Here is a 57,652-nt window from a genome sequence, read left to right on the forward strand (position 1 = left end):
CAGGGTGTTGACGGTTCCTAAGTTCTTGATGCTGTCTAGCGTACGTTCCACATGGGCGAGATCAAGATAGGTATATTTGCCCGCCCGATCAGGAAAACCACAAAATGCACAGGAAAACGGGCAGGATTTTGCGGTGCGAAGGGAAAGGAATTGACCGAATTTTTCTTTCGCAAACAGGCTGTAATCCACCGGGTTTTCTTCCAGTGAATTACGCTCAACCGATATTGTGCTGTGAACAAATGTGTCTTTCTGGCGGTAGGCGATATTCTCAATGTCAGCCAAATTTTTTTGGGTTTTTAACGCATCCAACAGATCACATAGGGCTTTTTCCCCTTCGGAAGAAATGACGTAATAATCACCACCTAAATAGGAAAACAACTCGCTTAAACCATCCGCGTCCAACATGGCGGCCTGACTGGAAATAAACGGTCCGCCAATGACGATTTCTACATCTGTGTTATGGGTGCGGATAAACTGGACAATTTCAATAATCGGCTGGGGGACGACATAAAGCGTTGTGGTGATCGCGACGGTGCGAATACCGCCTTTTTCCAGTTTATCGCGTAAAGCGTCTTTTTCGTGTTGGAACAGGTTGATGTAATCAAAAGTAAATCCGTTCTTTGCCAGATAACTGCTTAGACACAAGACAACAGGCCAGACGAAATCACTGTTATGATAGGTTCTGGGTTCCCATCCATTCACATGGTTCAAGATATCCATTGCATGATGGGGGTGTCCTTGCATATTCAGGAAGGCAAGATTGATATCGCGATAACCACCCGATGTCGGGTCGTTGCCACGGATCATATCCACCGTTTTTTCAAAATCAAAATCGTTGAAGCCGATGATTAAGCAATCTGTATGCATCATAAATCCAAACCGTTTTGTCCTATTGGGCCGCTTGACGGCGTTTTGATCGGGTGATGGTTGGGCGGATGGGGGCAGATGTTTCTTGTTGTTGAAGGTCATCAATCACATGCGCAAGGCGGGCAATGGTCGGGTTGTCGAACAGGCTGTGAAAGGGCAGCTCAAGCGCCATTTTATTGCGAATGCGTGACATAATGCGTGTTGCGCTTAGGGAATGTCCGCCAATATCGAAGAAATTATCATCTATACCGATCTGTTGTTTTTCCAGAACGTCTTGCCAAATTTCCTGAAGGGTGCTTTCTGTTTCGGTCGCCGGGGCCCGGTAAACTTGCGTGATTGTGTGCGTCTGGCTTTGTTGTGCCAATGCATTGCGGTCGACTTTTCCGCGCTCACTCAGCGGCAGTTTGTCCAACTGAATAAGACGTTGTGGCACCATGTAGGATGGAACCAGACGAGCAAGGGCGGATTTGAGATCGGTTTCATTTGTTTTGGCTGCGGATAGGTAAAAACCGACAAGGAGGTCGTGATCATCAAGAATGACGATTGTCCGGTCAATGTCGGGATGGTTTTCCAGTTTGTTTTCAATTTCGCCCAGTTCCACACGGTAGCCGCGCACCTGAACTTGATCATCATTACGCCCGATAAAGTGCAAATCGCCTTGTTCATCCCAATAAGCAAGATCCCCGGTTTTATAAAGGCGTGCGCCAGCCTGAAATGGATGGGGAATGAATTTCTCACGGGTTAAGCTGTCTTGTTTCCAATATCCGCGGGCAAGACCGACGCCCCCCAGATAGATTTCACCGTCAATGCCGATGGGTACCGGGCGCAAGTCTTGATCGAGCAGATAGACCTGAACATTATCAATGGGTTGTCCAATCGTAACGGGACTGTCCGGGCGAATGCGTGTTGAGGTCGCAACCACACTGCATTCTGTGGGGCCGTAATTGTTATAGATTTCCAGATTGCCTGCACCGATATCTTTTAAAACATCCCCACCTGTCAGAATTTTGATTTTAGGAGATAGTTTGCCATCATGTGTTTTGCTGACGTCTTCGCATATGGCAGGGGGCAGGAAGGTATGGCTGATGTCATTTTCCTGTAAAAAGGTAATTAATTTTTCTACATCCAGTCGCACAGGGTCGGGGACCGGGTATAGACAAAGGCCGTTGAGCAAATTGGGCACCATTTCCCAAAGAGAGGCATCAAAGGCAGGGGAAGCATAAAGCGTTGCCCGACTGCCGGCTGGCAATTGAAAGGCCTGTTCATGCCAGTTGACGAGATTAAGCAATCCGGCTTCTTCGACCATGACGCCTTTGGGTTGCCCGGTGGAACCGGACGTGTAGGTCATATAGGCGAGGCCGTTGGTTTGCACAGGCGTAAAGTGCGTGATATCGCCCTCCCATTTTTGATCCAGATTGCAAACAGGTGTTGTGGTTGTGATCTTTTCAAGGTTTTGGGTGTTGGACAAAACGCATAAGGCCTCGCTGTCCTTCAGGATATAGTCCATGCGCGCCTGTGGTGTGTCGGGGTCCAACGGGACGTAGACACCGCCTGCTTTGAGAATGCTTAAGAAGCTGCAAACCAGTGAAGCGGAACGTTCTAAAAGAACGCCCACATGCGGATTACCCGTTACGGCGAAGTTTTTTTGCAAATGATGGGCGAGCGCATCGCTGCGTTGATCCAGTTCACGGTAGGTCAAACGGGTTGGCCCATCAACAATCGCCGGGGCGTTGGGCGCGCGTTCCACCTGTTGTTTAAAACGTTCAATAACAGATAGGCGAGATGGGGCCGTTTTGAGGTGATGATTAAAACCTTTTAAGATCAATTCACGTTCTTGCGGTCCTAAAATATCAATGTCGCGGATTGTTCTTTCAGGTGTGGCTAGAATTTGATGTAAAACCTGTTCAAAATGCCCTGCCATGCGTTGCATTTGCGCAGGGCTAAATCGGTTTGTGTTATAGGAAAATTCAGCACTCAGACGGGGGCCCGGATTGAACGCGAGGGTGAAATCATAATGGGTATGTTCGTGACGGATGAGACGCTCAACCGTCAGGCCATAGGCATTCTTTTCCATGTTTTCCTGAAAATCTTCATCGATATGAAAGTTTTCAAAGGCAAAAAGATGATCCGGTTTTTGCGCATCGCTCAGGATATCATTGAGGGCAAGATACTGATGTGGATCAGCGTCAAGGGCCTCGTCCTGCAATTGGGAAAGCAGGTCAGAAAAACGCATATCTTCTGTTATCTGGACCCGTACCGGAATGGTGTTGATAAACAGTCCCACCATATCTTTAACGTTGGGCACGTCATGGGGGCGCACGGTGACGACACTGGCAAACAGAATGTCGTTCCTTCCCTTGTAACGGGCCAGCATTAATCCCCAAATGGCCCGACATAAAATCGCCGGTGTGACACGTAATTTTTGTGTAAGGGTCTGCAGGGCATCCGTGGTTTTTTCACTTAATTGCAACAGATGTTTTGCAGGGCAGTAGCCGTCTTTATTGCGTTGAAAAGGCAGATGTGTTGCAGAGGCCCCTTTTAGATATTTCGCCCAGAAATCGAGTGAAGATTGCTTGTCACGGTGATGCAGCCAATTAAAATAGGGTTTGGAAGAAACCGGTGGTGTCAGGTCCGGGCATTCACCACGCACGTTGGCGCTGTAAATTTCCATTAGTTCCTGCAATAAAATTGCGCTGCTCCATCCGTCCAGCAGGATATGATGATGGGTCCTTATGATCTCGTGACGCTGTGTGTTCAGTTTTACGACGCAAAGACGGGCGAGTTGTCCGGCATGAGGCGTAAAGGGTTTTTCACGGTTTTCTTGACGCAGTTGGTCTAAAGTTGCGTCTTGTTCTTGTCTGTTCAGGTTGCTGAGATCAATAAAACGGGTGTCCGCGCGAACCTTCTTGAGAACAATTTGGCAGGGTTGTTTGGTTCTTTCATATTCAAAGGCAGTGCGCAAAATATCGTGACGATCCACCAGATCCTGCCAGCTTTTTAAAAACAGATCAGGGGCAAAAGAACCCGTAATGAGATAGGAAAATTGTTCAACATAGGTGCTTTGGTCATCCCCGAATAAGGCGTGAAACAGCATACCTTCCTGTAATGGGGTTAGGGGATAGATATCTTTGAGATCTTCTTTCTTCATGCTCAAAACAGGCTTTCAAATTCATCAAGGCTGAGGTTGGACAGGGTTAAATCAGCAGGTGTCAGTTCGGATGTGCCGCGCGCACTGCAAAAAGCGATGAGTTGGTCAATTTCTTCACGCAGGGTTTGCAGCAAGTCTTCCATTGTGCTTTTCAAATAGCGATGACGGCTGTAGGACAGGGTAATTTCCAGCCTGTCCTCCATGACGATGGCCGCAATGTCCAAATTGCTGGTGCGTTTGGCGCTGGGGGCAATGGCTGTGCCTGTATTGTCCGTTGAAATATCGAACAAAGGCGTGTTCTGTGCGTTTTTAAAATGGCCGAGGTAATTAAACGTGATGTGGCAACGTTGATCAAAGGCAGGATCAAGGCCCAAACCGTCTTTGGACAGGTAACTCAACACACCATATCCAAACCCTTTGTTGGGGATTTGTCGCAGGTTTTCCTTGATGGTTTTGATCTGTTGGTCGGTTTTCGTTATGTGTGACAGATCCAGCAAAACCGGATAAAGCGAAGTAAACCAACCCAGCGTTCGACTGACATCACTGTTTTTAAGGGCAGGGGAACGACCATGCCCTTCCAGCATGACAATGGTTTTTTCCAACCCTTTCCAGTTTTTTAAGGCACGCGCCAAGGCAACCAGCAGAATTTCTTCTGCGCTGGTGTGAAAGGCGTTATTGACCTCCCCCATCAAGGTTTGCGTGTCTTTGGGGGGTAAGCTTACGGTGCAACTTTCCAAATCGCATAGGCGATTATGCGGTGAGGGGATTTCAACAGGGAAGGGGCAAACATTGGCCTGCCGGATCTGGTGCCAATAGGGAATTTCCTTTTTTAAATCGTTACTTTGCGCATATTGGGCAAGGGCATTTCCCCAATGTTTCAGGGAATGGGTTTTGCGTGGTAAGTGAATGTTTTGTTTGGCGGTTATGTTGCGGTAGGCCTGCGTTAAATCTTCCAACAAAATACGCCAGGACACACCGTCAATAATCAGGTGATGGATAACCAGCAACATATGGTCCTGTTTTGCGCCTTGCAGGAGAATGGCTTTGGCCAAGGGACCGTTTGTTAAATCAAGTCCGGTATGGGCCTGATTGGCCTGGCGCAAAATTTGGCGATTTTCATCGCGTTTCCGGTCTAGTTGTATCGCCTGAAATTTAAAACCGTTTGTTGTCTCGCAAAATTCCTGATGCCAGGCGCCATCCGGGGTTTGATGGAATTTCAGGCGAAAGGCATCATGTTGCTGGATAAGGACTTGGACAGCCTGTTCCATTGCAGACACATCCAGTCGTTCATGGGCGTGAAGTAACAGGGCATGGTTAAACCAGTTGGGATTGGTTGAAAATTTGTCAAAGAAACGGTGCTGAACCGGGCCAAGCGGGGCTTCCCCCGTGATATCGTCTTCTTCAACGAAATGGTCCTGCGTGATAAAGGGAGCAAGCTTGGCAACGCTTGGGTTATCAAACAGGTCTTTGATCTGAAGGCTTAATCCTGATTTATAAAGCTGAGACAATAACTGAATAGCGCGGATGGAATCGCCGCCCAGTTCAAAATAGTCATGGTGAATGCCGATATCGCTGCGCCCGAAAACGTGTTGCCAAGCCTCAAGAAGGATTTTCTCGGTTTTTGTCGTTGGCGGGGTTGCCTCGGTTTTGTGCGATTGTTCGTTGACTTCGCCAACCTCAAGCAAGGCTTTACGGTCAATTTTGCCGGAAACCAACCGGGGCATGCTTTGCAATAAAGCATAACGGCTGGGCACCATATGGACAGGCAAGCTTGCCGATAAATCTTGACGTAAATCGTCAAGGTTAATCTGATCATGGGCAACGAGGCAGGCCTTTAAATAGGTATGCCCTGTGTGGTCTTGTGCCGCAATGACACAGGCTTCTTTGATGTGCGCATACCGATTGAGCCTGTCTTCAATTTCGCTTGGCTCAATACGGTAGCCCATAATCTTGACCTGTTGGTCATTGCGACCCAGAAACTCGACATGTCCATCGCACCTAAAGCGGGCCAGATCCCCTGTTTTGTAGATACATTTGTCAGGGTTGGTTGGGTGTGGAATGAACTTTTCATCATTCAGGGCCTCGTTGTTTAAATATCCACGGGCGACACCCGGCCCGCCGATACATAATTCCCCAACACCACCAAGGGGAACGGGATGTCCTTGTGGGCTTAAAATAAAGATTTCCGCATTCCCTAACGGTTTACCGATGGGGACATGGGCCGTATCGGTTGTCAGGGGAGCAGAGGTGGTAAACGTCAAGGCGTTAACGCAGCATTCCGTTGGACCATAAAGGTTTGAAACCGCGCAGTTTCGCACCACTTTATTGGCAAGGGAAACGGGCAAAGCTTCCCCGCCGAAAATCATATGACTGAGTTGTTTTGTCAGTGCATCCAATTCGCCCGCTTCGTCCAGCAAGGCCAGAAAATTGGGAATGCAGCCCCCGATATCAATCTTGTATGTTTGGCAGAATTGACGGAATTTACGTGTATCACGCTTGCTGTCATCATCCATAATGAACAGGCTATGTCCGTAAAGAAGGGCGGAGAAAATCTGTTGCACCGACCCGTCAAACACATAGGTGGTTAAAAGCACCATATTGAGGGACCGTTGATGGTGTTGATAGACATCGCGGTTCATGGCATGGGCCAGATGAACGACGCTGCCTTGTTCGATCATAACGCCTTTGGGCGTGCCGGTGGTGCCGGATGTGTAAATCACATAGGCGAGATCGTCTGCTTTGCTGTCAATCTGTTGGAAGGCCAAATCGGGAAGGGTTGTTATTTCGAGACAAGGCAGCGTTGTCAGTTCGCAGGCCTTTGATTGTGTCTGTGGATCCACAAGAACAGCTTGTGCCTGACTGTCTTTTAAAATGAAATCGATGCGTTCTGTTGGAAAGTCCGGTTCAATGGGAACGTAAGCGGCCCCGGCCTTGAGCACGCCTAGAATCGCAAGGACACACCAATGGCTGCGTGTCAACATCAAGGCGACGCGGTCATCGGGCGACAGCTTGACGCTTTGTCGTAAATGGGCGGCAATTCGATCAGATTGCAGGTCAACCTCTGCATAGGTCAGGCTGATGTGTTCAAACGACAGGCAGGTTCTCGTCGGGTGGGCATTGACCTGTTTTTGAAACAACTCAATGAGGGTTTCATCCTGTTCGTAATGTAAGGGGGTGCCTCGCGAGAAGCTTTTTAGTTGTGCTTTTTCTGTATCCGATAACAGATCAATATCGCATATTCGAACCTCAGCCCCTTGTCTTATGAATTCTGATAGGGCGCGTTGAAAATGTTTAGCGAGACGATGCATGTCTGCGTCATCATAAAGGGCCGCATTGTAGCCGATTTTAACTTTCATACGATCTTGATCGGGCAGAAGGCGCACGCCCAGATCAAAATGCGTTTTCTCCCATGTTTCCAGTTGGGTGACAGCAAAGTCGGTGCCGGGGAGTAGGGTGTTGAGTTCAAACACACTGTCCAGAGGATAGTTTTCCATGACGAATAAGGATCCGATCAGGCGATCCTTTAAGGGGGTGGTTGATTGAATATCAGCCAAGGCAATGTGTTGGTGGGGCTCCGATGCCAATGCATTGTGCTGAACTTGCGCAAATAGGTCGGAAAGACGCATATCGGGGGTGAACTGAATACGCACCGGGATTGTATTAATGAAAATGCCCGCCATTTTTTCAATGCCGTCGATTTCATGTGGACGACCCGATACGACGCAGCCGAAAACAATATCGTTAGATTGGGTTTGCTGAGCCAGTAACAGCCCCCAAAGACTTTGAAAGAGGGTATTCAGGGTGATGTTTTTATCGTTTGCCAGTTTATTCAGGTGATCCAGTTGATCTTCCCCGATATCAAAATAAACGGCCTCGGGGGCGCTTGCGGTTTTAGGGGTCGCACGTTGGGGTGGGGTCGATTGCGCCTCAACACCCGCCAGATAAGTTTGCCAGTATTGCATGCAAGCCATTTGGTTTTGAGCGTCGCGCCACTTTATATACTTTGAAAAACCGACTGGCTTTTCATAGGGCAGGGTTCTCTTTTTCGTGTGTGCAATATATATATCCAGCGCTTCTTTAACCAGATTCCCCAATGACCAACCATCCATAATGATATGGTGGTGTGTGAGGATTACCTCAAAGCTGTCATTGCTTAATTGTAAGACACGCAAACGCAGCAGAATGTCGTCTTCAAGATGAAAAGGGATGTGCTTTTCTTGTTCCTTAAATGTGTGAACGGCTTGTCCTTTGTCTTGGCTGTCAAGGTGGCAGTAATCAATAAATTGGAAATCAAGGGGGCGCTTGTCTGCGACAACCTGCAAAGGGGTTGGCGTATTTTGAAAGACGAAATTCGTGCGCAAAATGTCATGGCGATTTACCAGTCTTTGCCATGCTTCTTTGAAAGCCGATACATCAAAACATCCCTGAAGACGCCAAGATATTTGCTGAAGGTAAGATTGTTTGTCGTCACCTTTCAGATAGTGAAAAAACATCCCTGCCTGCATGGGGGATAGTTTGTAGATATTGGCGATGTTGTTTTTGACTGGCTTCATCTTAGCAAGAAATACACTAATTAATATGTATTGGTGTATTCCCCCTCCTTCTACATATCTATTTATTCGTGCGTAACATTATGTTTACTTGTTTAGATTGTATAGGACTTTTTTTATAATCTTTAGAAATAGAATAAAAGTGGAGATGAAATTTAAGGATAAATTATTGAAATTATTATAAAAAATATTAATTGCAATTTTTTAATAAAAACAACTATTGATATTTTAATGGTTGTGTGGATAGAATTGTCCGTGCGGAAGCGTTGAGGAAGCGATACACTTTAAAGGTGTTTTCTTGAGGCGGCCTGATTATGTATCTGTTGAAAAAGCAGACTATTTCAAATTGGTTTGCGACATGGGGAGAAAACTCTTGGGTTCAATGCTAGGAATTTGGATTCTTGCCAGTCTGTTGATTGGAGTGCTCGGCATTCATAAACGGTTTGGGTTTTGGGGATTCTTTTTTGGATCACTCGTTTTATCTCCCATCATCGGCATAATCATGTTGTTTTCTATGGAAGATAACTACATCCATACCAAGGCTTCTGAGTAATCGTCTTTTACATTTACCAAAGGTGACCAAAGTGACTGATACCGATAAGAAGACCCCTGCGCGCAAAACCGCAACGACGAAAGAGCCTGTAAAAGCAGAAAGTGCGACTGAAACTGTGACGAGTGATGCACCAGAAGCACAAGCTGCTGAAATGGCGCATGGCGCGGACCATGAAGAAAGTCTTGAACAGCATGACCACGAGATAGATTTGCATGCAGCGGCTGACAAAATCGTTCGCCGCAATATCTACTGGGCGCTTGGGTTTGGCGTTGTACCGCTTCCGATTGCCGATATGTTTACGATTGGCGCCGTTCAGTTAAAAATGATGAAAGAACTGGCTGATTTATATGATGTGCCGTTCAGTAAAAATCTGGCGACGGCTGCTGCTGTCAGTATCGTCGGTGGCGTTGGCCCGGTTGAGTTGGCAAAAGGTCTGGGGGCCAGTGTTGTCAAACTGATCCCCGGTGCCGGTAGTGTGGCTGGTATCGCAGCCTTGCCGATTACGGCGGGTGCTCTGACTTATGTCATCGGGCATATTCTGGTCAAACATTTTGAATCTGGGGGGACATTCTGTTCCTTTGATGCTTCAAAAGTTAAAGGTTATTCCAAAGACCTGTATGCCAAAGGCAAAGGTATGGTCAGCGGTATGAAAAAAGACAAAGAGGCTGAAGCATCTTCCGCTGATGCAGAAGAAACAACTTCTGCGGCGGCCACGGCGTAAAATCTCCCGAATGCGGCAAACCGAAGTTTCTTTTCTTTGAAAAGGGAAAGGAAGCTTCGGGTCGTATCCTTTTTTTGTTCAATAATAAAACGCAAACGGGCAACTGTTTGCGATTGCATAGGTGTGTCCAATGGGTGAAACATTTGAAACCGTCCAATTTCCCATGTCCTTTGCACAAAAACGATTATGGTTTTTGACACAGCTTGACCCGGACGCCCCTTATTATAACATTCCGGCAAACATTCAGTTGCACGGGGTGTTGAATATTGCGGCTTTGTACAAAAGCCTTGCAGCGATTATTGAACGCCATGAAATCTTGCGAACGACTTTTCATGGGGATGACGGGCAACATATCCAGCGTGTCCATGCATCGTTTGAACCTGTTGTAGATCATGTGTCTGCCCCGGCCTTAGGCAAGGATGATTTATCGCACTGGATGGAACAACAGGTTGAAGAACATCTTCGTACGCCGTTTGATTTGACTTGTGGTCCCTTGGTTCGGTTTCGTCTGATCAAGATGGGGACAGATGATCACATTTTGTTATGTACCATGCATCATATCGTTTCTGACGGTTGGTCAATGGGAATTTTGATCCGGGAACTCTCCGCATTCTATAAAGCCTTTGCCCAAGGCAGTGTGCCAAGGCTACCTGAGCTTCCTATCCAGTACGGTGACTTTGCAGATTGGCAGCATGAACATTTAAATGACGACGTGATGGGCAAGCAGTTGTCCTATTGGGTGGATCAACTGGCGGGACTACCCCCCGTTCTGGACCTCCCCCTTGACCGGGAAAGAACCAAGGTTCGCGGATGGCAGGCCGAGGGGCTGTCTTTTCGCATGACGGGGCCAAAGTATGATCGATTACACGCATTGTGTCGTGAAACGGGTACGACCCCTTATATGTTTTGTTTGGCGGTTTTGGCGGTTTTGCTGGGGAAATATAGCCAAAGTGATGATATTGCTGTGGGCTCCCCCATTGCCAATCGTCAACAGAGTGAAATGGAACAACTCATCGGATTTTTTGTCAACACCTTGGTCATGCGTGTTGATTTATCCAAAAATGATCTGAATTTTTATGACTTGTTAAAGCAGGTTCAAAAAACTGTTTTAGACGGTTTTGCCCATCAGGATGTCGCCTTCGAACAACTGGTGGAAGTTTTGGAACCCGAACGCCATCTTGATCTTAACCCGTTGTTTCAAGTTTCCTACAGTTTTCAAAATGCCCCGATGGGGGATATGGAACTAGACGGTCTGAAGGTAAGACCGCTTGTGGAATATCAAACCGGAATGGGGCGTTTTGATCTTGAATTTTCGTTTTGGGAAGAGGACGGCCTTGTTGGGGCGGTCCTGTTTAAAAAGGATATTTTTGATCGTGCCACCATCGAACGTATGATCGGGCATTTCCAGACCTTGTTGGATCATGTACTTGCCCATCCAGAAAAATCTCTGAGCGACGTGGACATGATGCAAGAGGCCGAACGTCTGGATATGATTGCCTTGGGTGCGGGAAAAACAAGATGCAGTGAAGCGGAACCCCTTCTTCAACATCAATTTGAAACACAAGTCCGTTTGCGCCCCAACGCGATTGCCCTGAGTTATGAAAATCAGAATTTGAGCTATCGCGAATTAAACGAACGGGCAAACCGGCTGGCCCATGAATTGATCGCTTTGGGAGTTGTGCCGGAAACTTTGGTGGGGATTTATCTGGAACGATCTCTCGAAACCGTGGTGGCTGTTTTAGGCATTTTGAAAGCGGGGGGCAGTTATCTGCCGCTGGAACCAGCTTATCAGAATGATCGTCTGGGTTATATGGTGGATGATTCCGGGATTGAAATCGTTGTCAGTACCACTGCGTTGCAAGCGCAATTGCGCGATATTGTGGCAAATCAGACATTACATTTTATATGTCTTGATGAACAAAAGGCGGATATGTGCCACGACAATCCGGTGGTGGCGCAGGACTTAGACCAGCGTGCCTATGTGATTTACACGTCGGGTTCTACTGGCAAACCCAAAGGGGTGGAAATCACGCAACGCAATGTGGTACGTCTGTTCAGCACCACACGTGGTTTGTTTGATTTTGATCATCAAGATGTCTGGACGATGTTTCATTCCCATGCGTTTGATTTTTCCGTATGGGAAATATGGGGGGCATTATTGAACGGGGGGCGTCTGGTCGTCGTACCTTACTGGACAACGCGCAACCCGGATGCCTTTTATGATCTATTACGAACGCAAAAAGTAACGGTTTTAAACCAGACGCCTTCTGCCTTTTATGCATTGATCAATGTGGATCAAGGGGCGGATGGGGCAGATGATTTGGCGTTGCGTTATGTGATTTTTGGCGGCGAAGCGCTGGATTTTCGGAAATTAAAACCGTGGTATGAACGCCACGCAGATGATCAACCCGTTTTGGTAAATATGTATGGCATTACCGAAACCACGGTTCATGCCAGTTTTCGTGCTCTAAGGGCAGGCGATGCCCACAAACCACAAAGTTTAATCGGTGATCCCTTGCCTGATTTACGGTTTTATTTGCTTGATCCGGTCGGGCAACCGGTACCCATCGGTGTGAAAGGTGAAATCCATGTGGGCGGGGCCGGGGTTGCGCGCGGATATTTGAACCGCAAGGAACTCAGCCTTGAACGTTTTATCCGTGATCCGTTTTTAAATAATGGGGAACGTCTCTATCGCAGTGGGGATTTGGGACGATGGTTGGCGGATGGATCGTTGGAATATTGCGGGCGCATGGATGATCAAATCCAAATCCGTGGTTTTCGCGTGGAATTGGGCGAAATTCAAAGCTTGCTGGGCGAACATGACGCCATTCGCGATTGTGTGGTTTTATGTCGTCAGTCTTGCGGTGTGGACGAGATCGTCGCCTATATTGTTGCGACTGACGAAAATGTAACGTTTCCGGCAATGAATGTGCGGCGTTTTTTGAAAGAAAAATTGCCGGATTATATGATCCCGTCTCATATCTTTGCCGTGGACGAAATCCCATTAACAGCACATGGCAAGATTGATCGCCGTAAATTGCAGGCTAAGGAAGGGACAGCGTTAATAGGGGCGGCACGCAAACCTGTAGAAACCCCGTTACAGCAAACTGTTTTTGATATTTGGGCGACTGTTCTGGGGCATACGGATTTTGGTATTCAGGACAGCTTTTTCGAAGTGGGCGGCCATTCTTTACTGGCGACCCAAGTTGTTACCCGGCTGCAAAAACAGTTTGGACCAAACTTGACGCTCCGTACGTTTTTTGAACAGCCGCGCATTGAAGAAATCGTGTTTCATTTAAACGGAACGGGTGAGGATGAGGTCATCCCCCGACGCAGTCCCGATTGTGCAATCCCGCTGTCTTATGCGCAGGAACGGTTATGGTTTATTCAAATGTTGGAAGGGCCGAGTGCGGCTTATAATATCCCCAGCCTTTATCGGTTACGTGGGGATTTGGATGTAGATGCCCTTGAACGCGCGCTTAATCATGTCATTGCGCGGCATGAAAATCTGCGCACCAATTTTGTGGAAGAAAACGGACAGGCATTTCAAAAAATACACGATGATCTGTTTATTGCGTTGCAGGTGGAGGATTGGGATAAAGACCAACTGCATGCCTTTTTACATGAACCGTTTGATCTTGAAAATGATGCGTTGCTACGCTGGAAACTGGTGCGTGAAGGTCAAGACGATTATCTGTTGGCAGTTTCCATTCATCATATCATTTTTGATGGTTGGTCGTCTGCCTTGCTGGCACAGGAAGTCATACAGGCTTATAAAACGGACGGGGCGCACAGTGGCCTTGATGCGCTGGATATTCAATATGGCGATTTTGCCTTGTGGCAACGCACGTGTTTTGAAGAAACAGGTATGCTGGACGCGCAATTGTCTTATTGGCAGGATCAGTTGCAAAGATTGCCGTCTGTACTGGATATGCCCTGTCAAAAGGCGCGACCTGCGGTTCAAAGTTATCGCGGAAAAATTGCCCATTTTGATATTGCATCCCCTGTGTGCCAAGGGGTTAAACAACAGGCCCGTTTGAGCGAGGGGACGGATTTTATGGTCCTTCTCAGTGTCTTTTATATGATTCTGACCCGTTTCAGTGGGCAAACCGATTTGGTGGTCGGCACCCCGATTGCCAATCGCACGCGCGCAGAACTGGAAAAACTGATCGGTTTTTTTGTCAATACGTTGGCTTTGCGGGTGGATTTATCGGGCAATCCCACCTTTGAAAATTTACTTGCGCGGGTAAAAGACTGTGCGTTAGGGGCTTATGCCCATCAGGATGTCCCGTTTGAGAAGTTGGTGACGAATTTAGCCGTGGATCGCAGCCTGAGCCACGCACCGATTTTTCAGGTGATGTTTGTGATGCAAAACACCCCTCTTGCACTGCAGAGTGATGCACAAGGGCTGGAAATATCATTGGAACCTGTGGAATTTGATGCCGCGCGTTTTGATTTGGTTTTTTATATTACCGAAGATGAAACGGGTTATCGTGGCCTCGTGGAATATGCCAGTGATTTGTTTGAGGCAGAAATCATTGATCACATGACACAAAATTATTGTCACTTGTTAAAACAGGTGGTTGAAAAACCGGATCAACCGATTAATAACTACCCTTTGATTGGGACGCAAGTGACCTATCCGGGCGTTCCTTGGGATTGCAGCCTGCGCGTTGATCAAATTTTTGAACAGGTGGTGCAAAAACAGCCGCAAAATCGGGCCTTATGTTTCGCCGGTCAGGCATTAAGCTATGCCCAGCTTAACGCCCAAGCCAATCAGGTGGCGCACTATCTGCAAAAGGCTGGGGTAAAATCGGGCGATATTGTCGGGCTGATGATGAAACGTACTGATCGTTTACCGGTTTGCTTGCTGGGTATTTTAAAAGCAGGCGCCGCCTATCTGCCGATTGAACCCGACTATCCCACAGATCGGGTGCAAACCATGATCAAGGATAGCGCGGCAAGACTGGTGATTTGTGACGAAGGTGGTATCCAGCCGGATGATGTTGACCTTGTGATTATGGATCGTAATGCACAGCTCTGCGCGCAAGAAAGCATCGAAAACCCAAGGTGCGAGATAACAGGGGACAGTCTTGTCTATGTGCTTTATACGTCCGGTTCAACAGGGGTGCCCAAGGGTGTTGGGATGGGGCATCGGGCCATGTCCAACCTGATCCAGTGGCATATGGCTGATCCGGTTTTATCCCAAGGTGCCCAGACTTTGCATTTTGCGCCTTTCACATTTGATGTCTCGTTTCAGGAAGTGTTCAGTACATGGGCGACAGGTGGTTGTTTGGATCTGGTAGACGAAGATATGCGCCGCGATTTTCACGCGCTGGTCCCTTATGTAAAAAGGCAAAAGATTGAACGCCTGTTTATGCCCTATGTCGCCTTGCAGCAATTTAGTGTGGTTGCACAGGAAGAAGGTCTTTATCCCGATTGTCTGTGTGATGTGATCACGGCGGGGGAACAATTGCGCGTGACGCCTGCGATTGTCGACTTATTCGGTCATTTGCCGGATGCACGTCTGCATAATCATTACGGTCCATCGGAAACCCATGTGGTGACGAGTGAGGTGTTAAAGGGGGATCCCTCTTTATGGCCTTTATTACCCGCTATCGGATTTCCCATTTCCGGTGCCAATATCTATATTTTGGATAAGGCCGGACATCCGGTGTCCTGTGGTGGCATTGGGGAAATTCATGTGGGAGGAGAGGCCGTCGCACTCGGGTATTTGGGACGTGCTGATTTAACGGCAGAACGTTTTGTCGAAACCACATTTGGACGGCTTTATAAAACAGGCGATTTGGCAATTTGGCACACCGACGGACGTATCAAATATCTGGGCCGGGCGGATAAGCAGGTTAAAATCCGCGGGTTCCGTATTGAACCGGGGGAGGTGGAAACCATTCTGAACGGGTTTGCCCCGGTGCGCGAATGTTGCGTTGTTGCCCATGATTTTGCGGCACAGAGCAAGAAACTGGTGGCCTATGTCTGTTTTGAAAAGAATATCTCCCCCGATATCGCTGGGGTACGGTCTTTCGTGCGTGACAAATTACCGGATTATATGGTGCCGTCCCTGTTTGTGACATTGGATGAAATGCCTGTCACGGGCAGTGGTAAAATTGACCGTGCGAAGTTGCCCGCCCCTGAAGAAAATCCCCTTGATCAAAAGGCCGGTGTTATGGAATGGCGTACACCTGTTGAAGACATTCTGGCGACAATTTGGAAGGATGTTTTAGGGGGCGCTGTGGCCCATCGTCAGGATAACTTTTTCGAAGCCGGCGGGCATTCCCTATTGGCCACACAACTGGTGTCACGTTTACGTGCAGCGTTTTCTTGCGAGATTACAGTACGCCAGATATTTGAAACACCGACGTTTGTTGAAATTGCTCGTTTGATGGAGACGGGAGAAGGCAAGTCTGAAAGCCAGATACCGCCGATCATCCCTCTTTCACCTGAAAAGCGGACGGTTGCCTCGTTTGCACAAGAACGTCTCTGGTTTCTTGATCGATTGCAAGGCGGAAGTTCCAATTACAATATGTCTGTGACGGTGAGCATTCGCGGTGAACTGGATATTGCAGCCTTTCGTCAAAGTTTCTTGGAAATTGTCCGGCGCCACGAAGTTCTGCGGACAAATTTTGTGTATGAAGACGACCATGTTGTCTGTGTGTTACAGCCAATGAAGGATGATATTTTCACCATCTGTGATTTATCGGACCTAAGCCCTGAAATGTACGCAAGCGAACTGGACCGTTTAAGTCATGACAATGCAGTGGCTTGTTTTGATCTGGAGCGTGATGCCTTGTTGGCGGGCTGTTTGATCAAAACGGCAACGCCTGATGAATTTATTTTCCTGTTACGGATGCATCATATCGTGGCGGACAATTGGTCCACCGGGGTGTTTTTAAATGAACTGGCAACCCTTTATCAGGCTTATCGGGCCGGGGAACAGTCTCCCTTGGCTGAGTTATCGGTGCAATATGGTGATTTTGCCCATTGGCAGCGCGAATGGTTGAACAGCAACAATTATCAAAGGCAACTTGATTACTGGATTCAAAAACTGGAAGGGGTCCGTCCTGATTTTTGTCTGTCCACTCAAAAAGATGAAAACCGAGGGACAGGCCCCTGCCTGAAACATGGTTTTGTGTTTGAGGATGATCTGAAAATCGCGGTGAAGGAAGTGTGCCGTCAACAAGGTGTCAGTTTGTATATGGGGCTTTTGGCGGCTTATGGGGTTTTGCTTTATCGTTACAGTGGACAAAACGATTTTGTTATCGGATCCCCCATTGCCAACCGAAACCATCGCGAAATTGAACCCTTGATCGGTTTTTTTGTCAATATGATGCCCATGCGTCTACAGTTTGAACCGGAGATGACGTTCAGCGAGCTGTTGCGTTGTGTTCGTGAAATCACGTTGGACGGTTTTTCGCGGCAAGATGTGCCGTTTGAACATATCGTGCGTGAAGTTTGCCCGCAACGTAGCGAGGAACGCACACCTTTGGTTCAAAATGTCTTTGTGTTGCAAAATGCCAGTGCACAGGCACAGGATTTAAACGGGGTTACAATGAAGCTGTTACCCACACCGAGCGGGGCAGCAAAATTCGATCTGGTCTTTTCCGTGTCAGAAGAGGGAGAGCAGCTGTTTGGTGTTCTGGAATATGACAGCCATTTATTCAACCCAACACAGATCGAAGAGATGATGACCCATTTCCAATCCCTGTTACGACAGCTTTGTCAACAAGAAGGAATTGCCCTCATTGATCTTGATTTAGGGGCGAACGGGGCTGAAGACAGCACCGCCCCGGTCGAGGAATTTAGTTTTTAAGGTTTTGTGGCCGGCTTATCCGGGGGGCTCGGTTTTTCGTCTGTTTTTTCATCTTCGTTTAACAGGTCTTTAATGGAAAGTTTTTCCAAAGCTTTTTGAGCGAATGTCTTGTCAGACTGTGTGGTCCGTGTGGTGCCGGGTTCATCAAGTTGCCCGATGGAATCCGGTTTTTCAGATGTCAGTTTGCGCTGCCATTCTTCTTCTTTTTTGGCATCAGGATCAATGGCGGCGCTATTGCTATCCATATTGCCAAGGATCAAGGGCATACCTTCGTCCCCGGCCCCGATGATAACAATTTTGGCATTATTGGAACGCGCCAGTTCCAAGGTCGCATCAATACCTTTCCATTTCAGGTAACGCGGTGAAATACCGTCTTTAATGATATCCTGAAATTTACGAATACCGCTGGCTTCAATGGCTTTGCGTTTGCTTTCCTGTTGTTCACGTTGCAGGATATATTCATATTGCAGCATACGGTGTTTGTGTTCGACCTTGGCTTCGATGGCCAGCCGGACGGTTTGTGGCAAATGAATACTTTTAATCAGGACATCTTCCAAAAAAATCAAATCTTTATTTCCATCGTCTTTTGTCAGGACGACTTTCAATTCTTCCTTCACCTCTTTTTCGACAATTTCCTGAATTTCAAATCGCTTGGTGCTGTAAATTTCTTCAGGGGAATATTTGGCCATGACGGTGCGCCCTTTGGCACTGACTTCCGGTAGGATCAAGATATCAAGATATTTTTCCCCCATATGTTTGTGCAAAAAACCAAGTTGATCTTCTTTTGGGCGATAGCGGACCAGAAATTCCACATCAATTTTTAAGCCATCCTTGGCCAGCACGTTAAAGGTGCTGGTTGCTTCATTCAGACGGACACTATAGATCGTCATCTCATTCCAGGGCAGGATGACGTGAAACCCTTCGGGGTAGGTGGTTTTGACATCCGTCCCGCCGTTAAAACGTTCCCATAAAACACCGGCATGTCCGGCAGGAATGCTAATAAAAATTTTTTCCGATAGCAGGACGAGCGTAAATAGACAGAGAAGCGCGGAGAGGGAAAGCCACATGAAATGACGGCGGATGAACTTTCTCACGGATGCCATGTTGCAATTTACTCCCGCGTGCGGCGACGCTAATCTTTTAAAGATATAAAAAAATATTATTGCAACTTAAAGCTAGACGAAAATGACTGCAACAACTCTTTTGATATGTTGTGTAATTAAATTATCTAAATAGTTGTATTTACGTAAAAAGGGGCCTCTCACGGTCTGGACTGTCTGAAACGTTTTGTCAGCGCAACGCAAACTGGACGGGGAGGGTAAGGTGGAGTTTGTCTTCTTTCATCTCCATCGGGAATTCTGGCAAGGGTTGGGCACGTTCCAACATGGCCAGTGTTTCCTGATCCAGTGCCTTATAACCGGATGGCTGTTTGATCCGGTAATTGCTGATACGACCATCGCGATTGATGGTGAAGCTGAGAATAACAACACCTTCTTGGCGGCGCCGTTTGGCTTTGCGGGGATAGGTTTTATGTTTTTCCAACCAATAACGCAGTTTGGTTATGTAATCCGGGCGCACATTGCCGACCACACCACCGCCTGCATGTGTCGTGGTATCCATACGGTTGGCTTTGGGGGCCTTTTGTGTGCTGCCCTGTGAAAGGTTGGCAAGCTGTTTGGGGCGTGCGGGTTCTTGTGTTTTAACCGGCGCAGGTTTGGCACTGATTGGTTTTTGGGTGACTTTCTTTTTAAGAGTTGGTTTTTCGGGTGCGTTAACAACAGGTTTTACACGAGGTTTAGGCGCGCTGACAGGCGTGATTTCTGCCACCTGTTCAACTGGTTCCGGCTCCGGTGTTTCAACGATTTCTTCTTCGATGATGGGGGCAGGTTCCGGTTCTATCGGCTTTTCCACCACTTCGGGTTCTTTAATTTCGGGCTCTTCGACCAGTTGCGGTGTTTCTTTGACTTCTGTTTGCGCTTCTGCGCCTTGTGCAGCAGCGATCATGCTGATGGAAATTTCCAGACCGCCAACGCCCTCTGCCAACGCACCGGAAACAGGTTTTTTATCGTAGAAAAAGACATAAGCCAACGTGGCATGGATGAAGAAGGCGACTGCAACAGCCCCAAACCAATGGTAGGTTTTTAACATTACTGTGCCTCCCCTTTTTGTAAGCGGGTCAATAACGCGACTTTTTCGACACCGCTTTCGCGCAAAGTACTAAGGAATTGCAGAACCTCACCCGCAGGATAGGCGCCATCAACCTTGAGACGGACCTTGCTGTCGGGATGATCCTGCATATAGCCGGTGAGTTTGCGCAATAAAGTTGTTTGATCCATTTCCTCATTCTGGAAAGCGATCTTTTTACCTTCCCCCAAATGGATCAGGGCTGTTTTTTGTTCGACATGGGTTTCGCTCATGGATTTGGCAGGATCAATTTTAAAGGGATCCGATGTGGTCAGCTTGCCAGCAATCATAAAAAAGATCAGGAGCAGAAAAACAACATTGATTAGTGGTAAAATATGTTCTTCACCACCCCGTTTTTGCTTTTTGAAGGTTTGCTTTAAACTTTTCATGGTTGCGCCTCTTCAAAGGGAAGCAGAGAAAACTTTTTCAGATCGAGACGGGCGCTGACATCCAGCAAGGCGACGACATCTTGAAGGGCAGCCTCCTTTCCGGTTTGAACCAGAATGGTTTGATCCGTTTTATGACGCAGAAACTGTTCCAGAGACATCAGGTTGTAGTCCTGTTGGGCAACGGTGTAATGATTGGCCCCCATAACTTCGATTTTTACGGGGGGCACGTCTGCCTTTGCAGCTGTTGCCTTACCTTTTTTCGGGGCTTGCAGTTCAACAGTACGTGTCTTTTCAAAACTGGACGCCAGCATAAAAAACACAAGTAAAATGAACACCACGTCAATCAAAGGCGTCAAGCTGATGGGATTTTTTCGGCGTGATCGTTTAAGCACGTTGCCAAGCGTTTGCATTTTCTACTACCTGAAATGAAGTCTGATCGAAATTGTCCACGAATACTTGTGCAATCAAGTTATCCAAGTCATGCGTCAGGCGTTCCAGACGACGTTCGAAAAAGCTGTTGATGGCAACGGTCGGCATCGCAACGGCCAGACCAACGGCAGTGGTTAAAAGGGCCAACCAAATCCCGCCGGACAGAATGCTCGGGTCCACCTGATTTCCGGCATTTTCCAATTGCTGAAACGCATCAATCATCCCCAGAACAGTCCCAAACAGGCCAAGCAAAGGAGCAAGGGCGGCAATCACTTCGAGGATACGCAGATGAGAAGACAGGCTTTCCAACCGGTCAACCGCATCGCGCAAAACCTCTTCGCGGGCTTGTTCTTTATTGATGTGTGGATGCATTTGTCCGCGTATGGCCTTGGCGACAACCTGACAGCGGATGCTTTTACATCCCATGCAGAGCCCAAGGGCAGCTTGGCTTTTGCCGTTACGAAACTGTTTGACGGCTTGTTTGGCAAGCTTGTTTCGAAAGACGCCGAGCATATGAAACTGCATCAGTTTTACAAAAGTAACGCTGAGCACAACAACCGAAAGCGCGCAGAGCAGATAAACAACCGGGCCACCGGCATTCATGGTTTCCAGCAGTTGTTGGAAAGGGGATGTTTCTGGTTCAATCATGGGAAACTTCCTTTGTGATGTTTGTGTGTGGACAGTCTTGCCATTGCATTTTGATGTCTTCTCGCCATGCAAATTTAACGAGATGGGTTTCAATAATGCTTTCCATTATCCGCAAACCTTCTTCGTCCTGTGCCCGGCAATGAATACGCAAAACATTGTCGTTTGCCGTCATGGTGCAGGGGCCGGGGGGCAGGGCGGCAAAACCGCTATACGCATCGAAAGATGCCTCAACCTTGTGGGCGAAGTGCTTGCAAAGTTGTTGCAGGTATTTACTGGCATGCTCAGTGGGAATACTCATTTGTCGTGCGGTCATTTTTTTCCTCATGCGGATTGTTCCATTTTTTCAAAGGGAAGAGGGGTTTCTGCAAGAACAAACGGATTACCCTTGCTGCAATATTCAACACGTCCCTCTACGTGGTAGGCAAGACGCAGGTTTTCGGCTGTCATCGCTTCTTTCGGGGGACCAAAGGCCAGAAGCCCGCCCTTGGCGAACAAGGCGATCTGGTCGCAATGGCGCAAAGCCAGATTGATGTCGTGAATAGGCATTAAACAAATCCCGTTTCGCTGTTTCAGCAGGGATTTCACAACATTAAAAACGCCAAGCTGCCACCTGAGATCCAGGGCGCTGGTGGGTTCGTCCAATAACAGAAGGCTTGGTTTTCGAACAATGATCTGTGCCAGTCCGACCATTTGGCGTTGCCCGCCTGATAATTTGTTCATGGGGGAAAAGGCAAGATGACGAATTTCCAGAATATCGAATATTTCTTCAATCAAGGCGTCGACTTGGATGGTGCTGAGATCAGGGCGAACGGCCCTACAAGCACTTAAGATGGCCTCATAAGCCAGCAAGGTGGTGCCTTGGGGCAAGGTTTGCGGCAAATATCCGACCAGACCACTACGCGTGATCTGGGGAAGGTCTTCAATATTTTCACCGTTTAACAGGATATTGCCCTGATAGTTCCCTAAACCCGCAATGGCGCGGACAAATGTTGATTTCCCGACCCCGTTTGGTCCCAGAACACCAACCAGAGAACCGGGCTTGATCTCGTCCAGATGAATACCGGACAGGATTTGTTTTGCTCCATAGGAAAGGGTCAGGTTTTGAATGCTGAGTGTGGTCATGCACCTTTCCTTTTTTGTTTGATTAACAGACCAAGGAATAAGGGGATGCCGATCAGGGCTGTTACGATCCCATCGGGAATGAGGATACCGGGAACGATGGATTTACTGAGAACAGAGGCACCCGCAAGGATAAAACCGCCCGCCAATGCCGCACCGGGAAGATAAAAACGATGATCTTCCCCAAAGGCAAGGCGTGCGATATGAGGACCAACAAGGCCGACAAAACCGATCACACCGCAAAAGGCCACCGCAGCGGCACTTAAAATACTGATACGGAACAGAACCCCCAAACGCATGCGTTCAACCGAGATCCCGAAACTTTTGGCGTAATCTTCACCACCGCGAAGGGCGGTCATTTTCCACATATGGCGAATGGAGAAAGGCAGGCAAAGACCGAAAATCGCAGTGACGATAGCGACTTTTTCCCAAGTGGCACGCGCCAATGATCCCATTGTCCAAAACACGATTTGTTGCAGGCTGTTGCTGTCGGCGACAAATTGGATCAAGGAAATCAAGGCTTGCAGGGCAAAGACCATCGCAATCCCAAACAGGATCACCGTATCCAGCCCGGCCCCAAATTGTTTGGAGACATATTGAATAGCAAGTACAGCTGAGATTGCCCCGACAAAGGCAAAGACGGGAACGGCATAATTTTCAGCTATACCGAAGGGCACCAGATTAAAAACGATGGCGAGTGAGGCCCCGAGTGTGGCGGCATACATAATGCCCAGTGTTGAGGGACTAGCGAGCGGGTTGTTTAAAACGGTTTGCAGTTCTGCTCCGGCAAGTCCGAGACATGCCCCGACGATAACCGACATAAGGGCATAAGGCAGGCGAATTTGCCAGATAATCAGGGACTCGTTTTTGCTGAGCACCAGAGGGTCGACAAGGGAGGTTAAAATCTTTGTGACGGATAAATTTGCAGGCCCACTGGCAACATTAAACAGAACGGTGGCGATTAAGACGATGGCAAGAACGATAAGCCAGTACAGACGTTGCAGGGTCAGTCGATGGTATTCGCGAGCCAAAGACCCGCTGGGGGCATAAAGGGCATTTAGATAAGACATTATATTTGTCCTTTGGGCTTTTGACTGATCCAGTAAACGCCATTTAAGGGCACCGCCTGAAAATGGTTGAAATAGGTCTTTAAGGTTTCATTTGGATCAAGGTCTTCAAACAAGATCGGGTGCAGCCATTTGGCCATTGCTTCGACGGCGACCACATTCATGGGGGTGTTGTAAAAATGGTGCCAAATGCTATAGGCGTTTCCATTCTGCACGGCGCTTAATCGGGAAATCACATCGCGTTTCAAGGCCTGTTCAAATGTTTTTTGGGCGGCTTCTTCACCGGTGCCTGCACCCAGTGCAATCAGGCCGGGGGCATTTTCCATATTCATCTGGGACCCAACAGCAGTTGCGATATAGACATCGGGCTGGGTCGTGAGCAGTTGTTCCATGTTCACTTGTGCAACGGCACCGGGGATCATGTCGCCAAAGGCGTTGGTGCCGCCTGCCCATTCAATGAAACGTCCCATCATTTTGCGACCAAAGGCACGACAACATTGCGGCAGCATGCCCGCATGGGCCTCGATAAAGACGGAAGGGCGTTTTTCGACACCTTCCAAACGTTGTTGGATGTTATTCAGGTGAGTGCGGTAAAAGGACAGAAATTGCGCTGCCTGTTGTTCTTTCCCTAAAAGTCTGCCCAGTATCTCGACGCTTTTTGGGGTGTTTTCCAGCGGTTCCATTCGAAAATCTAGAACGACAACGGGAATGCCAGCGGCTTCAAGCTGTTTGATAACTGTTGCGCTTTTATCGTTTGGTCCGTGACCGCTACCCATACCGAATAGGGCGACATCGGGTTTGACGCTAAAGGCTTTTTCGGCACTGAACGTGGCCTCGCCATTACCACCGATTTTGGGAATATCTGCAATTTGCGGGTAATGGCGGACATATTCGGCAAAACCGGCAGGATCCAGTTTTTCAAATTCCCCCATCATGCCGACAACGCGTTTTACCGGGTTGTCGCGATCTAAAATCCCCAAAGTGGCAAGGAAGCGACCTTCACCGAGAATAAGATGGTCTACAGGGACGGAAATGGTGACGTCGCGCCCGGCTAAGTCTTTTAAAGTAATCGTTTCTTTAGCGTGAAGTGCATGGCTGAAAAGGCAAAGGGCTGTTAAAAGTGACAAGAATGTTTTGATCATGATTTTAAACGCAGGAAATGGGCGGCCTGTTTTCAAGCCACCCATCCCCTTATCGACACACTGAGCAAACGGTGTCTATTATTGCGTTCCTCCTAAAAATCGAGCTTGGCGGTAAGAATAACGGAACGACCGGGATCGTTGAGTTCGTAAACAAAAGCGGCGGCGTGGTCATAGGCCGCATTTGCCCGGTCAGCATAAGTGGCATCAAACAGGTTTTTCACATCCAGTCGCAGGGTCAGGCCATTGACATCTTCCGGCATCCATTCGCCGTAGACATTGGAAACCAGATAACTGGGCAGGGATTTACCTGTTTGCACGCGAATATCATCGTTTGAAAAGGCGTATTCATTGGTGGTTCCCAGACGTACGCCGTATTCGGGTAAGGTGTGGGTGACTTCAAGGTTCATCATGTCGCCCATCAAAGTGCCGGTGTAACTGTCGGCTGTTGTGCTGGGGATATCAGAGTCTACGCGCACAGTGGAACGCGAGAAGCCCGCTTTGACGAAGCCGTCACCATAATTATATTTACCGCTGATATTGAAACCGCGCGAATTGATGTCGTGATGTGTATGACGGAAACTTGGATCGCCTAAAATCGGGGCGTTATTGATTTCGGTCCAGAACCAGTTGCCATCCACACTGAACTGATCGATTTCGTAAACCGCACCGATTTTGTAATTTCGCGCGCGGGCAGATTCAATATCGTTATAACGGCTGACATTGGTCTGTGTGCCCGCCTCGGCAATTGGCAAACCGCCAAAAACAGTGCTGAGACCGCCATACCCCATAACTTGCGACGTGATATCATATTCGATGTTGGCATTGGCGCTGAGACCGCTATCAGTGACTTTGGTTCCATCATTGCCTTCCAGTCGGGCAAAATCGTAACGGCCCCCAATGGAACTTCTTAAACGGTCTGTCAGATCAAGGCGCGCTTGTGCAAACCCACCGATATTAAGGTTCTCTTCTGTATAAAAGCTAGGAGCGTTGTAGCCGCCTGTACCTTTGTCGTTATAAAAATCCACACCTGTCGTGATTTTACCCATATCCTTGGTAAAGGTGTTGGACAGCTTACCATTTAAGGTTTCCACATGCGCAACGATGGTGAGCGAATTTTGACGATGATCGGTTAAGTCGGCTTTGGTATAGCTTAGACTTGCCTTTGGGTCCCACATGTCACTGGGGGTTTCATCCCCGAATGCCAACGTCACGTTTGTGCGGTCATACATGGTATGGGACGGGAGTTGTGTGGCAACCACAAAGTTAGGACGTGCGGAACGAATGCCGTCATCTTCCATATAATTGGCGCTGAATTTTAGGCGATATCCGGTGGAACCGGTTGCCCCGATTTTGAAAAGCGCGTTATAGGCTTCTGGCGAGGTGCCTTTTACTTTATTGCCGTCACCATCTTTATAAGCTTGCCCTCCGGCGTTGGAGCCGTAGAACAGGACATCCACATTGTCGTAACGTGCGCCAAGGGCTAAATCTTCACTGAACCCTTTTGTGTTGGTGTTGTAAGCAATTTTGCCAAAACCGCCGAAGTTTTCACCGGGCGTCACTAAATCGCGGCCTTCTTTTGTCTCGACGCTCATGCTTCCGCCGAGCGCAGCTGGTCCGGCATCGGCCGGGGCCACACCCGTTTCAACCTTGATGCTTTTTAGCAAACCGGGATCCATAATCGTGGTGCCGATATGGTGGTAGGTTTTATTGGCTTGACGGGCGCCGTCGATATCAACAGCCAAGTTTGTGTCTTCAATTCCGTTGACGTAGACTTTTTGTGCGATGGAAACTGGGGCACCGACATGAACACCGGGTTCTTGGCGAAAGACATCCTTCATATCCACTGGATCAATGCGTTCCAAATCATCGGCATCAACCTGTACACCGCCGGTGATGACATCGGCTTTGGCATCAATGGAAATCGGCGCAAGCATGATTGCTTTTTCTTCGTCTTTTTTCGCATCTTGTGCCTGTGCTGTGCCGTTCAAAACGATTGCGGCACACCCCGCCAAAAGGGCGTTTTTGAATGTGTATGCCTTGGAGGGGGCATCCGATAGTTTTTGTGACATCGTCATCCTCGGAAATTAAAATCTTTAAAAAGTTAAGAATGATTGTTAATATCAACTGATCTATCTGGAAGCGAGTCAGGATATGTTTGCAAAAACACCAGACTTGTTTGCAAGAAATGCAAGTTATAATTATTTGCATAATAGCTGGCTCATTATGCGGAAACTAAGGGACACAGGTATGACGCAGAACACGATGAAAGAAGCAAAAAGACGTAAAGGGCTTGTTTATCGGGATGCGATTAAAGAAACCAACCTGTATGATTTGGCAGGTGAAAGCCGCGTAAAGGTGAAGAATGTTCCTGAACCATCTGTACAAAACCATACCATTTTAAAAGGACGGATTAACAGTCGCGACTGTTGTTCCCGTTTAAACGTTCACGCAACGGATTCAGAAGAGGTGAGAGACTATACGGCCAAGGCATACTTGCAACCGAGCGTGACTTTTTCCATTATTTTGAAAGGGCGGGTCGAAGGTACGATGGGGGATACGCCTTTTGTTCTGGAGGCGAATACGCAGCCCAGGGGGTACGTGTGGTCCATGAACGACCCGATGTTGTGGACGCGCTCAATTAAAAAGAATATGTATGTCCGCAAAGTAAATATTAGCCTCCCACGCGACGGATTGCTTGCACAATTGGCAGGGCAGAAACAGGATGATCCCTTAAGTCTTTATGTCCGACAACTGCTGATGGCTCCTCTTCAGATCTACGAATGGCAACCGTCTAAAAGGGCGATTGCCTTGGCGGAGCAAATTGTGCAACCTGCCTGTCGTTTTCCTTTGTTGGACCAATTTCATACGGAAAGTCGCGCATTGGAAATCGTCAGTGAAGCACTGGAAAGCATGGTGACTCAGAACCATACAGGGGCCACAGCCGAGTTTGCATCAAAGGCGCAAAGTATCCGAGATTATATTGAGGACCATTTGAACGAAGAGCTCACGCTTTCGCATATCTCACGTGCCGTTGGCATGGCGGTGAACAGTATGCAACGCATATTTAAAGCAGCTTATGACATGACAGTTATGGATTATATTCGCGAACGACGTTTGGAAATTGCCAAAACCGCAATGGTGCAGGACGGTGTAACGATTGCACAAGCTGCTTATATGGCGGGTTATAACAGCCCAGCCAATTTTTCAACCGCATTTAAGCGGGTCTATGGCATGTCGCCCTCCAGCCTGAGACAATAAAAAAAGGTTCTGAGGTGTGATGTTTTATATGTGCATGATCGCACGTAAATCATGAACACGCCTCGCGTCTCGCCTTTTGGTTTATTTTTTGTTGTTATAAATTATCCTTTGATTATGTATGATGAGGAAGTGAAAGATACATCATCGAGGAGCGCCCACATGTTTCGGAACGCAAAACTATCTATTCAGATCAATTTAATTACGCTAATCGGTGTTGTGGGCTTTGTTATTTCCGCAATCCTAATTGCGGCGAATTTGAACAAAATTGTCGATTTACAAGATCAGCAAAATCAGGCGGCAGCGGCACTGCAAGACGCAAATGATCTTAAATATATGTTCCTGAATGCGCGGCGAAATGAAAAAGATTTTCTGATCCGCTTGAATGAAAAATATATTGCAGATCATGATGCCACTATAGCAACGGCCAGAGAACTTATCGGACGTTTAAAAGTCTTTCATCAAGGCGAACCGAAAAATATAGATTTGGCAGAGAAACTGATTGTTAAACTTGAGGCTTATGAACAGCAGTTTCAAAGGGTGGCTGAGTTTTGGTTGGCTCTGGGGTTGACAGAAAAAGACGGTCTTCAAGGAAGCTTGCGGACATCCGTACATAATGTGGAGTCGACTTTAAAAGAATATAGTGAAGATAAACTGAGCGTCATAATGTTGATGATGCGCAGGCATGAAAAAGATTTCATTATGCGTTTGGCAGATAAATATGTTGGACGGATGGATGAAAGACTATCCGAATTTCACAATGCACTGACCATATCTGCGATACCTGAGACAGCCCGGCAAGATATTTTGAAAAAGATGGATGCCTATGTTGCGGATTTTAAATCTTATGCCAACAAAAGATTAGCCATCAACGAAGAAGTTGCAAACCTGAGTACGACATTTGCCGAAGCCGAACCGCTTATGGAAAAACTAGTCGCCCATACGTTTGCTGATTTTCAACAAAGCTCTGAAGAGGCTGTGAATACGGCGGCACATACGGAAAACGTATTGATTGCCTTACAATTAGTTGGTTCTATTTTAATGTTGGTTTGTGGCGTTCTGATCGCAAAAGGGATTGTGCGCCCTATTTCCCAAGTTGCGGATATTATGGGGGATTTGACCGAGGGAGTACGCAATATTGAAATCCCCAATACGGAACGTTCCAACGAAATTGGCAATATGTGTAAAGCGGTTGAACATTTTCAGGAAAAACTGGTTGAAGGGGAGGAATTACAACGCCTTCAAGCCGAAGAACAGCAACGTCAAGTGGATCGTGCGGCTAAAATTACACAGGCAACACAGTGTTTTGAAGAAGGGGTGGCCGCTGTTTTGGATCGTTTCCAATCCTCCATTACGCAAATGTCGGCGGCGGCAGGGACAGTTACAAATGCTGCAGGTCATGTGAATGAAGAATCAGATACGGTGGCCTCGGCTGCATCTGAAGCTTCTACAAACGTGCAAACGGTTGCCTCTGCGTCAGAAGAATTGGCAGCATCCATTAAAGAAATCGGGGAACAGGTTGCGCAATCTACACAGATTTCGAGCGATGCGGTTGAAGAAGCGCAACAGACCAATCAAAAAGTCCAAAATCTGGCGGAACAAGCGACAAAAATTGGTGAAGTTCTCAAAATTATCGGGGATATTGCCGAACAGACAAATCTGTTGGCATTAAATGCGACGATTGAGGCTGCCCGGGCAGGAGATGCCGGTAAAGGGTTTGCCGTTGTTGCTTCGGAAGTTAAAAATCTGGCAACGCAAACGGCAAAAGCAACCCACCAGATCGAAGAACAAATCACAATGGTTCAGTCGTCAACCCATGCGGCTGCAGAAGCGATTGCCGGAATTTCCAGAACGATTTCAACAATGGATGAAATTTCATCGGCAATTGCAGCAGCTGTGGAGGAACAACAAGCCGCCACAGCAGAAATTGCGCGCAATGTTGATGAAGCCGCACAGGGCACCAATATGGTGTCCAGTAGTATTCACAAAGTCAGCCAAGCCGCAGATGAAAGTGAACAGGCGGCGCATTCGATGAACCAAGTTGCAGAGGAACTGAATGGTGAATCTGGTCAGTTGAGTCGAACTGTAACTAACTTTGTCGCGGAAATCAAAGTCCTGTAAAATAGATTAGAATACGTAAAGAAAAAGGGGAACGTTCTGTTTCCCTTTTTTTATACGGTTTTTTACTTGTCCCTATATGGGGATATTTTCATGTTCAGTTTTCAGCCATGATCTTTCTTACATTGGATTGGAGGCAAGAAAATGAAGATGATCAGATTTTGTCAAATAACCGTGTTGGGTGTGTTTACTTTAACTGCAGCGCCGATGGAAAGTGCACGTGCCGAAACATTGTATTTCGGGATTGTGCCACAACAGGCCGCCAGTCGATTGGCAAAAATGTGGGTGCCGGTCATGCAGGAGCTTTCAGCGCAAACCGGTCTGGATATCCGGTTTGCGACAATGAAAGATATTCCGACATTCGAACAATGTCTGGCACAGGGCGCTTATGATATTGCCTATATGAACCCCTATCACTACACGGTTTTCAGCAAGAAATCCGGTTATCGTGCATTCGCGCATCAATCCGAGAAAAAGTTGAAAGGTCTGATCGTTGTGAAAAAGGGCAGCGAAGTTACTTCGCTTGCCGGACTAGATAAGCAAAAAGTTGCCTTTCCTTCGCCTGCTGCTTTTGGTGCCAGCGTCTTACCGCGTGCGGAAATGAAGGCGGAGGGCTTGAAGTTTGAACCCGTCTACGTCAAATCCCATGACAGTGTTTATAAGTCTGTCCTTGCCGGACATTTTGCAGCAGGCGGTGGCGTACAACGAACTTTCAATAATATTCCACAAACCATGCGCGACCAGCTGCAGGTGATTTATACGACAGGTGCATACACACCGCACGCTTTTGCCGTCAATGGTGCAATGTCGGGCGAGCGTCTCACAAAAATTCAGAATGCGATGATGAATATTTCTCAACATAAACCGGGTGTGATGAAATCAATCGGCATGAAGGGGCTTGTCACTGCGGATGATGCGAACTGGGATGATGTGCGTAAACTTGGCTTAAGTCAGGAAGAGACAGAAATCGTTCAACAGGGGACGGTGAAATGTCGTTTCGACTAAAAACCATTTTAGGCATTGCCCTTATTGAAATTGTTTTGCTGTCGATCTTGGTTCTCAGTGGATTAAATTATCTGCGTGACTCCAATGAAAATCAATTGGTGGAACGTGCACAAACTTCAGCACGTTTATTGTCGACCATGACGACAGATGCGATTGTTTCAATGGATTTGGCAACGCTGGATGAAATGGTTGAAAAGACCATGCAAAATCCGGGTATGGTTTATATTCGGGTGCGACATGATGGGGGTGGGGTCATCTCTCAGCGGGGGGATGAGGAAGCCCTGAAACGTAAGTTTGTGATGGATGTGTCTGTCGATACAGCACATGATGACAATGTCTTTGATGTCGTACAAAATGTAAAAGTGGGCAAACAGGTCTTTGGGCGGATCGAACTGGGATTGGACATTGCAGCCTTGGAAGACACCATTGCCGGCGCGCAACGCCATATGTTGAGTGTGGCATTGATTGAAATTGTTCTTGTGGGGATTTTTGGATTTTTATTGGGTGGTATTTTAACACGTCAACTTGCCCTGTTACAAAATGGTGCCCGCCGGGTGGCGCAAGGTGATTTTGGTCATGTCATTCAGGTTCAAGGGCGTGATGAACTCGCCGACACCGCTTCCAGCTTCAATGAAATGTCAAAGGCGTTGGCAAGCTATGCGTCTGATCTGGAGCAGGCGAGGCAACGTGCAGAAGATAAGCGAGCACGTGCGGAATCTGTTTTGGCAGATGCGATGGAAAGCGTGTCACAAGGGGTGTGGATTAATGACGCAGATCGTAACGTTGTTTTGATGAACCGTGCGTTTGTTGAAATGTATAATCTAACGCCTGATGTGATCAAAAATGTTCATATTGGTAGGGATTTATGCGATGCGATCAAAATTTTCCCTCAAGGTTTTCCGGCCTGTTCTTCAAATGTCAAGGAAGGTGAAACACCGGTCAGCAAACTGGATGACGGGCGTTATATTATGCATAGTCGTTTCCCGCTGTCTGCAGGTGGGAATGTGTGGGTCGATACGGATATTACACAGGTTATGCAAGCAGAAGAAAAAAATCGTCAGCTGGAACGCGAGTTGTTGCAAAGTCAGAAAATGGAATCAATCGGCACATTGGCAGGTGGTATTGCGCACGAAATCAATACACCTATTCAGTACATCGGCGATAATATTCGTTTTATGGGGGAAGCTGTTCAGGATTTGATGGAAACGTTAGACGGGTACCTTGAACTGGAAAAAGAAGCCGCAACACAGCCTGCATTGGGTGCGCTGGTGGAAAAATGTGCGCAGACTTATGAAAATGCCGATATCGAATTTATTCGCGATGAATTGCCCTTGGCGGTCGAACAATCATTGGCAGGTGTGAAACAGGTGTCGCATATCGTGATGGCGATGAAGGAATTTGCCCATCCGTCGTCTAAAGAAAAATCCAATGTAGACTTAAATCGCGTGATTGAACGGTCCTGCGCTGTTTGTAAAAATGAATGGAAAACGGTTGCACAACTGGAACTGGATCTGGATCCGGATTTACCGGAAGTGATGGGGCAGGAAGGGGACTTGAATCAGGTCGTTTTAAATATGGTTGTGAATGCCGCCCATGCCATTACGGCTGCAGGTCAGGATGAGGGTATCATTGCCTTGCGTACATTTGTGCGTGATGGGCAGGTTGTTCTGGTTATTGAGGATAACGGGACAGGTGTGCCTGACGAAATTAAGCAGCGGGTGTTTGACCCCTTCTTTACGACCAAAGAAGTTGGTAAGGGAACCGGGCAAGGATTGGCAATTAGCCGTGATATTATTGTCAGTAAACATGGCGGGGAATTGAATGTGGGCGATAGCCAGAAGGGCGGCGCCTTTTTTGAAATCGTTTTACCAACAAAAACGTGATGACCGTGCATGTGTTACCATATGGGGATAGCAAATTTTATTGGAACGCGCATAATCTAGTGATGACAGCAGTGAAAACAGGAATGACAGATGAAGGGTATTGTATTTATTCAATTCACAAACATGGTGAATGAGGTTTGGGGGGAAGATATGGTGGAAGACCTTATCGAGCAAGCCAACCTTGAATCTGAAGGTGTCTATACTGGGGTTGGAACCTATTGTTTCCGAGAAATGGTCAGTTTGATTCATGTGCTGAGCAAGATAAGCGGACGTGCATCGGCGGACTTGCAAAAGACGTTTGGTGAATATTTATTCAAACAGCTGGCTTTAAAATATCCGCTTTTTCTGGAAGGGAAAAAAGATTTGTTTTCCTTCTTGGCGGCGATTGAAAATACAATCCATGTTGAAGTCAAAAAGCTCTACCCGGAAGCAGAATTACCTTCATTTGAATATGCCCATCCGGCGGACAATGTACTGGAAATGACGTATCGCTCACAACGTCCCTTTGCCGATCTTGCCGAAGGTTTGTTAAGGGGGGCGGTTGCCCATTTTGGAGAAGAAATTGCGCTATCACGTCAGGATTTCCAGGTGGACAAAGGGAGCAAAGCTCTGTTCCGGTTAACAAAATAGGGGGGATATTCGTGCTTGATGATGATAAAGACAGGAAAATAGCAACATTACGAAAACGTTTGTCTCGCGAGGTTCGCGCGCGTGAACAATCGGAACAACTGCTGGAAAGCAAGGCCTTGGAATTGTTTCAGGTTAATCAGAACCTGTTGGTTTTGATTCAAAAGGCGAAGAACAAGTCTGCACGTGTCAACGCGATTATGAATTCCATTAAAGACAGTGTCGTTGCGACAAATCAAAAAATGGAAATCCTGGATATTAATAAATCTTGTGTTGAAATGTGGGGGATCCCATATGCAGGTTTGATTGGACGTTCTGTATTTGAATTTGTTGAAGATGACCAAATTCGGGATTATCAAGCCCTATGTTTGTGTGCGGCAGCCGATGAAAGTGATGAAATTAAGGAATTTAACTTTAGGACACTTGATGGTGGTTTTTTGCCTGCGGAAGTTAAAGTCAGTACTTTCCAGCATGATGATGAGCTTTTTCTCCTGCATTTGATCCGAAATGTTTCAAATAAAAAACGTCTTCAAAAAGAACGAGAAGCCATGCAGGAAGAATTGGCAAATGCCGCAAAATGGGAAGCTGTGGGGCAGTTGGCTGGTGGGATTGCACATGAAATCAATACGCCAGCCCAATATATTGGTGATAATCTGCATTTCCTCAGTGAATCTAATGAGGAAATTGTAGAGATATTGAACAAGGCATTGGAGTTAAAAAAAGTCTGCAAGCAAAATGGTCAATATCTGGATTATATACAAGAAATAGATCATTTGATAGAGACCTATGATCTTGAATATTTATGCGAAGAAGTACCTCAGGCGTTAAAACAATCGGCACAAGGGATTGCGCAAGTTTCACATATTGTACTTGCCATGAAAAATTTTTCACATCCGGGGACAGAGGGAAAGAAACCTTTCGATATTAATGCTGCAATTGATACAACCTTGACTGTATCGCGAAATGAGTGGAAAAATATCGCAACTGTTGTGACTGATTTTGATGAACACGTTGGTTTAGTCCCCTGTATTCCGGGCGGGATGAATCAGGTGTTCTTGAACATTATCGTTAATGCCGCCCATGCCATTGAAGTCAAAGGGCATGGAATAATGGGTGAAATTCGTATCGTGACGCGAAAATTGGCGGATCAAGTCGAAATCGTGATCTCTGATAGTGGTTGTGGTATGCCGCCAGACGTTGTGAAAAATATCTTCAACCCATTCTTCACGACGAAAGAAGTCGGGAAAGGAACCGGACAGGGTCTTGCGATCGTCAATGACATTATTGTTAAAAAGCATAACGGAACAATTAAGGTGGATACAAAAGAGGGCAAGGGGACGTCTTTTATTATTAAATTGCCTTGTGAATAGTATAGAAAACCTGAGTGGGAGAGAGACATGATCAGGGTTTTGTTTGTCGATGATGAAGAAAATGTCCTGCGGGCCATTAAGCGTTGTTTGCGCAATATGAAGTCACAATGGCAGATGTATTTTGCCAGCAGTGGTCAGGAAGCGTTGGATATAATGGCAAAGCAACCGATTGACGTTGTCGTATCGGATATGCAAATGCCCCAGATGAGCGGCGAACAGTTATTGGCAGCAGTGCAGGAAAAATATCCTGATGTTTCCCGCATCGTCTTATCCGGGCAATGTAATCAGGCAACGGCCTTTCGTTTGGTCGGATCAGATCATTTTTATCTCGCAAAGCCTTGTCCAACCAAGCTTTTAATCGATACGATTGAAAATGCTTATTTTGTCGGTCGCAAAGCAGATAGTCAGGAAGTCACGACAGAGGAGTTGCAAAAGGCGTTGATTGATTTGTCAAAGGTCTTGTTGATGCGTGGACAACTTAATTTCAGTGATTTACCAGCACAGGTTAAAATGTGGTTGCCTGAATCAGTTGCACAGGCGTTTGCGCCCGTCGTTGATAATCATGCAACCTTTGTATCGTCTACCGAATTTAGCCGCAACGTGGGTTGGACGGATGACAAAGATGTGGAAGAATATCAAAAATACAAGGAATATGACTGGGATGATTATTTCCGAGGTTAATTAAAAAGTCTGCTTTCTTGCTGATGAAGGGTGGGGGTGAGTAAAACTGAGCGGATCAATTCCGGTTGCCCTCTGGTATTTGTTTTAGAGAAAATACGTTTCAGGTATGTTCTTGCAGAACTTTCTGTAATCCCCATTTTATCGGCAGCTTCCAGCAGGCTATATCCTTGAACAATATGCTGTAAAAGTCGGGCTTCTGACGGGGGAAGATCGTAGATCGACTGTAGAATGTCTATACTGGGAGCCATATGACGATCCGGGTCGGAAATTAATAACATCACCCGGTCGTTTTGACCTTCTTTGAGGTTGGAAATAATGACACAAACAGACGTGTCGGAACCTTTGCGGCTGAGCGACATAGCACGATCCTGAGGGGCTACGCTCTGGATACAAGCGTTGAGTTCGTCCCTGTAACTTGCGAGACTTGCACGCAATCTGTTAGTGGTGGGGTCAATGCTGAAAACCTGACGGGTTGCACATATTTCAGCGGCAAACTGGTTCATATGAATGACATGCGTGTTTGTATCGCAGACGATAACGCCGATTGGCAGACGGTTGAGGATGTCATACCCTGTTTGTGATGATGGATTTAAGCTTTGTGTCTTTTGTGAATGACGCAGCAGGCAGTCTTCAATCCCCTGTTCGAGGACTTCGGGTTCGCAGGGTTTAGTATAGAACCTGTATATCCGTGTGGAATTAATCGCATTGACCGCTGTATCAAGATCAGCCGCCCCCGTCAGCATCACAATTTGTGTGCTGTCATCACTTTCTTGAATGCTTTTGGCCAATTCCAGACCATTGATATCGGGCATGTGAAAATCAGTTACGACAACATGAAAAGGGTGCGCTTTTTGAAGTTCAATTGCTTTTTGAGGGTTGCTTTCGAAAAACATGTCCCAGTCTGCACGTTTGTGCCGAAAATATGCGCGTTGTAGGGCTTCCAGCAAAAGTGGCTCATCGTCGACAAACAGGATACGTGGCTTTTCGCTCATCAGTGGCATTTCCCCTCAAAAGGTATTGTAAGCTTAACCTTATATAAGAAGTGTACCCCACTTTTACAGCTTTGTCCCCATATGGGGATAGGTATGGTTGAAAAAAAGAAGCAAGATTTACGATATTGGTTCTTATGTGAGGGACGTAGCGCATGCATGAAAAAATGAAAATTTTATTTGTCGATGATGATGTTGCCTTTCTTGCTGCATTAAAGCGACGCCTATCTCCGTTTCAGTCTGCATGGGATATGCGGTTTGAAAGTTCTGCGGAAGCCGCTTTGAAATATTTTGAAGACGCACCATATGATGTACTGGTTACAGATCTGGAGATGCCGAGGATTGGTGGCAGTTTAATTGCGAACCTTTTAGGTTGTATGCCCAATGCCCCTGCAATCATTATTTTAACGGGGGAGGCCTCACGCGAAGGTGTGGAGCGTCAACTCAGTGTTCCGTATCAATATTTAGCTAAACCTTGTGATCCTGTCAGCCTGGTTAAAGCCGTTACCAAAGCCCGCCAGAAATCGTTCTCACAGATCTCAACTTTATATGATCAAGTTCTTGAAATTGTTGTCCATAAGATGCGTCAACACGGCTTGCTGCATACAGATGAATTGCCGTTAGAATATGCGGCCTTACTGGGGGGGCGCCATATTGCAGACTTGTTGGGCGATAAGTTTTACGATGATTATCCAGAGAGAGGCGAGTAGGGCAAGGGGAGGAAACTAAGAGAAATGGAATAACTTAAGGATGATTTATTTGGTGTTTTATACACTTAAATGGTATCTTTTCTTCATGCTAACGATCCTGAAAAGAGAATGTATTGCAAAATAAACTATTAAAAGATGTTTGGTTTGTTTTATTATACATTTTAGGTAATCGCATGAAGTCTAAAACAACCTTCACATATTTAGTCAGAAATTGCTTGCGCGGTTTTTAAGCTAAAAATGAAAGATTCAGAAAGGGATGTTTATTGAAATACCCGGTGGGTTTAAATGATTTTTGATTGATTTATGATTTATTTGCATTAATTGTAAGTTGTGTTTTTATGTATCACCAAACGGGGATAGCGGAAGGAAGTTTAGTTCTGAAATATAAATAAGAAATAAGGTTAATAATCGAGAAAAACATGACACATAAACCACATATACTGTTTGTTGATGATGAAGAAAATATTCTGCTCGGCTTGAAACGGGGAATGCGTCGTAACCGACACGCATGGAATATGAGTTTTGCGTCCAGTGGTGGCGAAGCATTAGAAATTTTCAAAGAAAAACATGTCGATATTATTGTCAGCGATATGCGAATGCCCATTATGGACGGGGCTGAATTGTTGGAACGTGTGTGCAAGATATCACCCGATACGGCCCGTGTTGTCTTGTCCGGTTATGCAAAAGATGAAGTTGTTCTCAAGGTCATTGGTCCTGCGCACCAATATCTCGCCAAACCCTGTGATTTTGACGATCTGGAAGAAACAATAAAACGTATATTCCGTTTGCGCGATTGTGTCGGTGAAACGTCTGTACGTAAACTGATTACGGGTAAGAAAAACCTGCCGTCCTTACCTGACATATATCAAAACCTGTTGGCCGAGTTGGAAAACCCGATGTCGACCAACCGTTCAATCGCACATATTTTGGAAAAAGATATCGGTTTAAAAGCGCAGGTTTTTAAAGTTTGTAATTCCGCTTTTTTCGGCTTACCTCAAAAGATAAACAATTTGGAAACAGCCGTCAGTATGATTGGCATGAACACATTGCGCAGCATGGCATTGCTCAATGGGTTTTTCACGACTTTAAAAGATCAGGTTTCTGAATGTTTGGTGTTGGAGCGTCTGAGCAACAATAGTCTGGAAATGGCTTTGATGGCCGCACACATTGGAAGAAAGCTCGGTTTAAGCAAACCGGAAATTGATTTGGCGGTTTCAGCAGGAAGTTTGTGCCATATCGGGACGTTGATTGTGTCTGCCACTTGGCCACATAAATTTGAAGAAGCCGTAAAGCAATGCGAGCAAAACCCGGATCAAACAATTGATAATTTTGAGAGAGAACAGATCGGGGCGGATCACGGGGTCATCGGTGCTTATCTTCTCGGACTATGGGGCTTTCCGTTGAATTTATGTGAGGCCATTGCGTATCACCATCGCCCGCATTTGGCTGGCGAGGGAGAACAGCGCGTTTTATGTACGCTCCATATCGCTCAACACTTTAGCAAAATGGTCGGACGCTCGACCCTTGATGACGCATCGTTGATGCGCGGGATTGATATGAACTTTTTAGAAGAAAAGGGCTTTCCAATTACAATGGATTTTTTGAAAAGCTTGAATTTAAAAGAAAATGTGTAAGTGCGCTGAAAAAGTAAAATGATAAGAATATCGCAATAGGAGATGGTTTGATGGTTGAAGTTGATCTTTTAGAGACATTTGATGAGTTTCCGAGTGAAATTCGTCATGGGATCAATGCCTTGTCACAGGGGATCAGTATTTTCGACAAGGATCTCTTTTTGGTATTTTATAATTCAGCGTTTTTAAAGATTTTAGATTTACCTGCCGAACTTCTCGCGGGGCGCACCCATTTTAAAGATTTAATCCGATTTAATACCGAGCGCGGCGAATACGGTGATGTCGATGTACAGGAGAAAGTCGAAGAGATTTATCAACTCGCCTTGCAATTTCAACCACATAAATTTATTCGAACCACAGCGCGTGGCATCACAATTGAAGTCAAAGGGGTGCCTATTCCCTCCGGTGGTTTTGTGACGACCTATACGGACGTCAGTGAACTGGTTGATGCACGTGAAAAGTATGAGAAAGCCAGTGAAAAATTCCGTGATTTTACCGAGGCGGCGTCCGACTGGTATTGGGAAACCGATGAAAATCATTGTTTCAGCTTCTTTTCAGAACGTTTAGAGCAGGTTCTCAATGTTCCTGCCTCATCTCTTTTGGGAAAACAACGCGGAAAATTGGCTGCGGACGAAGGGGATCAAAAATGGATAGATCATCAAAATACCATCAACGCACATATTCCGTTTACTGATTTTCATTATGAAATTATTTCCAGTGATGGGACGACAAAGTTTTGTTCGGTCAGTGGCAAGCCTGCCTTTGGGCCTGATGGGCGTTTCATGGGATATCGCGGTGTGGGGAAAGAAATTACAGATCAGGTCCGTAGCGAGCAGGAACGTGAGAAAGCACATGCTGATCGAATTATCTTGTCGCACATTCTGGATCTTTCTCTGCAGGATTTACCGTTGAACGAGATTTTACAAAGCGTCCTCGATGGTATTTTACAACATAGTCGTCGAGGGTTTAAGCAAACGGGATCGATCTTTCTCGCCGAAGATAAGCAAAAGCAGTTCCAGCTCGTGGCCTGTACGGGGTTGCCCGCGGAAATGACAGAAAAATATGAAACGATTAAATTTTCAGATTTTCTGGGAAGTGAAAATGTTGACGAAAAGATAAAAATTTTAGCGGGAAGTGATCGTAATTATATGATCTCACAAGGGCATTACTGTGTGCCGATTACCCGGGCTACGGGATTGTTGGGGATCCTTAATCTCTATGTGGAAAAAGAACATGAACAAAGCGATGATGAAGTTCAATTTTTGAACTCTGTCGCTTCCACCCTTTCGGGCATTATATCCAGATGGCGGACGCAAGATGAATTGCGCGTTCTTAGCCAGGCAATCGAACAAAACCCGGCCGCTATTCTGGTAACGGATGTTGAAGGGACGATCTATTACGCCAATGAAGCCTTGTTGAAATCCAGTGGCTATTCTCGTGAAGAAGTTATCGGGGCGAACCCTAGAATTTTCCAGTCAGGTGAAACAAAGTCGGAAGAATATGCAAAATTATGGGATACAATTTCTGCCGGACGTGTCTGGCAAGGGGTGTTGAATAATAAAACAAAAAGTGGGGAAGAAATTTGGGAACGGATGCTTATTGTCCCCATTAAAAATCGTTCTGACCAAATCTTGAACTATGTTGCGATTAAGGAAAATATTACGGAATCCCGTGAACAGGAAAAAGAGCGTGAACGTCTGGAAAATGAGTTGCGTCAGGCTCAAAAGATGGAAGCGGTTGGACAATTGGCAGGTGGGATTGCGCATGAAATCAACACGCCAACTCAATATGTCAGCGATAATCTGAAGTTCCTGAAAGATATCTGGGAAAACTTGAGTGAATTACACGCTCTGTTCGATCAGGTCCTACCTTTGGTGCAGGATAACGAAAAAGCACAAAAGTTGCTGGAAGATATTCAGGAACTGAAAGATGACCTTGATTTTGAGGTATTGTCAGATGATGTCGAAGACGCCATTTCAGATGCCGTAGACGGGACGCAGCAAATCTCGCGTATTGTGCGCGCCATGAAAGATTTTTCACATCCCGGACAAAAGGAAATGGTGATGAGTGATATTAACCGCGCCCTGACCAGTACGGCGACGGTGTGTAAAAATGAATGGAAATATGTCGCACATTTGGACTTTGAACTGGATGACAGATTGCCGCAAGTCCAATGCCTGCCGGGGGAATTGAATCAGGTTTTTCTCAATATGATTGTCAATGCAGCGCATGCGATTGAGGAACGTAATAAGGCCGAGAAAACAAGTGATTTGCGCGGCATTACTATTCGAACACGAAATCTTGGTGAAACAATTGAAATCGATTTTCAAGATGAAGGAAGCGGAATACCTGCCAAAATTCGCGATAAGGTTTTTAATCCGTTTTTCACCACCAAAATTGTCGGGAAGGGAACAGGGCAGGGCTTGTCCATTTCCCATGATGTGATCGTTAATAAACACGGCGGGCGCATTTGGTTTGAAATCGAAGAAGGTAAGGGAACAACCTTCAAAATTTCTTTGCCGGTAAAGGGGAAGGATACAGCAACGCAGGAGTCCGAACATGAGGAGTGATGAGCGTAAACACAGAATTCTCTTTGTCGATGATGAGGCGGGTGTCCTGCGTGGCCTGAAACGGAGTTTGCGCAAGATGCGCAACGATTGGGATATGCGTTTTGCCTGTGGGGCGCAGGAAGCTCTCAGCATGATGGAAGAAGAACGCGCCGATATTATTGTCAGCGACATGCAGATGCCAGAAATGGATGGTGCGGATTTATTGGAAACGGTGCGTAAATCCTATCCCCATACCAATCGTATTATTCTATCGGGCTATACCAAAGAGGAAAGCGTTCTGAAAACGGTTGGTCCGGCGCATTTCTATTTGGCAAAACCCTGTAGTACCGAAGATATTACCAATGCAATTACCCGTTTAGTTGATATGCGCGCCTATGTCAGTAACGAACATTTGCGTGATTTTTCCAACAGCATCCGCAAATTACCGAGTATTCCTTCGATTGTGCGCGAGCTGATTGTAGAGCTTGAAAAAGATGAACCGAGTATCGAAGAGGTTGCCGATATAATTAGCCGGGATATCGCCTTGACGGCGCAGACTTTACGTTTGACGAACTCGGCTTTCTTTTCCTTACCGTTTAAAGCGACGACACCATTGCAGGCGGTGAAACTTTTGGGCATGGAGACGATCCGCGATGTCATTTTGACAGCGGGTGTTGTTGGCGTTTTTCAAGGCAGCAAAGAGGAAGCTATGAGCCTTGAACGCCTGAGCAACAATTGCCTTGTCATTGGCCAATTGGCCCGTGACATCTGTGAATATTGGGATTTAAGCAAACAGGAATGTGGTCAGGCATCCTGTGCGGGCGTGGTCTCGCATTTAGGAACCCTTCTTTTGCAGACTGCGAGCCATGATCAATATCAAGAGGCGATGAAAAGCCTGAATAACGGGGATGGGGAACTTATCGAGGCAGAAGAAGATACGTTCAACACAAACCATCAAAAGATCGGTGCATATATGCTGGGATTATGGGGGTTTGCCTTGCCGATTATCGAAGCGGTCGGCTATCATCATTCCTTACCGCCAGAACAACTGACGAAAAGATCACCGATGCTGGCCCTTTATATTTCTCAGGTTTTGTGTAAGGGCGAAAACTGGGATCAAGAACGGCAAAAAGAATTGAAAAATATGCTGGATTGGGAGGCGATTTCACATCTTGTCAGTGAAAATGAATTTGAAATCTGGTTGGAATTGCTGAACAAACGGGCACATACAAAATTGCGGGAGGATGAGGGGGTATGACAAAAAAAATCTTATTGGTTGATGATGAACCAAAGTTGTTACGGGCAATTTCACGTCATTTAAAGCGCAAATTCGATTTGGTGATGGCAGAAAGCGGGGCCGAAGCGCTGGAGGTTTTGAAAACAGAAGGACCTTTTGCCGTTATTGTCTCGGATATGAATATGCCCCAAATGTCGGGTGTTGAATTATTGGAGAAGTTTTTTGAACTCTCCCCCGATACCGTCCGTTTAATGTTGACCGGGAATGCAGATCAAACCACGGCGATTGAGGCCATTAATCAAGGGCGTATTTTTCGTTTTTTTAATAAACCGGTCGCACCGGAAGTCTTGGAACAGGGGATTTCCGAGGCTTTACGTCAGTATGAACTGATTACAACGGAAAAAACACTTTTGGAAACAACGTTGGCCGGCAGTGTGAAAGTTCTGGTCGACGTGCTGTCTATTGCAGATCCTATCGCATTTGGTAAAGCGGCCAAGGTCCAAAGCTGGGCGGAAGACATTGCAAAGGGGCTGAGATTACCCAATCCGTGGGAAATTAAAATATCGGCCATGTTGGCAGGTCTCGGGCGTGTTGCGGTACCGGAAACCGTCATCAAAAAATTAAATGCTTCGCATCCTTTGACAGAGGGTGAAAAGGAAATGGTGCAGAAAATTCCTGCGGTTGGCAAAGACCTGATTGTGAATATTCCGCGCTTAAATAACGTGGCGCAAAATGTGTACTATCAAGACAAAGGGTTTGATGGCTCTGGTTTTCCTGAAGATGGTCGCGCGGGGATGGATATTCCGATCGGCGCAAGGTTGTTACGTATTTTGAAGGATTTGGCCGCGATCACGGACGACAATTTGCCGACCCGGGACAATATCGCTCAATTAGACAGATGGGCGGAACGTTATGATCCGGAATTGAAGAAAAAAGTACAAAGTTATTTTGAATTTCGCATTCGGAAACTGGATGATGCGCCGCGTGTAGAACTGACGAAAATGAAAGTGGCTCACTTGCTGTCCGGTTATACGGTTCATAGCAATATTGAAACGGTGGACGGCCTTCTGGTTTTGGCGAGCGGTGCGAAATTAACCGCACCTCAGGTACAACGTTTGCACAACTTGACAAAAGTTTATGAATTTCAGGAACCGGTGTTGGTCGATATCACGACCAGAGAAAGCGAGAGTTAATGAAATTCGAGGAAAAAATACTGCTGTTGGATGATGATGAGCGTCTTCTGGAATCTATGGTACGGGTGTTTCGAAAACGGTTTGTCGTCGATACGGCCTTGCGTGGTGATATCGCACTTAAAAAAATGAATGATGACGGACCTTATGCGGTTGTTATCTGTGATATGAAAATGCCACGTATGGACGGACTGGAATTTATCAAGCTTGCCAAAGCGCGTGTGCCTGATTGCATCTTTATGATGCTTTCCGGGCATGCATCGTTGCAAACCGCCGTGGAGGCGTTGAATGACGGGTTAATCTATAAATTCTTCAATAAACCGATCAGTCAGGACCACTTGGTGCAAGCGATTGAGGAGGCCTTGCAAGAATATCGACTGAATATTGCAAAAGAAGATTTGATGTCTTTATCCAAAATGCAGAACCAGACATTGGATGTCGCAGAAGCTGTCAGTCATTCAATTGAAGCCGCAACGCATGCTGCACAAAGTAATGCGGCACGGACCTTGTTGGAAATACAGGAACAAAGTCATTTAACGATGACGCCTGTCTGGTTGAAATCAGGCAAGGCCAGTCTGTATTTTCTCACGTCTTTTGATGATGCGACACAGGCACGCATTCAAGGGGTGAAACATGTGTTGGGGGAAACGCCTGAGGTCATGGCAAAACTTGATATATTGATGCTTGGCAAGATTGCGTCTTACATTTTTCAGAATATGGGGAAAGTCGCGAATAAAAAGTTCGTGATAGATGTCCATTTCGCCACACTTTACAATCGGGGAAGCTTGGAAATGTATTTGCGGATTTGCCGTTCCCTCATTGAAACAGTCCGCAATGCGATATGTTTTAAAATTATCGGCTTGCCAGACGATATCCTGCCGAGCCGCGCCAGTGATTTAATCGGGCGTCTCCGTCCTTTTTCCAGTGCGATTCTGATTGAGGTTCCTCTGCTTGGCAATAGCGAACGGCTGGTTCAGGGCTTATCAAAAGTCATTCTTGTTTTTGACCTTCAGGCGTTACGTGAGGGAGGTGACAGAGCAGGTGATCTCCGTCGTTTGTTTGTTGCATTGGCACATACTCCGAACCGAGTCTTATTTACCTCGTGCGAAGAAAGTCAGTGCCAGGAACTTGCGCAAAAGACCCGTATTGATTTTTACATTCCTTAAGGGAAGTGTTTATACGGGTCTTTTTCTGTTCTAAATACCACTTAAGATTCTTGTTTGCATGTTGCCTATAAGGTGCATTGCGAAGCTTTTTCATGTTTTTTGTGGCTTCGAGTGGGCCATTTTTATCCATTAATAATAATACCTTAAGCGAATTATCAAAAAAAAATAAATACCTAAAGATATTTTTGTTTACCTATACGTCATCTTAATCTATTAATGGTCAAAATAAAATAATACGGGAGGCTTTGATGTCTTTAGACAACGTCAAAGAACAAATGACGCAAATGCTAGGTGAGCTTGAGGCGCTAAATGCGACCGTAAAGTTCGACTGCAAAGAAGACGGGATCATATTTCTGGATGCAACTCAGGAGCCTGCGCAACTGAGTGAGGAAGACGATTTTGCGGATTGCACAATTCGTATTTCGACGAAAAATCTTGAAAAATTGATTGCAGGTAAACTGGACCCGATGCTGGCCTATACAATGGGCAAGTTGAAAATCAAGGGGTCTATGGGAACTGCGTTGAAGTTGACCAATCTTCTAAATTAGGCAGTTGTAGACGTGAAAAAAATTAAAGTTTCATTATGGGCGCTTTGTGCGCTTTGTGCGCTTGTTGTGTCGCACGCGGCGATGGCTGCGACGACGCTTGAATATGCCATCTTGAAAGAAGGTGACCCCATCGGTAAAGAAGTTGTTGTCATTAATGATAGCGACAAGGGTGTCAATGTCGATGTGGTGACGAAAACCAATGTTAAAATGCTTTTTCTGGAATTTAATTACGAACATCAGCGTCGTGAAGTCTGGGAAAATGGCGAATTGGTTTCCATGCATTCACGCACCAACGATGACGGGACGCATCACGAATATAGCGTGACCCGTCAAGCGGATGGTTTACAGGTGTTGTATGATGGTAAAAATAAGAATTTTGATGCCAAGGCGCTGCCATTGTCTTTGTGGAGTAAAGCGGCCTTGTATCGAAATGTGTTGTTCAGTGTGATTGATGCAGAACCGTTTAAAACGCAAACGGTTGCGCTGGATGACAATCATTTTAAAATTGACGGTGATATCACGCGGGAATTGTGGTTTGCCGATGATGGCTACCTGCAAAAGGCAGCTTTCAAACGTAAAGGCTTTTTAATCGAGTTGTTACGTAAGTAGGTGCAAATAAGGGAAGCGGGAACTTCCTTGTTTGTTGATTATGTTGAGGCTTCGGATTGTTTGAGCGGAATAAAGCGGTCGACACAAGATCGGCAACAATCTGAAAGAAAAGTTCTATTGGGAGGCAAGATGCCAAAATTATCTAAATGCCATTTTATGGCAACGTTTGTAGCCGCGGCTGCATTGGTGGCTGGAACACAGCAAGTTCATGCTGCAGGTTTTCAGTTGAAAGAACAAAGTGCAGAAGGTCAGGGTAACTCCTTTGCGGGTTCAACAGCCAAAGCCTATGATGCGAGTACGATTTTCTTTAATCCGGCCGGTATGTCCCGACTGGAAGGGAATCAGTTTCAGGCGAATGCTTCGTTGATTATGCCTTCTGCCGAATATAAACACGGGTCTTCTTCTCGTGTTGGGGGTACGTTATTTAATGATACCAATGACAATGGCGGCGTAACCGCTTTGGTTCCGTCTTTGTATGGTGTGTATGAAATCAACGACAAAATGAAAGTCGGCGTGAGTGTAAACACACCTTTCGGTCTGTCGACAGAATACAAAGACGATTGGGTTGGTGCGCAGTACAATTTACTGAGCAAAATTGAAACAATTACAACAACGCCTTCTATTTCATATCAAATTAATCCGCAACTTTCATTTGGTGTTGGCTTGCAAATCCAGTATCTGGGGGGCGAGTTGACACGTAAGGCCAGCCCCGTTGTTGGTGGTGACGTTGAATTAAAAGCCGATGACATGGGTGTTGGTGCAACGTTTGGCGTATTGTACCAATATAGCGAAGGTGGCCGTATCGGTGTGAATTACCGTTCTCAGGTCAATCATACTCTGGACGGGCATGTTAAGATTTCCAATTCAACAGGCGGTGTAGCCAACGCGTACTACCGGGCTGAGGCCGACCTGACAACACCGGATATTATTTCCTTCGGCTGGTATCACGAGTTGGATGAAAAATGGGCGGTTATGTCCGATATCGCGTGGACCAACTGGTCGGTTTTCAAGGAGTTGCGTGTTCAGGATAAAGTTGGTACGCGGGCGGATGCCGTGACGACCTATGAATGGGATGACACGATGTTCTATTCACTAGGTGTTAACTACAAATATGATGATCAGTGGAAATTCCAGACCGGTGTTGCCTACGATGAAGGGGCTGCGAATGACGAGCATCGCACAGCAGGTATTCCGGATTCTGATCGTTACTGGTTGTCTGTCGGAACAGAGTATAAAATGAATGAAAGTGTAACCTGGAACATTGGTTATTCCCATTTGTGGGGGGATGATGCCAAGGTGACGGAAGATTCACGGGCGGCCACAGGCAGTGGTTTTGCCGGTACATTTGAAAACCATGTTGACATTGTTACTGCTGGTGTGAACATTAGCTTCTAGGTGAGACTGTCTCCATTGACTGTTCAGTCAGTGGAGACTTTTTTTGCCACTTAAGTGACGTAATGGTAACTGTAATAACTAAAAAGTAATTCGGAGGCCGATCTGATGGATAAAACCGTCATTGATTATTTCGACAAAGCCGTCGAACGTTTTGCGGAACGCCCGTGTGTGGATTTCCTCGATAAGAAATATACATATGGCGAAATCGGCGCACTTGTTGATCGTGCCGCAAAAGGATTTCAGCAACTTGGCGTAAAAAAAGGCACGAAGGTTGGTTTGTGTTTACCAAACTCGCCTTATTTTATTGTTTGCTATTACGCTATATTGAAGGTTGGCGGCACGGTGGTCAACTTCAATCCGCTTTATGCAGAGCGGGAATTGGAATATCAAATTGAAGATTCCAACACCGAGATTATGGTGACGCTGGATTTAAAGCAGATTTATCCTAAGATCGAAAAATGCCTTGAAAAAACCAGCCTGCAACGCATTGTCGTTTGTTCAATGGCGGATATTTTACCATCGGTGAAAAGTGTTCTGTTTAATGTTTTGAAACGCTCGGAAGTTGTCGACTTTAAACGAGACCCAGCCCATCTGTCCTTTACACGTTTGACGAATACGGATGGGAAGTATAAGCCTGTTAAAATCATGATGGAAGAACTCGCGGTTCTGCAATATACCGGTGGGACAACGGGGCAGCCCAAAGGGGCGATGTTGACACACCGAAATATCGGTGCAAATACCTATCAACTGCGTCATTGTATGCCAGCAATGAACGAAGGACATGAAAAGATGTTGGGCGTTTTGCCTTTCTTCCATGTCTTTGCCATGACTGTGGTGATGAATGTCGGGATTTCGATTGGTGCGGAACTTATTTTGTTGCCGCGTTTTGATTTGCAACTGCTTCTGAAAACCGTCAACAAAAAACGCTGTACGCTGTTTCCTGGTGTTCCGACGATTTATACGGCGATTAACGGTGCCCCCAATCTGTCTAAAATCGACTTATCTTGCATGAAATTTTGTATTTCCGGGGGCGCACCTTTACCCGTGGAAGTGAAAGCGGAATTTGAACGGCTGTCCGGCTGTGTGCTTGTGGAAGGTTATGGCCTGACGGAAAGCTCCCCTGTTGCGACTGTGAACCCGCATGATGGTGAAATTAAAGCCGGCTCAATCGGCTTGCCGCTTCCGGAAACGAAAGTGACGATCCATGATCCGGATAATCATTTGCATGAATTGCCACAAGGTGAAAAAGGCGAAATCGTCATCGAAGGCCCGCAAGTTATGGCAGGGTATTGGCAACGCCCGGAAGCAACGCATGACACCATTCGAAATGGCCAGTTGTACACAGGTGACATCGGTTACATTGACGAACAAGGCTACATTTTCCTTGTGGATCGTATCAAGGATGTTCTCATGTGTTCCGGTTATAACGTCTATCCACGTATGATTGAAGAAGCCCTTTATCTGCATGAAGGTGTGGCGGAATGTATTGTTATTGGTGTGGATGACGAATATCGCGGTCAGGCACCAAAAGCCTTTGTCAAGCTGGCAGACGGGTATTCCAACCTGACTCCACAGGATTTGCGATTGTTCCTGGATGACAAAATATCACGCATTGAAATGCCCAAAGAGATAGAAATTCGTGAAGAGCTTCCTAAAACAATGGTTGGAAAACTGTCCAAGAAAGAGCTTGTGGAAGAAGAAGCGACAAAGCGTCTATCTGCTTGATAATCAATATTTTCCAGTTAGGAAAGTGGAGGTCAAAAAATAAAGAGGATATTAAAAATTTAACTTGCAAGTGACGTATAGGTAATCTAAATTACGAGATGAGATTACCAAGGAGGGTTTGATGATTGGAGATGAGTTTTATACGGTACCGGAACTGGCGAAAGAGCTGGGGATCACGCCGCGTGCAATTCGTTTTTACGAGACTAAGGAATTGCTTTCACCGCAGCGTGCCGGGACAACCCGTGTATATACTCGCAAAGATCGGGCCCGTTTGATTTTGATTTTACGCGGCAAACGCTTGGGTTTTTCCCTTGCTGAAATTCGGGAATTTCTCGACCTTTATGAGACCGATGTCGATCATGTTGAGCAAATTCTGATGTTGCGTAAAAAAGTACGCCACCGCATAGACGATTTGGAAGAACAACGCATTGAACTTGAATCTGTCCTTGTTGAATTAAAGGATATCGAAAGCCAGTGTGATGAAGCCCTTCAGGAAAAAGAGGGTATCTAAGACTTAAAACGCCAAAAAACAGGTGGCCACGGCATGTGGTCTGTAATGGCATAACCAACAAGTTACGTATAGGTAATTTAAGAGACGGAGACGTAAATTATGAAGAACGTAGTCATCGCGGGTTATTCTCGCTCCCCGTTCCACTTTGCAAACAAGGGAGCACTTGCAAAAGTCAGACCCGATGATTTGGCAGCTCAAGTCGTACGCGACCTGATCAAAAAGACAGGGGTTAAAGGGGAAGATATTGAAGACCTGATTTGTGGTTGTTCTTTCCCGGAAGGCGAGCAAGGTTTTAACTTGGCCCGTATTCTCGTGTTTTTAAGCGGTCTGCCGAACTCTGTCGGTGGTGTGACTGTCAACCGTTTCTGCGGGTCCAGTATGCAGTCTGTCCATCAGGCAGCAGGTGCCATTGCGATGGGCGCTGGCGAAGCCTTCATTTGCGCTGGTGTGGAAAGCATGACTCGTGTGCCGTTGATGGGTTTCAACCCGATGCCGAACCCGCAACTTTATAAAAGTAACCCGGGTGCTTTCATGGGCATGGGCGATACAGCTGAAGAAGTTGCCAAGCGTTATGAAATTTCGCGCGATGCCCAAGAAGAATTCGCCGTTGCGTCCCATGCGAAAATGGCGCAGGCACAGGCTGAAGGCCGTTTTGCAGACGAGATCGTCGCAATTAATGGTGTGGATACAGACGGTTGCGTACGTCCCGGTACAACGAAAGAAGATCTTGCAGGGTTGAAACCGGCCTTTGATGCAAACGGTACTGTAACGGCCGGGACAAGTTCGCCGTTGACTGACGGTGCCGCCGCTGTTTTGGTTTGTTCTGAAGAATATGCCAATGCAAATGGGATTGAGCCGTTGGCCCGTATTAAGTCTGTTGCGGTTTCCGGTTGTGACCCGGAAGTGATGGGCATGGGCCCGGTTGGTTCCAGTCGCAAGGCATTGGAACGCGCAGGTCTGAGCGTTGATGACATTGATGTGGTTGAATTGAACGAGGCGTTCTCGTCTCAATCACTGGCCTGTATTCGTGAATTGGGCCTTGATCCGGCAAAAATCAATCTGGATGGCGGCGCGATTGCCTTGGGTCACCCGTTGGGTGCAACCGGTGCGCGGATCGTTGGCAAGGTTGCTTCCGTTCTGAAACGTGAAGGCGGCAAATACGGTCTGGCTACACAATGTATCGGTGGCGGTCAAGGGATCGCAACAATCGTGGAGGCGATCTAATGAGCACCATCAACAAAGTCTGTGTGATCGGTGCCGGTGTAATGGGGGCAGGTATTGCCGCCCATTGCGCCAACGCCGGACACGACGTGCTGTTGCTGGATATTGTTCCCAACGGCGCGGAAAACCGCAACGCCATTGCCGAAGGTGCGATCAAGAAACTGATCAAGTCCAACCCGGCAGCCTTGACCCACAAACGCAATGCCAAACGCATTACGCCGGGCAATATCGAAGATCATATGGATATGATTGGTGATTGCGACTGGATTGTGGAAGCGGTTATTGAACGTCTTGATATCAAGCAAGATCTTTATAAAAAGATCGATGCGGTTCGAAAAAGCGGGTCAATTGTATCGTCCAACACCTCGACAATTCCGTTGGACAATCTGGTGGCGGGTATGTCCGATGCCTTTGCGGCAGATTTCTGCATTACCCACTTTTTCAACCCGCCGCGCTATATGCGCTTGCTTGAAGTGGTCAAGGGCGAGAAAACAAGCCAAAGCGTCATTGATACAGTCAGCGATTTTTCTGATCGCAAGCTGGGTAAATCCATCGTTCATTGTAAAGATCGTCCGGGTTTTATCGCCAACCGTCTGGGTGTATTCTGGATTTATTGCGCGGTCGTCGAAGCTTTGGATCAAGGTTTGAGTATTGAAGAAGCCGATGCCATTATCGGTCGCCCTTGTGGTATTCCGAAAACCGGCGTATTTGGCCTGATGGACCTTGTTGGTCTGGATTTGATGCCGCATGTCATTGATTCAATGGTGGGACTGCTGCCTGCAGATGATCCGTTTGTAAAAATCAAACGTGATTTGCCGTTGATTGAAAACATGATTGCCGATGGGTATACCGGGCGCAAAGGAAAAGGTGGTTTTTATCGCCTGAACCGTGAAGGCGGCAAAAAGGTCAAAGAAGGTATTGACCTGCAAACGGGTGAATATCGCCCGACAGTCAAAGCCCGTCTGTCTAGTGCCCGTACCAGCGTGCGCGATCTGCGTAAATTGGTGACGCACAAGGATAAGGGCGGTAACTACGCATGGCGTGTTTTAGCGCAAACATTGGCTTATGCCGCTATGTTGGTCCCGGAAGCTGCCGATGATGTGGCGGCAATTGATGAAGCCATGCGCCTTGGTTACAACTGGAAATTCGGTCCGTTTGAACTGATGGACAAGCTGGGTACAGACTGGTTTGCCGAAAAGCTGGCAGAAGACGGTTTTGAAGTGCCGGCTATCCTGAAAATGGCGGATGGTCGCCCGTTCTACCGTGTGGAAAATGCCAAGGTTCAATACCTGACAACAGACGGTGAATATACCGATCTGGTTCGCCCGGAAGGTGTGATTATGTTGTCCGATATCAAGCTGGCTTCCGAGCCGGTTTTGAAAAACGGTTCAGCAGCCTTGTGGGATATTGGCGACGGTGTAGCTTGTTTTGAATTTACATCCAAGATGAATTCAATTGACCCTGATCTGATGGCCTTGCTTGGTAAATCCATCCGTGAAGTGAAAAAGAACTTCAAGGCAATGGTTGTTTATAACGAAGGGACGAACTTCTCCGTTGGGGCCAACCTCGGTCTTGCAATCTTTGCTGCCAATATCGCAGCTTGGAGCGAGATTGAAAATATGGTTGAAAACGGTCAGGACACGTATATGGCGCTGAAATATGCACCGTTCCCGGTCGTATCTGCACCGTCCGGTATGGCGCTTGGTGGCGGGTGTGAAATTCTGCTGCATAGTGATGCGGTTCAGGCTCACGTGGAAACCTATACAGGGCTGGTCGAAGTCGGTGTCGGTTTGGTTCCGGCATGGGGTGGCACCAAAGAGATGCTGCGCCGTTGGTCCACTAATCCAAAGCACCCGCGTGGTGTTATGCCCGGACCGGGCAAGGCGTTTGAATTGATTTCAACCGCAGCCGTTGCGAAGTCTGCCGAAGAAGCCAAGGCCAATATGGTCTTGCGCGATACCGATGGCATTACCATGAACCGTTATCGTCTGTTGGCAGATGCCAAAGCGAAGGCATTGGAATTGGCGGTTGATTATCAGGTACCTGAAAAACCGACCTTCCGCCTGCCGGGCGAAAGTGCGCGTGTTGCCTTTGAAATGGCCGTGGACGGCTTCGTTCGCCAAGGCAAAGCAACCAAACATGACCGCGTGGTTTCTTTGGCAGTGGCCGATATCCTGACAGGTGGTGCAGAGGGGGATCCCACTGTGGAAATGTCGGAAGCTGACGTTCTGGAACTGGAACGCGAAAGCTTTATGAAAATGGTTCGCCATCCAGATACGCTGGCACGTGTCGAACATATGCTGTTAACCGGTAAACCGTTGAGGAACTAAGAATATGGCAACGTATAAAGCACCAATCCGCGACATGAAGTTCGTGCTCTATGAATTGCTGGAAGGCGATAAACTGTGCGAACTGCCGGGCTATGAAGAAGCCACCCGCGATCTGGTTGAACCGATCTTGGAAGAAGCGGCAAAGATTACCGAAGAAGTTCTCTTTCCGCTGAACCGATCAGGGGACGAGGAAGAATGTCAATGGAACGAAGGCAAGGTGAGCACACCGGCCGGTTTCAAAGACGCCTATACCTTGTTCCGCGAAGGTGGCTGGACGGCCATTGCATGTGACCCGAATTATGGCGGCATGGGCATGCCCAAGATGGTCAACACGATGGTGGAAGAAATGATTTGTTCTGCCAACCTGTCTTTTGGGATGTATCCCGGTCTTTCTTTCGGCGCTTACACTGCGATGCACGGTTTTGCATCAGATGAACTGAAAGATACCTATCTGCCCAAGTTGGTCGATGGGACGTGGTCTGGTACCATGTGTCTGACAGAACCGCATTGCGGGACCGATCTGGGTCTTTGCCGTACCAAGGCGGACCCACAAGATGATGGGTCTTATCTGGTCACGGGGACGAAGATTTTTATCTCTGCCGGTGAACATGATATGACTGATAATATCATTCACCTCGTTCTGGCGCGCACACCGGATGCGCCCAAGGGGATCAAAGGGATCAGCCTGTTTGTGGTGCCGAAATATCTGCCGGATGCAGATGGCGAAGCCGGTGAATTTAACAATGTTTCTTGTGGCTCCATTGAACATAAAATGGGGATCAAGGCATCAGCAACTTGCGTGATGAATTTCGACAATGCCAAAGGTTGGCTGGTCGGCACCTTGAACAAAGGCATGCAGGGCATGTTCGCTATGATGAACCAGGAACGCCTTGCTGTTGGTATTCAAGGTCTTGGTTTGGGCGAAGCCTCTTATCAAGGGGCTGTGGAATATGCCAAAGAACGTTTGCAAGGTCGTTCGATTTCAGGCGTAAAACACCCTGATAAACCGGCAGACCCAATCATCGTTCACCCGGATGTGCGCCGTATGTTGATGACACAACGTGCCTATATGGAAGGTTGCCGCGCGTTTGGCGGCTGGGTGTCGCAACAATTGGATATTTCACGTAAACATCCAGACGCGCAACGTCGTGAAGAAGCCGATGAATTCGTTCAATTGATGACACCGATTGTCAAAGCTTTGTTCACCGATTTGGGTTATGAGGCTACAAACCACGGTATGCAGGTGTTCGGTGGTCACGGATTTATTCGTGAACATGGTATGGAACAATACGTGCGTGATTGCCGTATTGCCCAGATTTACGAAGGCACCAACGGCATTCAGGCCCTTGATCTCATTGGTCGTAAAATGCCGGACAAAGCAGGTCGTTTGCTGCGCCGTTTCTTCCATCCGGTTCAGGACTATATCGAACAAAACGTGATGGATGACGAATTGGGCGAATTCGTTCAACCGTTAGCCAAAGCATTCGGTCGTTTGCAACAGGCAACAGGTCAATTGGCCCGTGTCGGCATGGGCAAGCCAGAAGAAGCCGCAGCCGGTGCAACCGAATATCTGCGTCTGTTCGGCCTTGTCGGTCTGGCGTACATGTGGTGTCGTATGGTTGAAGTCGCCAAAGACAAACAAGACGGTGATGAAGGCGATTTCTATCGCGCTAAAATCACAACCGCGCGTTTCTTTATGCAGAAACTCCTGCCGCAATGCAGTTCTTTGTTCTCCTCTATCATGGCAGGCGGTTCCTCCATGATGGAACTGGATGAAGATTTGTTTTAAGGCATGACGACGAAGAGGCTGCCATGAATATGCATTTACGAATGACCAAGGTATTTATGGCGGCCTTCTTGCGTCGCACACCTTCGGTAAACGCGCTGGAACCTTTTGCGGTGAATATGCGTGTCTGGCCGATGGATCTAGACTTCAATCTGCATAAAAACAACGGACGTTATCTGTCTTGTATGGATATTGGGCGTATGGATATGGCCTTTCGGGCCGGTCTGCATCGTCCCATGTTCAAATATAAATGGATGCCGTTGCTGGGAAGTTCGACCATCCGGTATTTCAAATCCTTAAGACCCTTTCAAAAATTTGATCTGGTGACACGCATTGCCGGATGGGATGAAAAATGGGTCTTTATAGAACAGAAGTTTATCTCAAAAGGTCATGTCTATGCCGTGGGCACCGTTAAGGTTTTGTTTCGCGGGGCAGATGGAAATGTACCAACCAAAACCCTGCTGCATTACGCAGGGATCAATGATGAAAGCCCGGTTTTACCGCAGTGGATTGCCGACTGGCATTCGGCGGATCAGGCCTTGGGCAAATATATTCCAAAACAGTGAGGAAACGTGGGAACTTTAAAAGATAAAACCCTCTTTATCTCCGGCGCCAGCCGTGGGATCGGGTTAGCCATTGCGAAGAAAGCGGCTCAAGACGGAGCCAATATTGTAATTGCGGCCAAAACGGCAGAAGAAAACCCGAAACTGCCGGGAACGATCTATTCCGCAGCCAAAGAAATTGAACAGGCGGGTGGTAAAGCCTTGCCGCTGGTGGTTGATATTCGTGACGAAGATCAAATTAAAGCGGCCGTCGATCAGGCGGTAGAAACCTTTGGCGGGCTTGATATTTGTATCAATAATGCATCTGCCATCAGCCTGACGGGCACATTGCAAACCCCGATGAAACGCTATGACTTGATGAACCAGGTCAATGCACGCGGGACTTTTGCGGTTTCCCAAGCCTGTTTGCCGCACCTGTTGAAGGCTGAAAACCCACATATCCTGAACCTGTCCCCACCGTTGAGCATGGATCCGAAATGGTTTGGTGGACATACGGCCTATACCATTGCGAAATATGGTATGAGCATGTGCGTCCTCGGTATGGCTGCGGAATTTGCCGATCAAGGGGTGGCTGTAAACGCGTTGTGGCCGAAAACCGTGATCTATACGGCAGCTCTTGCCATGTTGGGCGATCAGGTCAAACCTGACTATTGCCGCACACCTGATATTGTGGCCGATTGCGCCCATATCATCCTGACACGTGATTCCAAAACCTGCACCGGGAATTTCTTCATTGATGAAGACGTGCTGGCAGAAGAAGGCATTACGGATCTGGATCACTATGCGGTCAAACCGGGCAATCCGTTGTTGCCGGATTTGTTCCTCTAGGCAGGGAAGGCATGGGTATGTCCTATCAAACACTACAGTTTGGCGTGGAAAAAGGCGTGGCGAACATTATGTTTGCCCGCCCCGAACAGGCCAATACATTAACACCGGAACTGATTGACGAATTAAAAGACGTTGTTGCGCGATGTGATCAGGATAATGATATCCGCGCTGTCGTTCTATCCGCTGCACCGGGGCCGTTTTTCTGTGCAGGGGGCGATCTGGGCAAATTTTTAGAAGCGGGTGATAAGCTCTCTCATTTCATGGAAGAGATGCTGGAAGATTTCCATCCTACGATGGAATTGCTGGCCCGCATGGATGCCCCGGTTGTCGCAGCCGTTGATGGTGTCACCGCCGGGATCGGGTTTTCTTTTGTTCTGTGTTCCAGTTTTTGTATCGTCAGTCCGAATGCGAATTTCACAATGGCTTATACCGGTGCTGGGCTAACACCCGATGGTGGGGCGAGTTTCTTTTTGCCCAAAATCGTTGGGTTGCGTCGTGCCGAAGAATTGATGATTACAAATCGTACCCTCAGTGCAGAGGAAGCCGTCGAATGGGGCATTGCCAACCAAGTGGTGCCACAAGATCAGTTGATGGCCAGCGCGCAAGGATTAGCCTATAAGCTGGCAAATGGCCCGACAAAAGCGTTTGGAAACGTACGGCGCTTGTTGATTGACAGCTTTAGTAATGATTTGAGCACACAGCTTCATCTGGAAGGCAAATCAATTGCCCGGATGGGGGGATCACCGGATGGTCAGGAAGGTATTCGTGCCTTTTTGGAAAAACGCACACCGCGTTTTACCGGGCGATTTTAAATTTAGGTTAGGGAAGGAGTAATCAAAGTGAAAGTCCTCGTCGCAGTAAAGCGCGTAATTGATTACAACGTGAAGATCCGTGTCAAATCGGACAACACGGGAGTAGAAACAGCGAACGTCAAAATGTCGATGAATCCATTTGACGAAATCGCGGTTGAAGAAGCAATCCGTCTGAAAGAAGCAGGCAAGGCTGATGAAGTCGTTGTCGTTTCTATGGGCGAAAAGAAATGTCAGGAAACCATCCGTACCGCATTGGCGATGGGCGGGG

The 57,652-nt window shown here is 46.9% G+C and carries 41 protein-coding genes (1 of these 41 running past the window's edge); 27 read left to right on the forward strand and 14 right to left on the reverse strand.

Features of this window, described 5'->3' with window-relative positions:
• The 3 genes in view from ACN0VA_RS15260 to ACN0VA_RS15270 are tightly spaced (at most 19 nt apart) and all read right to left on the reverse strand, a layout consistent with a single transcriptional unit that may run on beyond the window.
• Positions 1 to 870 carry the 5' portion of a PhpK family radical SAM P-methyltransferase gene (locus tag ACN0VA_RS15260; RefSeq protein WP_417821988.1) on the reverse strand. Its footprint begins 837 nt before the window's first position, so the window shows 870 of its 1,707 coding nt (coding positions 1-870); the start codon lies at positions 868 to 870; its stop codon lies beyond the left edge, outside the window.
• Positions 871 to 889: 19 nt separating this feature from the next.
• A complete protein-coding gene (locus ACN0VA_RS15265; protein ID WP_417821989.1) occupies positions 890 to 4,015 on the reverse strand; it encodes a non-ribosomal peptide synthetase in 3,126 nt (1,041 codons plus the stop codon).
• 2 nt (positions 4,016 to 4,017) lie between these two features.
• A complete protein-coding gene (locus ACN0VA_RS15270) occupies positions 4,018 to 8,568 on the reverse strand; it encodes an amino acid adenylation domain-containing protein (protein ID WP_417821990.1) in 4,551 nt (1,516 codons plus the stop codon).
• Positions 8,569 to 9,149: 581 nt separating this feature from the next.
• Here ACN0VA_RS15270 and ACN0VA_RS15275 point away from each other — a divergent pair.
• Together ACN0VA_RS15275 and ACN0VA_RS15280 are read left to right on the forward strand one after the other, a co-directional pair.
• Positions 9,150 to 9,839, forward strand: coding sequence for a YcjF family protein (locus ACN0VA_RS15275; protein ID WP_417821991.1), 690 nt, complete (start codon positions 9,150 to 9,152; stop codon positions 9,837 to 9,839).
• Positions 9,840 to 9,969: 130 nt separating this feature from the next.
• Positions 9,970 to 17,667, forward strand: a complete 7,698-nt coding sequence (locus ACN0VA_RS15280; RefSeq protein WP_417821992.1) for an amino acid adenylation domain-containing protein — start codon at positions 9,970 to 9,972, stop codon at positions 17,665 to 17,667.
• On the opposite strand, the gene ACN0VA_RS15285 is transcribed toward ACN0VA_RS15280, so the two are convergent.
• The 10 genes from ACN0VA_RS15285 to ACN0VA_RS15330 all read right to left on the reverse strand — a co-directional run bounded on the left by ACN0VA_RS15285 (position 17,664) and on the right by ACN0VA_RS15330 (position 26,714).
• Entirely contained in the window at positions 17,664 to 18,770 is a 1,107-nt protein-coding gene (locus tag ACN0VA_RS15285) for a prohibitin family protein (protein ID WP_417821993.1), read from the reverse strand. The genes ACN0VA_RS15280 and ACN0VA_RS15285 overlap by 4 nt on opposite strands.
• A gap of 187 nt (positions 18,771 to 18,957) precedes the next feature.
• The gene (locus ACN0VA_RS15290; protein ID WP_417821994.1) at positions 18,958 to 19,815 is read right to left on the reverse strand and encodes a TonB family protein; all 858 of its coding nucleotides are present in this window, start codon (positions 19,813 to 19,815) and stop codon (positions 18,958 to 18,960) included.
• Entirely contained in the window at positions 19,815 to 20,240 is a 426-nt protein-coding gene (locus tag ACN0VA_RS15295; protein ID WP_417821995.1) for an ExbD/TolR family protein, read from the reverse strand. Before ACN0VA_RS15295 ends, ACN0VA_RS15290 begins: the two co-directional genes overlap by 1 nt.
• Positions 20,237 to 20,650, reverse strand: coding sequence for an ExbD/TolR family protein (locus ACN0VA_RS15300; protein WP_417821996.1), 414 nt, complete (start codon positions 20,648 to 20,650; stop codon positions 20,237 to 20,239). The genes ACN0VA_RS15295 and ACN0VA_RS15300 overlap by 4 nt, the downstream gene beginning before the upstream one ends.
• Positions 20,625 to 21,317 carry a MotA/TolQ/ExbB proton channel family protein gene (locus tag ACN0VA_RS15305; RefSeq protein ID WP_417821997.1) on the reverse strand — a complete coding sequence of 231 codons (693 nt, stop codon included), beginning with the start codon at positions 21,315 to 21,317 and terminating at the stop codon, positions 20,625 to 20,627. Before ACN0VA_RS15305 ends, ACN0VA_RS15300 begins: the two co-directional genes overlap by 26 nt.
• Positions 21,310 to 21,630 carry a DUF2218 domain-containing protein gene (locus tag ACN0VA_RS15310; protein WP_417821998.1) on the reverse strand — a complete coding sequence of 107 codons (321 nt, stop codon included), beginning with the start codon at positions 21,628 to 21,630 and terminating at the stop codon, positions 21,310 to 21,312. Before ACN0VA_RS15310 ends, ACN0VA_RS15305 begins: the two co-directional genes overlap by 8 nt.
• An 8-nt stretch (positions 21,631 to 21,638) precedes the next feature.
• Entirely contained in the window at positions 21,639 to 22,439 is an 801-nt protein-coding gene (locus ACN0VA_RS15315) for an ABC transporter ATP-binding protein (RefSeq protein WP_417821999.1), read from the reverse strand.
• Positions 22,436 to 23,506: a FecCD family ABC transporter permease gene (locus ACN0VA_RS15320; RefSeq protein WP_417822000.1), complete on the reverse strand. Its 1,071-nt coding sequence runs from the start codon at positions 23,504 to 23,506 to the stop codon at positions 22,436 to 22,438. The genes ACN0VA_RS15315 and ACN0VA_RS15320 overlap by 4 nt, the downstream gene beginning before the upstream one ends.
• The gene (locus tag ACN0VA_RS15325) at positions 23,506 to 24,645 is read right to left on the reverse strand and encodes an ABC transporter substrate-binding protein (protein ID WP_417822001.1); all 1,140 of its coding nucleotides are present in this window, start codon (positions 24,643 to 24,645) and stop codon (positions 23,506 to 23,508) included. Before ACN0VA_RS15325 ends, ACN0VA_RS15320 begins: the two co-directional genes overlap by 1 nt.
• A 92-nt stretch (positions 24,646 to 24,737) precedes the next feature.
• On the reverse strand, positions 24,738 to 26,714 hold the full coding sequence (locus tag ACN0VA_RS15330) for a TonB-dependent receptor domain-containing protein (RefSeq protein ID WP_417822002.1): 1,977 nt from the start codon (positions 26,712 to 26,714) through the stop codon (positions 24,738 to 24,740).
• A 178-nt stretch (positions 26,715 to 26,892) separates the two neighbouring features.
• On the opposite strand from ACN0VA_RS15330, the gene ACN0VA_RS15335 reads away from it, so the two are divergent.
• The 7 genes from ACN0VA_RS15335 to ACN0VA_RS15365 all read left to right on the forward strand — a co-directional run bounded on the left by ACN0VA_RS15335 (position 26,893) and on the right by ACN0VA_RS15365 (position 35,584).
• The gene (locus tag ACN0VA_RS15335; RefSeq protein WP_417822003.1) at positions 26,893 to 27,903 is read left to right on the forward strand and encodes a helix-turn-helix domain-containing protein; all 1,011 of its coding nucleotides are present in this window, start codon (positions 26,893 to 26,895) and stop codon (positions 27,901 to 27,903) included.
• A 159-nt stretch (positions 27,904 to 28,062) separates the two neighbouring features.
• Entirely contained in the window at positions 28,063 to 30,021 is a 1,959-nt protein-coding gene (locus tag ACN0VA_RS15340) for a methyl-accepting chemotaxis protein (protein ID WP_417822004.1), read from the forward strand.
• A gap of 141 nt (positions 30,022 to 30,162) precedes the next feature.
• Complete coding sequence (locus ACN0VA_RS15345) at positions 30,163 to 31,023, forward strand: phosphate/phosphite/phosphonate ABC transporter substrate-binding protein (protein WP_417822005.1); 861 nt, start codon at positions 30,163 to 30,165, stop codon at positions 31,021 to 31,023.
• Positions 31,008 to 32,906 (forward strand): ATP-binding protein, encoded by a 1,899-nt coding sequence (locus ACN0VA_RS15350; RefSeq protein WP_417822006.1) that lies wholly within the window; start codon positions 31,008 to 31,010, stop codon positions 32,904 to 32,906. Before ACN0VA_RS15345 ends, ACN0VA_RS15350 begins: the two co-directional genes overlap by 16 nt.
• Positions 32,907 to 32,996: 90 nt before the next feature.
• Positions 32,997 to 33,536, forward strand: coding sequence for a heme NO-binding domain-containing protein (locus ACN0VA_RS15355; RefSeq protein ID WP_417822007.1), 540 nt, complete (start codon positions 32,997 to 32,999; stop codon positions 33,534 to 33,536).
• Positions 33,537 to 33,547: 11 nt separating this feature from the next.
• Positions 33,548 to 34,903 carry an ATP-binding protein gene (locus ACN0VA_RS15360; protein ID WP_417822008.1) on the forward strand — a complete coding sequence of 452 codons (1,356 nt, stop codon included), beginning with the start codon at positions 33,548 to 33,550 and terminating at the stop codon, positions 34,901 to 34,903.
• A gap of 27 nt (positions 34,904 to 34,930) precedes the next feature.
• Positions 34,931 to 35,584 carry a response regulator gene (locus tag ACN0VA_RS15365; RefSeq protein WP_417822009.1) on the forward strand — a complete coding sequence of 218 codons (654 nt, stop codon included), beginning with the start codon at positions 34,931 to 34,933 and terminating at the stop codon, positions 35,582 to 35,584.
• Here the strand turns inward: ACN0VA_RS15365 and ACN0VA_RS15370 are convergent.
• Positions 35,581 to 36,576, reverse strand: a complete 996-nt coding sequence (locus ACN0VA_RS15370; protein ID WP_417822010.1) for a DNA-binding response regulator — start codon at positions 36,574 to 36,576, stop codon at positions 35,581 to 35,583. The two genes, ACN0VA_RS15365 and ACN0VA_RS15370, sit on opposite strands and share 4 nt — an antisense overlap.
• Positions 36,577 to 36,728: 152 nt before the next feature.
• On the opposite strand from ACN0VA_RS15370, the gene ACN0VA_RS15375 reads away from it, so the two are divergent.
• The 18 genes from ACN0VA_RS15375 to ACN0VA_RS15460 all read left to right on the forward strand — a co-directional run.
• On the forward strand, positions 36,729 to 37,283 hold the full coding sequence (locus tag ACN0VA_RS15375; RefSeq protein WP_417822011.1) for a response regulator: 555 nt from the start codon (positions 36,729 to 36,731) through the stop codon (positions 37,281 to 37,283).
• A 419-nt stretch (positions 37,284 to 37,702) separates the two neighbouring features.
• Entirely contained in the window at positions 37,703 to 38,917 is a 1,215-nt protein-coding gene (locus ACN0VA_RS15380) for an HDOD domain-containing protein (RefSeq protein WP_417822012.1), read from the forward strand.
• A gap of 50 nt (positions 38,918 to 38,967) precedes the next feature.
• Positions 38,968 to 41,484: a PAS-domain containing protein gene (locus ACN0VA_RS15385; protein ID WP_417822013.1), complete on the forward strand. Its 2,517-nt coding sequence runs from the start codon at positions 38,968 to 38,970 to the stop codon at positions 41,482 to 41,484.
• Entirely contained in the window at positions 41,474 to 42,721 is a 1,248-nt protein-coding gene (locus tag ACN0VA_RS15390) for a response regulator (RefSeq protein ID WP_417822014.1), read from the forward strand. Before ACN0VA_RS15385 ends, ACN0VA_RS15390 begins: the two co-directional genes overlap by 11 nt.
• Positions 42,718 to 43,893 carry an HD domain-containing phosphohydrolase gene (locus ACN0VA_RS15395; RefSeq protein WP_417822015.1) on the forward strand — a complete coding sequence of 392 codons (1,176 nt, stop codon included), beginning with the start codon at positions 42,718 to 42,720 and terminating at the stop codon, positions 43,891 to 43,893. Before ACN0VA_RS15390 ends, ACN0VA_RS15395 begins: the two co-directional genes overlap by 4 nt.
• The gene (locus tag ACN0VA_RS15400) at positions 43,893 to 45,056 is read left to right on the forward strand and encodes a response regulator (RefSeq protein ID WP_417822016.1); all 1,164 of its coding nucleotides are present in this window, start codon (positions 43,893 to 43,895) and stop codon (positions 45,054 to 45,056) included. Before ACN0VA_RS15395 ends, ACN0VA_RS15400 begins: the two co-directional genes overlap by 1 nt.
• A gap of 248 nt (positions 45,057 to 45,304) precedes the next feature.
• Positions 45,305 to 45,604, forward strand: a complete 300-nt coding sequence (locus ACN0VA_RS15405; RefSeq protein WP_417822017.1) for an SCP2 sterol-binding domain-containing protein — start codon at positions 45,305 to 45,307, stop codon at positions 45,602 to 45,604.
• A 12-nt stretch (positions 45,605 to 45,616) separates the two neighbouring features.
• The gene (locus ACN0VA_RS15410; protein WP_417822018.1) at positions 45,617 to 46,213 is read left to right on the forward strand and encodes a DUF6134 family protein; all 597 of its coding nucleotides are present in this window, start codon (positions 45,617 to 45,619) and stop codon (positions 46,211 to 46,213) included.
• 129 nt (positions 46,214 to 46,342) lie between these two features.
• The gene (locus ACN0VA_RS15415; RefSeq protein ID WP_417822019.1) at positions 46,343 to 47,608 is read left to right on the forward strand and encodes an OmpP1/FadL family transporter; all 1,266 of its coding nucleotides are present in this window, start codon (positions 46,343 to 46,345) and stop codon (positions 47,606 to 47,608) included.
• Positions 47,609 to 47,713: 105 nt separating this feature from the next.
• Positions 47,714 to 49,333, forward strand: coding sequence for a long-chain-fatty-acid--CoA ligase (locus tag ACN0VA_RS15420; protein WP_417822020.1), 1,620 nt, complete (start codon positions 47,714 to 47,716; stop codon positions 49,331 to 49,333).
• A 121-nt stretch (positions 49,334 to 49,454) separates the two neighbouring features.
• Positions 49,455 to 49,844 carry a MerR family transcriptional regulator gene (locus tag ACN0VA_RS15425; RefSeq protein WP_417822021.1) on the forward strand — a complete coding sequence of 130 codons (390 nt, stop codon included), beginning with the start codon at positions 49,455 to 49,457 and terminating at the stop codon, positions 49,842 to 49,844.
• A gap of 99 nt (positions 49,845 to 49,943) precedes the next feature.
• Positions 49,944 to 51,068, forward strand: a complete 1,125-nt coding sequence (locus tag ACN0VA_RS15430; RefSeq protein WP_417822022.1) for a thiolase family protein — start codon at positions 49,944 to 49,946, stop codon at positions 51,066 to 51,068.
• Positions 51,068 to 53,395 carry an FAD-dependent oxidoreductase gene (locus ACN0VA_RS15435; RefSeq protein WP_417822023.1) on the forward strand — a complete coding sequence of 776 codons (2,328 nt, stop codon included), beginning with the start codon at positions 51,068 to 51,070 and terminating at the stop codon, positions 53,393 to 53,395. The genes ACN0VA_RS15430 and ACN0VA_RS15435 overlap by 1 nt, the downstream gene beginning before the upstream one ends.
• 4 nt (positions 53,396 to 53,399) lie before the next feature.
• Positions 53,400 to 55,184, forward strand: coding sequence for an acyl-CoA dehydrogenase C-terminal domain-containing protein (locus ACN0VA_RS15440; protein WP_417822024.1), 1,785 nt, complete (start codon positions 53,400 to 53,402; stop codon positions 55,182 to 55,184).
• Positions 55,185 to 55,207: 23 nt separating this feature from the next.
• Positions 55,208 to 55,747: a thioesterase family protein gene (locus ACN0VA_RS15445; protein ID WP_417822025.1), complete on the forward strand. Its 540-nt coding sequence runs from the start codon at positions 55,208 to 55,210 to the stop codon at positions 55,745 to 55,747.
• A gap of 6 nt (positions 55,748 to 55,753) precedes the next feature.
• On the forward strand, positions 55,754 to 56,572 hold the full coding sequence (locus ACN0VA_RS15450) for an SDR family oxidoreductase (RefSeq protein WP_417822026.1): 819 nt from the start codon (positions 55,754 to 55,756) through the stop codon (positions 56,570 to 56,572).
• A 17-nt stretch (positions 56,573 to 56,589) separates the two neighbouring features.
• Positions 56,590 to 57,384 (forward strand): enoyl-CoA hydratase/isomerase family protein, encoded by a 795-nt coding sequence (locus tag ACN0VA_RS15455; RefSeq protein WP_417822027.1) that lies wholly within the window; start codon positions 56,590 to 56,592, stop codon positions 57,382 to 57,384.
• A 27-nt stretch (positions 57,385 to 57,411) separates the two neighbouring features.
• The coding region (locus tag ACN0VA_RS15460; protein ID WP_417822028.1) for an electron transfer flavoprotein subunit beta/FixA family protein at positions 57,412 to 57,652 on the forward strand (241 nt) is incomplete at its 3' end.

The organism is Terasakiella sp. (assembly GCF_048267425.1).
In the GTDB taxonomy this organism is placed as follows: Bacteria; Pseudomonadota; Alphaproteobacteria; order Rhodospirillales; family Terasakiellaceae; genus Terasakiella.

Coding starts and splice junctions, on each gene's coding strand:
- ACN0VA_RS15265 (WP_417821989.1), bottom strand. CDS start 4,015: ATGAAGAAAGAAGATCTCAAAGATATCTATCCCCTAACCCCATTACAG.
- ACN0VA_RS15270 (WP_417821990.1), bottom strand. CDS start 8,568: ATGAAGCCAGTCAAAAACAACATCGCCAATATCTACAAACTATCCCCC.
- ACN0VA_RS15280 (WP_417821992.1), top strand. CDS start 9,970: ATGGGTGAAACATTTGAAACCGTCCAATTTCCCATGTCCTTTGCACAA.
- ACN0VA_RS15285 (WP_417821993.1), bottom strand. CDS start 18,770: ATGGCATCCGTGAGAAAGTTCATCCGCCGTCATTTCATGTGGCTTTCC.
- ACN0VA_RS15290 (WP_417821994.1), bottom strand. CDS start 19,815: ATGTTAAAAACCTACCATTGGTTTGGGGCTGTTGCAGTCGCCTTCTTC.
- ACN0VA_RS15295 (WP_417821995.1), bottom strand. CDS start 20,240: ATGAAAAGTTTAAAGCAAACCTTCAAAAAGCAAAAACGGGGTGGTGAA.
- ACN0VA_RS15300 (WP_417821996.1), bottom strand. CDS start 20,650: ATGCAAACGCTTGGCAACGTGCTTAAACGATCACGCCGAAAAAATCCC.
- ACN0VA_RS15305 (WP_417821997.1), bottom strand. CDS start 21,317: ATGATTGAACCAGAAACATCCCCTTTCCAACAACTGCTGGAAACCATG.
- ACN0VA_RS15310 (WP_417821998.1), bottom strand. CDS start 21,630: ATGACCGCACGACAAATGAGTATTCCCACTGAGCATGCCAGTAAATAC.
- ACN0VA_RS15315 (WP_417821999.1), bottom strand. CDS start 22,439: ATGACCACACTCAGCATTCAAAACCTGACCCTTTCCTATGGAGCAAAA.
- ACN0VA_RS15320 (WP_417822000.1), bottom strand. CDS start 23,506: ATGTCTTATCTAAATGCCCTTTATGCCCCCAGCGGGTCTTTGGCTCGC.
- ACN0VA_RS15325 (WP_417822001.1), bottom strand. CDS start 24,645: ATGATCAAAACATTCTTGTCACTTTTAACAGCCCTTTGCCTTTTCAGC.
- ACN0VA_RS15330 (WP_417822002.1), bottom strand. CDS start 26,714: ATGTCACAAAAACTATCGGATGCCCCCTCCAAGGCATACACATTCAAA.
- ACN0VA_RS15335 (WP_417822003.1), top strand. CDS start 26,893: ATGACGCAGAACACGATGAAAGAAGCAAAAAGACGTAAAGGGCTTGTT.
- ACN0VA_RS15340 (WP_417822004.1), top strand. CDS start 28,063: ATGTTTCGGAACGCAAAACTATCTATTCAGATCAATTTAATTACGCTA.
- ACN0VA_RS15345 (WP_417822005.1), top strand. CDS start 30,163: ATGAAGATGATCAGATTTTGTCAAATAACCGTGTTGGGTGTGTTTACT.
- ACN0VA_RS15350 (WP_417822006.1), top strand. CDS start 31,008: ATGTCGTTTCGACTAAAAACCATTTTAGGCATTGCCCTTATTGAAATT.
- ACN0VA_RS15355 (WP_417822007.1), top strand. CDS start 32,997: ATGAAGGGTATTGTATTTATTCAATTCACAAACATGGTGAATGAGGTT.
- ACN0VA_RS15365 (WP_417822009.1), top strand. CDS start 34,931: ATGATCAGGGTTTTGTTTGTCGATGATGAAGAAAATGTCCTGCGGGCC.
- ACN0VA_RS15370 (WP_417822010.1), bottom strand. CDS start 36,576: ATGAGCGAAAAGCCACGTATCCTGTTTGTCGACGATGAGCCACTTTTG.
- ACN0VA_RS15375 (WP_417822011.1), top strand. CDS start 36,729: ATGCATGAAAAAATGAAAATTTTATTTGTCGATGATGATGTTGCCTTT.
- ACN0VA_RS15380 (WP_417822012.1), top strand. CDS start 37,703: ATGACACATAAACCACATATACTGTTTGTTGATGATGAAGAAAATATT.
- ACN0VA_RS15385 (WP_417822013.1), top strand. CDS start 38,968: ATGGTTGAAGTTGATCTTTTAGAGACATTTGATGAGTTTCCGAGTGAA.
- ACN0VA_RS15390 (WP_417822014.1), top strand. CDS start 41,474: ATGAGGAGTGATGAGCGTAAACACAGAATTCTCTTTGTCGATGATGAG.
- ACN0VA_RS15395 (WP_417822015.1), top strand. CDS start 42,718: ATGACAAAAAAAATCTTATTGGTTGATGATGAACCAAAGTTGTTACGG.
- ACN0VA_RS15400 (WP_417822016.1), top strand. CDS start 43,893: ATGAAATTCGAGGAAAAAATACTGCTGTTGGATGATGATGAGCGTCTT.
- ACN0VA_RS15405 (WP_417822017.1), top strand. CDS start 45,305: ATGTCTTTAGACAACGTCAAAGAACAAATGACGCAAATGCTAGGTGAG.
- ACN0VA_RS15415 (WP_417822019.1), top strand. CDS start 46,343: ATGCCAAAATTATCTAAATGCCATTTTATGGCAACGTTTGTAGCCGCG.
- ACN0VA_RS15420 (WP_417822020.1), top strand. CDS start 47,714: ATGGATAAAACCGTCATTGATTATTTCGACAAAGCCGTCGAACGTTTT.
- ACN0VA_RS15425 (WP_417822021.1), top strand. CDS start 49,455: ATGATTGGAGATGAGTTTTATACGGTACCGGAACTGGCGAAAGAGCTG.
- ACN0VA_RS15430 (WP_417822022.1), top strand. CDS start 49,944: ATGAAGAACGTAGTCATCGCGGGTTATTCTCGCTCCCCGTTCCACTTT.
- ACN0VA_RS15435 (WP_417822023.1), top strand. CDS start 51,068: ATGAGCACCATCAACAAAGTCTGTGTGATCGGTGCCGGTGTAATGGGG.
- ACN0VA_RS15440 (WP_417822024.1), top strand. CDS start 53,400: ATGGCAACGTATAAAGCACCAATCCGCGACATGAAGTTCGTGCTCTAT.
- ACN0VA_RS15445 (WP_417822025.1), top strand. CDS start 55,208: ATGAATATGCATTTACGAATGACCAAGGTATTTATGGCGGCCTTCTTG.
- ACN0VA_RS15455 (WP_417822027.1), top strand. CDS start 56,590: ATGTCCTATCAAACACTACAGTTTGGCGTGGAAAAAGGCGTGGCGAAC.